Below are 57671 nucleotides of genomic sequence, written 5' to 3' on the forward strand. Positions count from 1 at the left end.
CGCGCGGGCCTGATCAGCTGACCTTCGGCTCGCCCGTCAGCTGACCGTCCAGAGGCGCGGGCCCGATCGCCGGTCCAGGCGCCGCAGGAACGACAGGATGCCCGCGGTGCCGGTCCCCCAGGTGAAGGCCTGGGTGTCGAGGTCGTTGCCGGGGAAGACCGGGCGGCCGGTCTCGCCGCCGCTGCGGACGAGCATCAGCTCGGCGATCTCCTCGGCGCCCCGCCAGTACGCGTCGTCGCCGGTGACCAGGGCGACGTCGATGAGCGCCTCGCCCATGCCGGCCAGGCCGCAGCACTGCGACGAGACCCAGGCGCGCGGCGCGATCGCCAGGCACGCTCGGGCGCCGCGTTCGGCCAGGTCGAGATGGTGCGCGTCGTCGTAGGCGCGGGCCGCGTGCAGCAGCGCGGACACGATGCCGGACATGCCCTGGCACCAGGAGGCGCCCATCGGGCGGGCCTGCGGGCCGTTCAGCTCGTCGATCAGCGCGGCGGTCCTCTTGGCCAGGACGGTGAACGCCTCGCGCGCGGCGGTCCCTGCCGCCTGGTCGCCGGTGGCCTCGTGGAAGCAGAGCAGGAAGTCGGCGATGCCCGCCTCGCCGTGCGCGAACGCGGTGTCGACGGCGACGCCGGAGCCGGGCTGCTCGATCGTGACCGCCTCGTCGGGCTCGGCGACGTCACCGGCCAGCAGGCGGCGGGCGCACTCGGCGGCCGTCGCCTCGTCGCCGAGGATCAGGTGGCCGGCGCCGATGCCCGCGATTCCGTGCGCCTGGTCGCCGCGTTCGTCGCCCTTGGTACGGGCCGGCTCGGCTATCTCGAGTCTGGCGGCGGTGAGGAACACGTTCGTGCCGGTGAGGCCGAAGTAGAGCGAGGGCGGGAGCTTGGCGGGGGGCAGGTTGCCGGCCGTCCAGCGCGCCAGGTCCTCGCCGATCGTCCGGCTCTCGGGGTGCTGGAGCAGCTCCATGCCGACGCCCGCCGAGCCCGCGTAGACGTTGGTCACGGGCGGGCTGGAACGCCGGTCCGGCGGCTCGTTCATGAGCTTCTCGGCGAATCGCGCGCACTCGTCGCGGGTGTGGTCGAGGACCGCGGACAGCAGGTCGCCGGTCAGCTTCGGGGTCGCGACGGGGGCGTGGGGAGCGGCGGTCGCGTGGCGGCCTGCGCGGATCTCGGCCGCGGCCGCCGTCCGTACGTCGGGGTCCAGGCTCATCAGGCGCGGAACGAGCGCGACGACGCCGTCGCCCGGCGACATCCGCGCCAGGCACTGCAGCGACCGCTCCACGGCGCGGTCGGCGTCGGAGTCGATGATGACGGGATTCAGGCCGGTGGCGGCGAAGTAGAGCGTCGCGCCGAGCGAGAAGTGGTCGTCGGCCGGCAGCGAGTCGCGGCCGGTGCGCTGGTCGGGGACGCTGTAGCCGCGGCTCCAGCCGGGCATCTGCAGGTCCTCGTAACGGCTGGTCCCGAAGTCGATGATCGTGCAGCGGCCGTCCCCGCCCTCGCTGAGGACCACGTTCTTGGGCGACAGGTCGCGGACGACGACGCCGCGTTCGTGCACCGCGTCCAGCACCGCGAGCAGCCGCGCCGCCAGGTCCGCGAGCTCGCGCCCGCCGAGCGCGCCGTTCTCGGCCACGTGCCGGTTGAGGTCGGTCGTGCCCGCGTCGGTCATCGCCAGGAACTCGTCCTCGCCGTGCCGGAAGTGGTCGAGCGCGCGCGGCACGCCCTCCACCCCGGCGAGCGCGGTCAGGATGCGCAGCTCGTTGCGCAGGTACATGCGCAGGTCGTAGCCCTCGGGATGCTCGCCGACGTAGGCGCGGGCCTCCTTGACCACGACCGCGCGGCCGTTCTTGTCCTCGGCCCGGTAGACGTTGCCGCGCGGCCCCCGCATGACACCGGTGGTCACGCGGTAACGCCCGCCGATGCGCCGCCCGGCCGTCTGGCTCTGTACGGGCGCGGCGGTCGCCGGGGCGTCCACGGCCGCCGGGCGGAAGGGGTCGGTGGCCCAGGGCGGGCAGGTGAACTCGACGCCGGCGGTGCCGGGCTCAGTCTCGCCGTCGGGACCGACCACGACCAGCTCGAAGTCGCCGTTGTCGTCGACCTTGTACTGCGGGGCGAACGGGGCGTAGCGGTAGTAGACCGGGGCGTCGGGCCGGACGCGCCGGTCGCTGACCACGCGCGGCGCCGCCAGCCCGGTCAGGGCCTCGGCGAGCGCGTGGCCGAGTTCGGTGACGGCGTCCTGTGGCGGGTAGACGGTGATGGCCTTGCCGACCGCGCCCGCGTCCAGGTCGCCGGAGTTGAGCTCGCGCAACATCTCGCAGGAACGTGCCACTTTGAAGTCGCAGGTGGCCGAGAACAGCAGCGGCAGCACCCGGTCGAGCGTCTCGCCGAGAGTGCCGGGGCGGGCGGACACGTGCAGTTTCCAGCCCTGCCGCGGGGTGTCGAAGGCCGGGTCGTGAACGCTGATCCACGTATCGTCGGACCGGAGTTCCCTACCGCTTTTGTCGACAATTGTGGAAAGTCGCTCAACAACGGATGGTTCCATTGTGCTGCCCCTCGGTCGCGACGACTGTATGGCGGATTCACGCCACCGGACAATGGCGGGGAAAGGCCATCGACTCGAGCCAATGGCCTTTCCGCGCACCCAGCGCCGAGTTACACGATGGAGGGGCAGCACGGGTAGCTGGTGCACACCGTGCGCTTGCAGGTGTTCACGCAGGCCTGCGGCCCGTGGAGCAGTTCCATCAGCTCCATCTCGAACTCGACGTCCAGGTCCTCGGGGTCCAGAACGCCGGCGTCGCGGGGCTCGAGAGCGAGTGCGGACATGGGGGGCTCCTTCCTTGGCCGCCTGGTGGGCGGCCGTTCGGGGATCTGAGCCGGAGCGCCGGCGCCGGTGGGCGGCGGCCTCTCCAAGATCAAACGGTCGCATTATGAGCACGCGATCAACGGGCTGTCCAGACAGTCATCTGTCACCGGCGAATTTCCGGAACGAGCGTTTACTTCCACTCGGGAGTGATCTACATTGGCCCGGTGTTTCGGCGATCCCCCGCCCAATCCGACCCCGTCCTGGACGACGAACGGTCCGGGCTCGAAATAACCTATTGGGAAAGCCACGACGAGGAACTCCTGAAAGCCGGGCTGGGGACCATGCTCCGCCGCCTGCCCGCGCTGGTCTCGGCCGCCGTCCGCCTCGCCTGGCAGGCGAGCCGCCGCGACACCGCGGTGGCGCTCGGCGGCAACCTGCTGGCCGGGGTGTTCACCGCGTTCGGGCTACTGGCGACCTCCAGCGTGCTCGCGTCGCTGTTCGCCGCCGGGCCGACGCCCGGCCGGGTGCGCGACGCGCTGCCCTCGCTCGCGCTGGTCGGCGCCGCCGCCGGGCTGCGCGGCGTGCTGCTGTCGGCGGCGGGCTGGGCGCAGGCCCGGCTCAAGCCGCAGGTCGAACGGCAGGCCGAGACGCGCCTGTTCGAGCTGACCACCAAGGTCGAGCTCACCGCGTTCGACGACCACGAGTTCCACAACGCGATGCGCCGCGCCCGCGACAACGGCGTGCCCGACACCGCCACCGTCGTCGAGATGACGATCACCGTGCTGACCGGCGCGGTCGGCCTCGCCGCACCCGCCGTCGCGCTCGGGCTGCTGCACCCGGTCCTGATGCCGCTGCTCCTGGTCACGGCCGTGCCCGCCGGATGGGCCGCGCTGCGCACCGCGCGGCTGCGGTACGCGGCGTTCTACCGGCTGTCGGCGGCGCGGCGGCGCAAGTTCATGCTGTCGGACCTGATGGCCGAACGGCAGCCCGCCGCCGAGGTGCGGGCGTTCACGCTGCGCGGCTTCCTGCTCGGCGAGTACGACCGCGTCGCGGACCTCGAGCAGCGCGTCCAGCTGGATGTCGCCCGCCGCCAGGCCGGGGCCAAGGCCGCCGGCGACCTGCTCACCGGCGTCGCGACCGTCGCGGTGTACGGCGCGCTCGGCGGGCTGCTCGCGGGCGGCGTGATCCCGCTGTCGGTCGCCGGCGCGGCGGTGCTGTCCATCAAGGCGGGCCAGACCTCGCTCGCCGCGATGATCCAGAGCCTCAACAAGCTGTACGAGGCGGGCCTGTACTTCGGCGACTACCTGAACTTCCGCGCGCTGGCCGCCGAGAGGACCGGCCCGGAACGTACCGCCGAGCCGCCCGCGGACGGGTTCGGCCAGCTCACGGCCGACCGCGTCACCTTCACCTACCCGGGCGCGGCCGGCCCCGCGCTCACCGACGTGAGCGTCCGGGTGGGCCGCGGCGAGGTGATCGCGCTCGTCGGCGAGAACGGTTCCGGCAAGACCACCCTGGCCAAGCTGCTCGCGGGCCTCTATCGTCCTGACGCGGGAACGATCCACTGGGACGAGACCGATCTCGCCGACCTCGACGGCGACGCCCTCCGGCACCGCGTCTCGGTGATCGCCCAGGACCACACCCGCTGGCCCCTCACCGTCCGGGAGAACATCGTCATGGGCCGCCCCCTCGACGAGGACCGCCTCGGCACCGCCGCCACCGCGGCGGGCGCCGACCGTGTCGTCGCCGGGCTGGCCGAGGGGTACGACGCGCTCCTGGACCGGCGCTTCCGCGGCGGCCACGACCTGTCGGGCGGGCAGTGGCAGCGCATCGCCGCCGCGCGCGGCTTCTACCGCGACGCCGCCCTGGTCATCTTCGACGAGCCGACGTCCGCGCTGGACGCCCGCGCCGAGCACGCGCTCTTCGAACGCATCCGGCGGCACGCCGACGGGCGCACGGTCGTGCTCATCACCCATCGCCTGGCCAGCGTCCGCATGGCCGACCGCATCTACGTCCTCGACCACGGCCGCGTCGCCGAGCAGGGCACGCACGACAGCCTGCTGGCCGAGGGCGGCCAGTACGCCGATCTCTACCGGCTGCAGGCCTCCGCGTTCCAGAACGGCGCCTCACCGGCGGCGGCCTCGTGACCGTCCTGGCGTCGGCGTACCCGGCGGTGATCGTGGTGCTGGTCGTCGCCGTGGTGAGCAAGGTCCGCGACGTCCCGGGCTTCGCGATGGCGATCGACGCGTACCAGATCATCCCTCAACGGCTGACGCGGGCCGCCGCCGTCGGGGTGCTGGCCTCCGAGACCGGCACGGCGGTGCTGCTGGCCGTGCCGGTGACGCGGCGCTGGGGCGCGGTGCTCGCGGCGGCGCTGTTCGCGGCGTTCCTGGTGGCGATGGCGTCGGTGCTGCGCCGGGGCATGGAGATCGACTGCGGCTGTTTCGGCTCGGCCCGCCGCCCCAGCCCGGTCGGCGCCGCCTCGATCACCCGTACGGCGCTGCTCCTGCTGCTGGCGGTGATGGCCGCGGTCGCCGGGGACGCAGCGTTCTCCCCCGTTCAGCCGATGCTCGCGGTGGCCTTCCTCGCCCTGGTCGCGGCGGTGCCGCGCCCGCGTCCCGGCGTTCCCGAGCCGCACGATCCCGCGCCGCCCGGCCCGCGCACCGGCGACCGCTTCGCCGTGAAGGCGGGGTTCGGCGCGCCGACGGTGTTCGCGCTCATCTCGCCGACGTGCGGCACCTGCACGGCCATGCTGTCCTCGTTCGCCAAGACGGCGGGCAGGGCCCGCGTGATCCTGGTGAGCGCGGTGGACGAGGACGTCGTACGGCCGCACCTGGCGGCGCACGGCATCGACCTGCCGCTGGTGGTCGACCCGGACGTCTACGACGCCAACGACATCCGCTGGCCGCCGTACGCCGTCGTCACCGACGCCGACGGCCTCGTGCTCGCGGCGGGCGGCGCGGACACCCCGCACCGCCTCCGCACCCTGCTCACGCGCGGCGGAATCCGCTGACAGCCTGGGTCAGGGCGGGCCGCGCCTACTCTTTGCGGCCGGTCGCCGCGACCGTGACACCAAGGACGATCATCATGAGGCCGCCCGTTCCGCCGACCGCGGCGAGGCGGCGCGGCGAGCGCGCGAACCAGGACCGGGCGGCGCCCGCCGCCAGACCCCAGAGGCCGTCGAAGAACAGCGCGATCAGAGAGAACGCCGCACCGAAGATCATCATCTGCAGCGGGACATGACCGGCGCCACGGTCCACGAACTGCGGCAGCACGGCCACGAAGAACACCAGTGCCTTGGGGTTGCTCACCCCGACCACGTACCCCTGCCAGAACGCACGCCCGCCCTCCGGTACGCCGTCGGCGTTACCGAGCGCGCCTTCCAGCGATCGCCGGTGACGGATGGCCTGGACGCCCAGGTAGACGATGTAGGCAGCGCCGACCAGCTTCACCGCGCTGAAGATCAGCACCGAGCGTTCGACGATCGTCCCGAGACCGAACGCCACCGCGGCGGCCGCCGTCAGCGCCCCGGCCTCGGTGCCGACCACGCTGGTCAGGGCCGAGCGGCGGCCGTGCGCCAGAGCGCGGCCCACCACGAACAGAACCGCCGGGCCGGGAATGAGGATGATCGCCGTGGCCATGGCGGAGAATGCGAGCAGCTGCTCCAGTGACACCATGGACCGACACTACAAACCGGGTCCGGCCACCTCATAATGCTTTTTCCGGCCCCGTGGAGGATCGATCGTGAAGCAGTACATGCTGACCATCTACCAGCCCGACGGCGACCCGCCGCCGCCCGAGGTGCTGGACCCGATCATGCGCGACCTGGCCGTGCTCAACGAGGAGATGCGGGCGTCGGGCGCGTGGGTCTTCTCCGCCGGGCTGCTTCCGGCGCAGGCCGCGACCGTGGTGCAGAAGAAGGACGGCGAGCTTCTCACGACCGACGGCCCGTTCACCGAGGGCAAGGAGCACGTCGGCGGGTTCACGATCATCCAGGCGGACGGCGAGGACGCCGCCCTGGAGTGGGGCCGCAGGCTGGCCGCCGTGCTGTCACCGCTCTGGATCGAGGTCCGCGAGGTCCAGGGCGGCCCATGAGCGAACCCGGCGCTCAGCCCGGAGCCGCGGAGGTCGAGGCGGTCTTCCGTTCGGAGTACGGGCGGGCGGTGGCGGTGCTGGTCCGCCATTTCGGCGACATCGACCTCGCCGAGGAGGCCGTCCAGGAGGCGTTCACCGTGGCGCTGCGGCGCTGGCCCGAGGACGGCCTGCCGCCCAGCCCGGCCGGGTGGATCATCACCACGGCCCGCAACCGCGCGATCGACCGGGTCCGGCGCGAGTCCGCCCGCGACGGCAAGCACGCCGAGGCCGCGCAGCTGCACGCGCAGGAGGAGCCGGAGCCGGTCGAGGAGGGCGCGATCCAGGACGATCGGCTGCGGCTGATCTTCACGTGCTGCCATCCGGCGCTCGCCCGGCCCGCCCAGGTCGCCCTCACGCTGCGGCTGCTCGGCGGGCTCACCACCCCCGAGATCGCGCGCGCCTTCCTGGTGCCCGAGCCGACGATGGCGCAGCGGATCGTGCGGGCCAAGAACAAGATTTCGGGCGCCGGGATCCCGTACCGCGTGCCGCACGAGGCCGACCTGCCCGAACGCCTGCGCGGCGTCCTCGCCGTGCTCTACCTGATCTTCAACGAGGGTTACGCGGCCAGCTCTGGCGGCGACCTGCTGCGCGCCGACCTGTGCGCCGAGGCGATCAGGCTGGGCCGCACGCTCACCGCGCTGATGCCGGATGAGCCGGAGGCGACCGGGCTGCTGGCGCTCATGCTGCTCCAGGACTCGCGCCGTGCCGCCCGTACGTCACCCGAGGGCGATCTCGTCCGGCTGGCCGACCAGGACCGCTCACTGTGGGATCGCGACCTGATCGCCGAGGGCCAGGAGCTCGTACGGCGGTGCCTGCGGCGCGACAGCCCCGGCCCCTACCAGATCCAGGCGGCGATCAACGCCGTGCACAGCGACGCCGCGACCGCCGCCGGCACCGACTGGGCGCAGATCATCGTGCTGTACGACCAGCTGATGGCGTTCACCCCGACCCCGGTCGTGGCGCTCAACCGGGCGGTGGCGGTCGCCGAGGTCGAGGGCCCGCAGGCCGCGCTCGCGCTGGTCGACGGCCTCGACCTCGGCGGCTACTACCTGTTCCACGCCATCCGTGCCGACCTGCTGCGACGCCTCGGCCGCGCCCCGGAGGCGGCGAAGGCCTACGAACAGGCCCTTGCCCTCACCGAGAACGCCGCCGAACGCGCCTTCCTGCAACGCGCCCTGTCGTCCCTCTGAACCCTGTTCCTCCCGCGTCGGCTCAGGCGGCCGCGGTGGTGTCCCGGGCAGCGGAGGCGCGGCCGATTGTGGCCTGGCGGCGGCGGGCGGGGGTCGTTACGGTACGGGCGTGGATCGACGCGTCTTCGGCATCTGGACCGCGGTCGTGTCGCTCCTCGCGCTGGTGGACGCGCTGGGGTGGTGGAAGGACTACGCGGACGGGGCGCACAGCGTCTGGCTGGGCCTCGCGCAGACCATGGCGTCCTCGCTGACGTGGATCCCGGTGAACATCGGCGTGTATCTGCTCACCATGCGGTTCCCGGTGAGGCGTCCCCACATGGTGCGCGCCGTCCTGGTCCACCTGGCGGGCTACCTGGTCGCGCTCTGCTGGCTCAGCGGACGGATGTTCCTGTTCGATCCGCTGCTGCACTGGCTGCCTCCCGCGCAGGGGTTCGTCGATGAGTACCTCCGCAACCTCGGGGCCTATCTGGCGATGTACGTCGAGTGGGTCGGAGTGGCCCACGCGGTCTACTACTTCGTCGAGCACCGGCGGCGGCGCGAGCAGCTGGCGCGGGCCCGGAAGCAGCTGACCCGGGCCGAGTTGCAGGCGCTGCGGGCGCAGGTGCGACCGCACTTCTTGTTCAACGCGATGAACACCATCGCCTCGTTCGTCCATGACGACCCGCCGCGCGCGGAGGAGATGGTCGTGCGGCTGAGCGCCCTGCTCCGGCGGTCGCTGGAGCATGACGGCTCGCTGGAGGTGCCGCTGCGCGAAGACCTGGAGGTCCTGTCCGCCTACGTGGACATCGAGGAGGCCCGGTTCGAGGACCGGCTCGCGGTGGACTGGCGGCTCCACCCCGGAGCGCTGGACGCGCTGGTCCCGCCGCTGCTGCTCCAGCCGCTGGTGGAGAACGCGGTCCGGCACGGGATCTCCCCCCGCGACGCGCCGGGCACGGTGACCATCACGGCCCGGCCGGAGGGATCCTGGCTGCGGCTGGTCGTCGCGGACGACGGTGTCGGGCTGCCGCCCGGCCGGCCGCGCACGGGGGTCGGGTTGGCCAATGCCCGCGCCCGGCTCGTCCAGATGTACGGCGCGGAGCACCGGTTCAGCGTCGAGCCGCGGCCCGGCGGTGGCGTCGCCGCGATCGTCCGGCTGCCGCTGCGAACGGCGGGGACGGCGGGGACGGCGCGCGCGTCGGGGACGGCGGGGACGGCGGGGACATGATCAAGACTTTGGTCGTCGACGACGAGCCCCCGGCCCGGCGGCGGCTCCAGCGCATGCTGGCGGGCCACGAGGACGTCCACCTGCTCGCCGGGTGCGGCTCGCCCGCCACGGCGCTCACCGCCCTCCACCAGCACCGGCCCGACCTGGTATTCCTCGACATCCAGCTCCCCGAGGGCGACGGGTTCGGCATCCTGGACGCGATCTGGGGCGAGCACGACCCGGCCGTCGTGTTCGTGACGGCCTTCAGCCGGCACGCCGTCCGCGCCTTCGAGGTCGACGCGGTCGACTACCTGCTCAAGCCGTACGGCCGGGACCGGCTCGACCTGGCGCTCGACCGCGTCCGCGACCGGCTGGCCCGGCGGACCGCCGCCCCGGCGCTGAACCGGCTGCCCGTCGAGATGGGCGGGCGGATCCGGCTGCTGGACCTGGACTCGATCGACTACGTCCGGGCCGAGGACGGTTACCTGCGCATCAGCGCCGGTACCCGCTCGCACCTGGTCCGCGGCACCCTGGCCAAGCTCCAGGAGCGGCTCGGTTCCGCGGAGTTCCTGCGGATTCACCGCTCGGCCATCGTTCGGATCGACCGGATCCAAGAGCTGGAGATCCTCGCCCACGGGGAGATGCGGCTGACCCTGTCCTCCGGCAACAGCCTCATCTCCGGCCGCGCCTACCGGGACCAGGTGCGGGCCGCGCTCGGCCTGCCGAACTGACCGCCGCTCCCGTTCGTCCCTCCCCCGCTCCCGTTCGCCGTGCGGGCCCCGCCGCCGCCCAGGGACCGCTCCTAGGGTGAGCGCGTCCCGTCACCCGGCAGGGCCGTGGCCGGCATCCGTCCTCGGGGGCATGAGTGCCGGTCCTTCCCCACCCCGTGGGAGTCAGCGATGAGAAATGTCCGCCGTACCTTCGCCGCCCTCGGCTGCGGCCTCGCCGTCGCGGCGCCGGCGCCCGCAACGCACGCCACCGCCCGAGAGCTCCAGGCCACCACCCGAGGGCTCCACGAAACCACCCGAGGGCTCCACGACACGCACCCGTGCCGCGACGACGACGGCGCGGTGCAGCCGGGCTTCACCTGCTGGACGCTGACCGTCCCGCTCGACCATTCCGGCCGCACGCCCGGCACGCTCGACCTCCAGGTCGGCGCCGCCGACGGCCCGGCCGAGCCCAAGGGCACGCTGCTGTTCCTCACCGGCGGCCCCGGCCAGGAGGGCGTCGCCCTGCTCCGGCGCATCGCCGAGCGGATGCCCGAGGTGTTCGCGCAGTACCGCCTCGTCATGCTGGACCAGCGCGGCACCGGCCCGCTCGGCGCCGTCGACTGCCCGAAGATGCAGGCTCAGGTCAGCGGCTCCGACAGTGCCCCGGCCACCCCCGACGCGGTGGACGAGTGCAGCCGCCTGCTCGGCGACCGGGCGCGCTTCTACGGCACCGACCAGAGCGTCGGCGACTTCGAGGACGTCCGGCGCGCGCTCGGCGTGGACACCATGGCCGTGGACGGCGTGTCGTACGGCTCCTTCGCCGCCGCCCGTTACGCCATCGCCCATCCCCGGAACGTGTCCCGGCTGGTCTTGGACTCGGTCGTCCCGCACCACTGGACGGTCGCCGGAGACCTGAACCTGGTCGGGCTCACCGCCCAGCCCAGGGTGCTCCGGGCCGCCTGCGAGACCGCGCCCGCCTGCGGTTTCGACCCGGCGCAGGACCTCGCCACGCTCGTCCGGCGGCGCACCCCGGCCGGCGGGCTGGCCCTGTTCGGTGACGTGGTGGGCTACGAGTTCCTCGACCCGACCTACCGCGACCCGGACCCGATCCCCGGCAGCGGCCTGCCAGGCGACATCATCGGCGCGATGCACCAGGCCGTCGCCGGCGACACCCGCCGGCTGGACGCCATCGAGGCCGTGTTCGCGCCGGCCGACGGCACGCCCGCGAGCCAGCTGAGCGCGGGCCTGCACGCGGCCACCCTCTGCGAGGACCTGCGCTTCCCGTGGGGCACCTCGGCCACCCCGACCCGGCTCCGCCGTCCGTTCCTCGACCACACCGCGCGCACCCTGCCCGCGTCGGCCGCCTGGCCGTACACCCCGGCGGTCGCGCTCGCCCAGAGCAGCGTCCAGACCTGCCTGCGCTGGCCGGCCGAGCCCCCGAACTCCAACCCCGGCGGCCGGCTGCCCGACCTGCCCACGCTGATCCTCACCGGCGACCACGACCTCAGCACCCCGCTGGAGTGGGCCGAACAGGAACGCGCCGTCAGCCCAGCCGGCACCCGCTTCGTGGTCGTCAGGGGCGCCGCCCACTCCATCCAGAACCGCGAACCCGGCCACACCGGCCGCGACGCCCTGGCCCAGTTCCTGCTGGGCTGACCGTACGGTGGCCGACGCCCCTAGACACGGACGGTGACCGGCGCCTCCGCCGGGCTCTTGACCCCGGCGGTCGTACGGCGGTCGACCGCGCCCGAGACCAGCGCGACGCCGAGGCCGGCGGCCCCGAGCAGGGCGCCCACCCACAGCGGCGCGGTGTAGCCGAGCCCCGCGTCGATCGCCAGCCCGCCGAGCAGCGGCCCGACCGCGTTGCCGAGGTTGAACGCGGCGACGTTGGCGGCCGAGCCCATCGCCTCGGCCCCGACCGCCTTGTCCAGCACGCGGGTCTGCAGCGGCGGGATCGCCGCGGCGGCGATCAGGCCCAGCAGGGCCAGCGAGATCACGGCGGTGACCTTGTTGTGCGAGGTGGCCAGCAGCGCGACCGCGACCACGATGATCCCGCCGAGCGTGGCGTAGATGGCGGGCATGATCGCTCGGTCGGCCCACCGGCCGCCGAGCGGGCCGCCGACCAGCATGCCGACGCCGAGCACGATCATCACGACCGGGACGGCGCCCGCCGAGAACCCGGTGACCTCGGTCAGCAGCGGCGAGATGTAGGTGATGACGGCGAGGACGGGCGCCCAGCCGAGCGTGGTCATCGCGAGCACGAGCCACAACTGCCCGCTGCGGAACACCTTCAGCTCGCTGCGCAGCCCGCCGGTCTGGGGACGCGCGCCGCGGGGCACGAACGCGGCGATCCCGGCCAGGGCGACCACGCCGATCGCGCCGACCACCCAGAAGGTCGCGCGCCAGCCGAGGTTCTGGCCGATGAACGTGCCGAGCGGCACCCCGACCACGTTGGCCAGGTTGAGCCCGGTGAAGAACATCGCGATGGCGGTCGCCCGCTTCTCCGGCTTGACCAGGTCGGCGGCGACGACGGCCGCGACGCCGATGTAGGCGCCGTGCGCGAACGAGGCCACGATCCGCCCGGCCATCAGCGCGCCGTACGAGGGGGCCAGCGCCGACAGCAGATGGGCGGCGACGAAGAGGACCATGACGGCCAGGAGCATCTTCTTGCGCGGCCATCGGGCGCCGAGCGCGGTCATCACCGGCGCGCCCACCACCACGCCGAACGCGTAGCCGGAGACCAGCAGGCCCGCCGTGGGGATCGAGGTATGGAAGTCCGCCGCCAGATCGGGCAGCAGACCGGCGATGACGAACTCGGTGGTGCCGATGCCGAAGGCACCGAGCGCCAGCGCCAGCAGCGCGAGAGGCATGTGAGCCCTCCTCGGGTAAGATAACGGGCGTGAACAGGTAACCGGCACATGCATTAGTTGCAGACGCTTGTTACTTGCACACGCCGACTATATGAATATGCATGTAAATCGGGCAACCCGAGGAGGCGTGAGCCATGTCACAACACGATTCCGAGGCCCGCGCCCAGGGCTGGCGGACGCTGGCGGCGCTGCAGAACCGCATCGAGGTCAAGATCGAGAAGGCGCTCCAGGAGCGGCACGGCCTGAGCGTCAACGAGTTCTGCGTGCTGCATCACCTGAGCGGCGAGGACGGCCCTCACACCCGCATGCAGCAGCTGGCGAACGTGCTCGTGCTCAGCCAGAGCGCCACCACCCGCCTGATCTCCCGCCTGGAGAAGCGCGGCCTGGTGACGCGAGTGCTCTCAGAAGAGGACCGCCGCGGGATCTACGCCGAGGCGACCGAGGCGGGCCGGGCCCTGCACGACGAAGCGGCCCCCACCCACAACGCCGCTCTGGACGCCGCGCTGGCGGAGGCCGCCGACCTGCCCGAGCTGACCCCGCTCGTTCAGGCCCTGGAGACCCTCTCCATCAAGGTGTGACCGTCAGGCCCCTTTCGCCAGGTCGAGCAGTGCACGGTCGCTCCCCGGCGCACCCACCGCAGAAAGCCCGGTCGGCAGGCCGCCCACGGTCAGCAGCGGCATCACGACCGAGGGAAGCCCGGCGATCGAGGCCAGGCAGGTGAGCCGCAGCGTCGCCGCCCGGTAGACGTCCATCTCCGCCATCGACGACCCCGCCATGGGCGCAGGCGCCGACGCGCACGGCAGCAGCAGCGCCGTCCCCTCCGGAATCGCGGCCCGGAGCGTCGCCCGCGCCCCCGCGACGACCTCGCCGAGCTCGGCCCGCCGTTCCGCATCGATGCCGCGCCCCGCCTCGAACCGCGCCGTCACACCCGGCCCGAGCGACCCCGGATGCGCGTCGATCCAGGCGCCGTGCGACTCCCACGCCTCGGAGGCCTGATGGGAGCGGAACGCCGCGAACCACTCGTCCAGCCGCCCCTCGCACAGCGACTCGACGCGTTCGACGTCCCACCGCCCGCATGCCTTCTCGAACTCCGCCACCGTGTCGGGCTCGGCCAGCGCGACGACATCATCGGCGACCAGGAACCTGGTCACCGGCGCGGGCTCGCCCCCGGGCAGCAGGACGTCCCCAGCCAAGTCATGCGTGCCCGCGTCCCGCGCGAACCACCCGACCGTGTCGTACGAGGGCGCCAGCGGCAGCACCCCCACCTTGGGGATCAGCCCGTGCGTCGTACGGATCCCGTACAGCCCGCAGTGCGAGGCCGGAGCCCGGCAGGACCCGGCCGTGTCCGTCCCCAGCCCGATGTCCACGAGCCCCAACGCCGTCGCCGACGCCGACCCGCTGCTCGACCCGCCTGGAATCCGCCCAGGCGCAGCCGGATTGGGCGGCGTCCCGTAGTGCCTGTTCGTCCCCGTGAGGCTGAACGCCAGCTCATCGGTCTGCGCGATCCCGGCGACATCGGCACCCGCGTCCAGCAGTGCCTGCACCACCGGCGACGTCACCGTCTCGACGGGCGCCCCGGCCAGCCAGTCAGGGTTACCCGCACCGATCCGCTCCCCCGCGACCGCGTACAGATCCTTGACCGCGACACTCAGCCCATCGAGCGGCCCACCACCAGCCCCCGCCACCAGAGGCCCCCCGGTAACCCGCCACACGCTCTCGTTCATGAGCCCCTCACTCGTTGCTCGACCTTGAACACTCGGAACCCTCGCCGCTCATAATTGGGCAGCGCGTTCGGATGGTCGAGCGAGGAGGTGTGCAGCCACACCCGCCGCACGTCCGGCATGACCTCCCAGGCCTGCCGCACGCCGAGGGTCAGCGCGTACGATCCCAGCCCCGTGCCGACGCGCTCGGGGACGAGGCCGAAGCTCCTGATCTCGACATCGCCGTCCGGATAGGGCTCGTAGGTGATGATCCCGATCGGCTCGCCCTCGAAGACCAGCAGCCAGTACATCCGTCGCGGGCTCCCGGCGCGCCAGGTCTCCCACTCGGTGGCGGTCCGCCGGGCGCTCTTCCAGCCGTACGGCGTACCGACCCGGGCCAGCATCTCCGGCACCCGCGCGTCCCACTCGGTGCGCTCCAGCACCAGCCCCTCGACCGGTGCGGCCGGTTCGAGCTGGTCCCGGTCGGTCATCTCGACGAACGTCACGATCTCGTTCACCCGCCGAAGGGTACGCGGGATGATCGGCTCGGGCTCAGCAGGGCTGAGGCGCCGGGAGTCTGCCCGCGAAGAACGCCCCGGGAGGCACGCCCATCATGCTGCGGAACTCGGCGGTCATGTGGGACTGGTCGTAGTAGCCGTTCGTTGCGGCGAGCTGCGCCAGGTCCATGTGCCGCCGGGCGCCGAGCGCGCTGCGCAGCCGGGTGATGCGGGCGACCGCCTTGGGCGGGACGCCGACGTTCTCGGTGACCACGTACCGAAGCTGCCGCTCGCTGACCGCGAGGCTTCGCGCCAGCTCGGGCAGCCGCCCTGGGCCGGACAGCGCTGAGACGGCCGAGACCGCCGTACGGGCCAGGCGGGCATGATCGGTCGGCCGGAGGCGAGCCGCCAGAGACTCTTCCAGGCATTCGCGGATGGACTCGCAGTCCCGGCCGAGCCTGACCAGCCGCCGTTCGAGGTCGGTCGCCGCGTCGCCCCACAGGGCCGACAGCGGGATCGTTCCGTCGACCAGCTCGCGGACCGGCATGTCCAGCACGGCTCCGGCCACCCCGGGACGCAGTCGCGCCTTGACGCAGACCTCAAGCTCCTTGCCGGCGAAGTAGGCGGCGCGGGTACGGGGCCCGACCACGACCAGCTCGCCGTCGCGGAACACCAGCGCGGTGGCGGTGTCGGGCATGTGAACGATCCGGTCCGGCGCGCCGCTCAGGTCCTGGCTGTCCTCGATCAGCTCCACCGCTCACCCCCTGCCGATTTCTCCAAGAGAAGCCCTGCTCCAGCTTGGCACGCTCACATCCATGATCCTCATTACCGGTGCCACCGGCACCATCGGCCGTGAACTCGTCGAGACCTTGCAGGCGTCCGGCGAGCAGGTCCGTGCGATGACGCGTACCCCTGAGAAGGCCCCGCCCGCCGCGGAGGTCGCGGTCGCGGACTTCGACGACCCCGCCTCGCTGAAGGCCGCCGCGCAGGGCGCCACGGCGGTCTTCATGCTCAGCGCTCCGGGCCCCTGGATCCCGCAGCACGACGAGGCGATGCTCGCTGCGGCGCGTTCGGCGGGCGTGCCCAAGGTGGTCAAGCTGTCGGCGATCGGAACCCACGACGCCGTGACCAGCTGGCATTTCGCGGGCGAGCAGGCGATCCGGTCGAGCGGCCTGGCCTGGACGATCCTCCGCCCCTCCAGCTTCGCCTCCAACGTGCTGCGCTGGGCGCCGGCCGTCCAGGCGGGCGTCCCGATCCCCAACCCGATGGGGAACGGCGCGCAGGGCGTCATCGATCCGCAGGACGTCGCCGAGGTGGCGGCGCGAGCGCTGACCACCTCCGACCACGACGGGCGCACCTACACGCTGACAGGCCCGGAGCTCATCAGCGTCCCCGAGATGGCCGAGCAGCTGGGCCGGGTCCTCGGCCGTCCCGTCACGGTCGTCGAGCAGTCCCTGGCCGACTACCGCGACCAGTTGAGCGGCGCCGGCCTCGATCCGGCCTTCGTCGAGACCGCCCTCGCCGGGGCCCGCCTCGTCGCGGAGGGCGGCAACGCCATGGTGACCGAGGACGTCGCACGCGTCCTGGGCAGGCCTCCCCGCACGTTCGCCACCTGGGCGGAGGCCCACAAGGCCGCGTTCACGGCACAGGGTTGACAGCAGGATCCCTCCATCCTTAATCCCTTCTTAGATGAAGAGAAATCTTCGGAGCAGCTCGGCGCCGCGCACCAGGAGCTGTTCGACAGCTTCCTCAAGGGGACGCGGCTGACCGTCGAGGTCATCGACATCCGCCGGTACGGCACCGACGTCGCGGTCGTGGTCACCCGCGGCGAGGTGTCCAAGAAGACGCCGAAGAAGCTCGGCAAGCCGGCCACCTACACCGTGGTGCGGGAGGGCGGCGACCGGTGGCGGATCGCGGCCGTGCAGAAGACCAAGCACAAGCCGCTGATGGAGGCCATCTCGTTCAAGTTCAAGCCCGCGACGCGTCCCGCTACCCGCCCGGCAGCTCGATGACGCGGTCGGCGATGCGCCGGGCCACCCGCCGGTCGTGCGTGACGAGGACGACGCCGAGGTCCTCGTCACACCGGAGCTCGTCCAGCAGGGCCAGGATGCGTTCCTGCGCCAGTACGTCGAGCCCGGTGGTGGGCTCGTCGGCGAGCAGGATCCGCGGCTTGGTCGCGAGGGCACGCGCCAGGGCGACCCGCTGGCGTTCGCCGCCGGAGAGCGTCGCGGGGCGGCGCGGGCCGCTCGCCGGATCGAGGCCCACGCGTTCCAGCAGGGCCGCCAGCCCGTCGCGCGCGCCCAGGGCCTCGGCCACGATCTGCTCGACCGTGTAGCGCGGGTCGAACGAGGCCAGCGCGTCCTGGAAGACCAGGCCGATCCCCCGCCGCAGCGCCCGCCGCTCGCGGTCGCGCAGCCCCCAGACGTCGCGGCCGTCGGCGAGGACACGTCCGGAGTCGGGCCGGTCCAGCAACGACAGCACGCCGACGAGCGTGGATTTACCCGCACCGCTGCGGCCGACGAGCGCGACCGCCTCGCCCGCGCGCACGTCCAGGTCGACGCCGTCGAGCGCGACCGTCGTACGGCCCCGGCCGCGCAGCACCCGCCGCACGCCCTGCGCCGACAGCAGCACCTCGCCGTCCGAACGCCCAGGCGAGCCGATCCGCGTCTCCAACCGGGCGGCGGCCAGCAGATCCCGCGTGAACGAGGCCGTCGGCGCCTCAAGAAGCTCCGCCGTCGGCGCCCGCTCGACGATCCGGCCCTCCGACATGACGGCGATCTCGTCGGCCCAGCGCGCCGCCACGTCCAGGTCGTGCGTGATGAGCAGGACGCCGCGCCCGTTCTCGGTGGCCTGCGCGCGGATGGCGCCCAGCACCTCCTCCTGCGTCTCGGGATCGAGCGCGGTGGTGACCTCGTCGGCGATCAGCAGGTCGGGTTCGAGGACGGTCGCGACGGCGAGCGCGGCCCGCTGCACCTGCCCGCCCGACAGCTCGTACGGCCGGACGTCCCACACCCCGGACAGGCCGCATCGTTTGAGCGCCGCCTCCCCCAGGCGGCGGGGGTCGCCCGCGCCGTGCGCCCGCACGGTCTCGGTGAGATGGCGGCCGATGGTGATCGTGGGGTTGAGGCTGCCGGGGGCGTCCTGGAAGGCGTAGCCGACCCTGGCGCCGCGAAGCCCCCGAAGCTCGCGGGCGCTCAGGGCCGACAGGTCCGTCTCGCCGAGCAGCACCGTGCCGCCGACCCGCACGACGGACGGATCGTTCAGCCGCACGATCGACCGCGCGGTGAGGCTCTTGCCGCAGCCGCTCGGCCCGACCAGCGCCACGACCCGGCCCGCCGCGACGTCGAGGGACAGCCCGCCCACCACGCGCCGCCCAGCACCCGAGCGGCCCGGGACGTCGACGGTGAGGTCGCGGAGCTCCAGAACGTTCACCAGGCCCGCCCTTCCTGGTCGGCGACGGCGGACGCCAGCACGTTCACGGCGAGGATCGTGACGACGACGCAGGCGGCGGGGAACGCGACGGTGTACCACTCGCCGGTCAGCAGGTGCGCCTGCGCCTCGGTGAGCAGGTTGCCCCAGCTCGGCCGGTTCGGCGGGATGCCGAGGCCGAGGAAGCTCAGCGTCGACTCGGTGAGGATCGCGTGCCCGACCTCGAACGCGGCGATGGAGGCGACGGGCGGGAGCGCGCCGGGCAGCAGGTGGCGGCGCAGCACCTGGGCGCGGGACAGGCCGAGGGCGTAGGCGGCACGCACGTACAGCCGTTCGCGCTGGCTGATCAGCTCGGCGCGGGCGGTCAGCGCGACCGGCATCCAGCTGGTCACGGCGACCGCGATGACGACCGTGCCGAGCGATGGGCCGAGGACGGCGGCGAGCGCGAGCACGACGATCAGCATGGGCAGCGACAGCAGGACGTCGGCGGTGCGCGAGATCAGCTCGTCCGGCCAGCGGGGGCCGGCGGCGGCGATCCCGCCGAGCAGGGTCCCGATGACCACGGTGATCGCGGCGGCGACGAGGCCGACCAGCAGCGAGGTGCGCGCCCCGTACAGCAGCCGCGAGAGCAGGTCGCGCCCGAGCAGGTCGGTGCCGAGCGGGTGGCCGGGCGAGCCGGGCGCCAGGCCGGTCGCGGAGGTGTCGGTGGCGATCGGGTCGTACGAGGTGAACAGCGGCGCGAACGCGGCGGCGAGCATCAGCAGCGCCAGCACGGCCGCGGCGGCCCAGACGCCCGGCCGCCGCACCCGGATCCGCAGCGCGGCGAAGCCCGGGCGGGCCCGTTCAGCGGCGACCATCGGCGGCTCCGTTCAGGCGGACGCGGGGGTCGAGCCAGCCGACCGCGAGATCGCCGATCAGGTTGGCGGCGATCACGATCACGCCGGTGACCAGCACGACGGCGGTCAGCACGGCGTAGTCCTGGTCGCGGGCGGCGAGGATGGCCTGCCGTCCCACCCCCGGCCAGGAGAAGATCATCTCGGTGGCGTACGCGCCCGCGATCAGGCCGCCGACGCCGACGCCGAGCCGGGCGGCGAACGGCACGAACCCGGGCCGCAGCAGGTGCCGGGTGGTGACCGTCCAGCGGGACAGGCCGCGCACCTGCGCGCTCTCGACGTGCGGCGCGGTCCGCAGCCGCCCGACGCCGGTCTGGACGAGCCGCGCGTAGGTGCCGAAGTGGTGGCCGAACGCCAGCGCGAGCGCGGGCAGGACCAGATGCGGCACGAGGACGGCCAGGGTCACCGGCTCGCCCGGCCGCGCCAGCCCGCCCGACGGCAGCACCTGCCACCACGCGGCGAAGACGTACAGGAGCAGCAGCGCGGTCACGAAGCCCGGCATGCCGCCCAGCGCGAAGAGCGCGCCCTCGATGCCGCGTCGCAGCCACGCGCGGCGGGTGAGCGCGGCGGCCAGCCCGACGCCGATGGCGCCGACGACGCTGAAGAGCACGGCGACGGCGGTCAGCAGCAGCGTCCACGGCGCGGTGTCGGACAGGATCTCGCTCACCGGCCGCCCACTGCCGTACGAGGTGCCGAAGTCGCCGTGCAGCGCGCCGGCGACCCAGTGCCCGTACCGCACCGGCAGCGGGTCGTCGAGACCCATCTGATGCTCCAACTCCGCCACGGCGGCTGGTGAGGCGGGGCGGCCGCCGGAACGCGCCTCGAGGATGTCGGCGGCGGGACTGCCCGGCGCCAGGTCGAGCAGCGCGAAGCACAGCGCCGAGAGGGCGACGACGACCGCGATGGCCGTCGCCGCCCGGCGGATCAGGAAGCGGCCCAAGACGTCACGCCCAGGACCACTTCTCGGCGTTCCAGAAGAATCCGTAGCCGTGGTGCCCGAGGGTGCGCCGCGCCGGGCCCCTCAGCGTGGCCGGTACGGCGTTGGTGGTCTGCAGGTAGGAGATCCACACGAACGGCGGGTCGTCCACGAGCGCCTTCTGGAAGTCGGCGTAGGCGGCGCGGCGCTCGGCCGGATCGGCGGTGTCGCGGCCCCGGTCCAGCGCCTTGTCGACGTCGGTGTTGGCGTACGTACCGTAGTTGGAGCCGCCCTTGTCCAGAGCCTCGCTGGAGTGGAACGGCCCGTATACCGAGGAGTCGGCGTCATACGGAGTGCCCCAGCCGACCACGAAGGCGTCCAGCTCGCCCCAGTGCTTGCGCACCCAGTCCTTCGGGCGCGGGTTCGGGACGACGTCGAAGCCCGCCTTCTTCAGCTGCGTCGCGGCCACGTTGAGGATCGCCACGCGAGCGGAGTCCTCGGCGAACGTGCTGAGCTCGAACCGCACGGTCTTGCCGCCCTTGCTCCACAGCCCGTCGGGGCTCGGCCGGGTGTAGCCGGCGGCCTTCATCAGCTCGTCCACCTTGGCGGGGTCGAGCTTGAACGGCGCGGAGGTCTTGAACGGGTTCTCGTCCAGCGGGCCGGTGGCGGGACTGCCCATCCCCTGCAGCACGCTCTTGACGAACGCGTCGCGGTCCACGGCATAGTTCATCGCCTGCCGGACGCGCTTGTCGGCGAAGACCGGCTTCTTGAAGTTGAGCATCAGCGCGCGATAGTCGGCCGTCGGGTAGGTCTCCAGCCGCACCTTCTCCTCACCCTTCAGTCTCGCGACCTGCTGGGGCTGGATGTGGGCGCCGTCGACCTCGCCGTTCTTCAGCTGGATGAGCCGTGCGGTGTCGTCGGGGACGTACTTGATGACGACCTTGGGGAGCTTCGGCTCGCCCTCGTAGTAGCCGCCGAACGACTCCAGCTGGGCGTACTGCCCGGGCTTGAAGGTGGCGAGCCTGAACGGGCCGCTGCCCACCGGGTGCTGCCCGAAGTCCGCGTCGGTGATCTTCTTGCCGCGCAGCACGTGCTCGGGCAGCAGGCCCATCGAGACCGCGTCCAGCAGCGGCGTGAACGGCCGGCTCAGCGTGATCCGGGCGGTGGTCGCGTCGGGCGTCTCGACCGACGACACGGCCGTGAAGTTGCGCGAGAGCGGAGCGTCGGCCGTCCCGGCCCTGCGCACCGTGTCGATGGTGAACTTCACGTCCTTGGACGTGAGCGGCTGCCCGTCGTGCCAGGTCAGGCCCGAACGCAGCGTGAACGTGTAGTCCCTGCCGTCGTCGGAGACCGTCCATGACTCGGCCAGCCCCGGCACGACCTTGTTCTGGGCGTCGTGCCGGGTCAGGCCGCGGAAGACCAGTTCGGTCACCGGGTCGGTGTGCTCGTCCTGCAGCGCGGGGTTCAGCGTGTCGGGCTCGTCGCCGATCGCGTAGGTGAAGGTGCCGCCGGACCGTGCCGCCGTCCCCCCGCCGGACCCGCAACCGGCGATCCCGGTGGCCAGGAGGCCGCCCGCGAGGGCGGCCGCCCCGATGCCCATGACTCGCTGATGCATAACTCTCCTTGTTGCAAGTTCTTTGCAACAAGGCACTATACAAGGGATCTTGTGGACAGAACCCCCAGCTCATCCCTGGCCGGCCCCCGACCGGCCCCCGTGACCCCCTCTAGCCCGCCGGGCGCCCCGAGTGCAGTGCGGTCCGATGGATCTTGCCCGCCCGGGTGCGCGGCAGCTCGGCCATGAACGTCACCGACCGCGGCACCTTGTACTCCGGCAGCCGCTCCCGGACCCGTTCGAGCAGCTCGTCGGCCAGCTCCGGCGTCGGCGCCGCCCCCTCGGCGAGCACCACGAACGCCCGCAGCGCGGCCTCTCCCCCGGCCCGCGCCGCGCCCCCGCCGGCCCCCGGGGCGACGACGGCCTCGACCACCAGCGGATGCTGGCCGAGGATCCGCTCGACCTCCAGCGGCGAGATCCGTTCCCCCGACACCGTCAGCTGGTCGCGGATCCGGCCGTGGTGGTGCACGAAGCCGTCGCCGTCCACGTGCACCAGATCGCCGGTGCGCAGCCAGCCCGAGGCGTCCAGCACCTCGGCGGTCTGCTCGGGCCGCCCGAGGTACTCCAGCATCACCGACGGCCCCCGCACGTAGAGCGCCCCCGGATTGGCCGGGCCGGCGGCCTGCCCGTTCTCGACGCGCACCTCGATCTCGAACGGCTCCAGCACCACGCCCAGCGCGCCCCTGCGGCGCCGGGTGACGGTGTTGGAGATGAACGTGTGACCGACCTCGGTGCTGCCCAGGCCGTCCAGGACCGGGCAGCCGAAGACGTCCTCGATCCGGTCGGCCAGCGAGGGCAGCAGCGGCTCCCCGGCCGACGCCGCCGCACGCAGTGAGGAGAACGCTTCCCGGACCGGCTCGCCGATGCTCTCGGCCGAGACCAGCCGCGCGTAGACGGTCGGGACGGTGAGCAGCAGCGTCGGCCGGTGCCGCAGCGCCTGCTCCAGAACGCCGGGAACGTTGGGGGCCTCAGGCCACAGGACCGCCGACGCCCCGCAGAACATCGGGAAGAAGATCGACGCGCCCAGCCCGTACGGGTAGCACGCCTTGGACAGCGAGAAGATCACGTCCCCGGGGCCGACACCCAAAGCACCGATCGCCAGTGCCCGGAAATAGGCCTCGGGGTCGGTATGCCGGTGAACCGCGCCCTTGGGGGGTCCCGTCGTTCCGGAGGTGTACTGAACGTAGGCGGGGGTGTTGGACGAGAGCGGTACGGGGTCGGGGACACCGACCGGCTCGTCGGTGAGGTCCTCGGCGGTGAGGACGTGGACGGACGGGAATCGTTCGGCCAGTGCGGCACCGCACACCACGGCCTGCGGACTGGAGTCGGCGAGCACGTGGGCGTGCTCGGCGGGGGTTTGCTCGGGCCCGGTCAGGACCGCCACCGCACCCAGCCGGAACGCTGCGAGCAAGGCGGACACGAATCCGGGCGAGTCGGGCAGGGCGATCAGTACTCGGTGGCCGGGGCGTACCCCGGCCGCGTGCAGGACACCGGCCGCGCGGGCGGCCGCATCGTGCACCTCGCCGTGACTGTAACTGGCGTCGCCGGCGTAGAACAGCGGGCGATCCCGCCAGCCGTAGGTATCCGCGCGTCTGGCCAGGGCGGCCGCGAGATTGCCTTCCATAGGGGAGCTCCTCCTGCCTGAGGACGACAAGCGGAGGCTACGACGAGTAGGCATACCGACACGGGGAGTTCGCGGTATTTCGGTCTCGGTGAAGCCGCAATTAGGTCATACGTACGTACCGAGAAGAAGATCCGCCGTGTCGGCCGGCCGGGCCGCCGGTCAGGCGGAGCGTTCCGCGGGTCCGGCGGATGACCCGCCGGTCAGGCGGGGCGTTCCGCGGGTCGAGCGGTGATCCGCCGTCAGGCGGCGGCGAGGACTTCCCAGGCGCCGTTTCGGCGCACGAGCAGATCGCGCGTCAGCAGGTTGCCCGCCGAAACGTCGAACGAGGGGTCGGACCCCTCGGCCGGCTGCTCCTCCGACCACACCTGACCGACCGCCCATCGCAGCCTGTCGACCCCGTCGGGGTGCCCCGTACCGGACGCGACGAACACGTCGCGGGCGGGCGCGGCCACGACCAGGTCGCCCTCGACGTCCTGGGCGAGCTTGTCGAGGAAGCCGTCGTCCAGCAGCAGCCCGGACTCCAGGCCCTCGCCGAGCGACACCGTCACGGCCCGCACGTCCGGGTACCAGCTGTAGGTGAGGTCGGGGCGGCGGTTGCGCAGGTTGATCGCGGCCTGGCGGCGCAGATCCTGCGGCGGAATGTCCATTTCGTCGCAGTGTCGCCGCGCGATGTGCTCGTAGCGGCGCGCCGGCCCGAGCGCGCCGGACCCGAGGGCGCCCTGCTCCTCGGCGAGCTCGAGGGCGTAGGTGACGTAGAGGTCGCCCGCGAACGGGTCGCGGATCGGCTCCTCGGCCGGGGGAAGCGGGAACTCCAGCTGCACTTCGGCCGGCACCCTGGCCTTCATCAACGGGACGATGAGACTGGCGCGCGGCTCGGTCACGGCGCTGTCCTCCTGAGGCCGGTGCGTTCTGGCGGGGTGTGGCACGAATGGATCACACTATCGGGCCCCGCACCCCCGCGACCCCATCCTGTGCCCATGCGATGTGTGAGCATGTGAATACCTTGGGTAGTGATCTCTCGGGGGATGGCACATGAGCTTCTGGGAGTACCTGAGCAGCAGGCGCGAGCTACTGGTCTTCGAGACCTGGCAGCACGCCAGCATGGTCTTCCAGTGCGTGGTGGCCGCCCTGGTCATCGGCGTGCTGATCGGCCTGATCACCTATCGGACGCCCGGGCTGGCCTCGTTCGCCACCAGCACCGCCGGGGTGATCTTCACGATCCCGTCGCTGGCGCTGCTGGGTCTGCTGATCACGCCGCTCGGGCTCGGCGTCGCGCCCAGTGTGGTGGCGCTCACGCTCTACTCGCTGCTCCCGATCGTACGCAACACCATCGTGGGCCTCACGGGTGTCGACCGGACGCTCGTGGACGCGGCGCGCGGGATCGGCATGAGCCGGGGCCGCATCCTCATGCGGGTCGAGCTGCCGCTCGCCTGGCCGGTGATCCTCACCGGCGTGCGGGTGGCGACCCAGCTGGCCATGGGGATCGGCGCCATCGCGGCGTACGTGTCGGGGCCGGGGCTCGGCGAGCAGATCTTCTCCGGGCTGGCCCGGCTGGGCGGCGCGAACTCCATCAACATGACGCTCGCCGGCACCCTCGGCGTGGTCGTCCTGGCCCTGGTCTTCGACGGCTGCCTGAACCTCATCGGCAAACTGACCACCTCGCGGGGGATCCGTGTCTGAGAGCGAAACCACGACCGCGAGCGAGACGGGCGGCGAACCGAGCGGCGAACCGGGCGGACAGGACACCGCGGGGCGCGACATCGAGCTGATCAACGTCACCAAGCGGTTCCCGGGGCAGGAGACGCCCGCGGTGGACGACGTGACGATGACCATCCCGGCCGGCGAGATCGTCGTGCTGCTCGGCCCGTCCGGCAGCGGCAAGACCACCACGATGCGGCTCATCAACCGGCTGATCGAGCCCACCTCGGGCAAGATCATCGTGGCCGGGCAGGACGCGATGAGCCTGAACCCGAACGAGCTGCGCCGCCACATCGGCTACGTGATCCAGAACGCCGGGCTGTTCCCGCACATGACCGTCGGCACCAACGTCGGCCTCGTGCCGCAGATGCTCGGCTGGGACAAGGAGAAGATCTCCGCCCGGGTGGACGAGCTGATGGACCTGGTCGACCTCGATCCGGCCACGTACCGGGACCGCTACCCGCGCGAGCTGTCGGGCGGCCAGCAGCAGCGCGTCGGCGTCGCCCGCGCCCTGGCCGCCGACCCGCCCGCGATGCTGATGGACGAGCCGTTCGGCGCGCTCGACCCGATCACCCGCGAGCACCTGCAGGACTCGCTGCTGAAGCTCCAGGAGGAGCTCGGCAAGACGATCGTCTTCGTCACCCACGACATCGACGAGGCGCTGAAGCTCGGCGACCGGATCGCCATCCTGGACAAGGGCTCGCGGATCGCGCAGTACGCCTCGCCGCAGGAGATCCTGCTCAACCCGGCCGACGAGTACGTGGAGCAGTTCCTGGGCGGCGGGCAGGCCATGAAGCTGCTGAAGTTCAGCCGCGTCGCCGACGTCTCTCTGGAGCAGGTGCCCGAGGCGCGCGAGGAGGACGACGCGGACGCCGTACGGGCGCGCATCGAGGAGGCCGAGGGCACGTTCGCCATCGTCCTGGACGCGCGCCGCCGCCCGCTCCGCTGGATCACCCTGGAGGACCTGGAGGGGCTCTCCGGGCCGAACGGGTCGAACGGGTCGAACGGGCCGATCGGCAGGCACGGCATGGAGATGGCCGAGCCGATCCGGGCCCGTTCCAACCTGCAGCAGGCGCTGGAGGCGCTGATCCAGACCGACCACGACTCGGTCCCGATCGTCGGCCCGCGCGGCATCTACAAGGGCGTGGTGTCGCTCGGCACCCTGCAGACCGCGATCCGGGACATGAAGGAGCAGGCCAAGAACCGCCGCCGCACTCCCGTCGGAGGGGCCGCATGAGCGCGGTGGAGGGGCGCGGCGTCGCCTGGACTGACGAGCGAGGAACGAGCGAGGAGGGAAGGCGGCGCCTCAAGGCGCCCCGGAGCCGCGCGGGAGACAGAGCATGAGCACGCAGGCGCCACCGGGCCGGGCGGGCACGGACGAGGTCGCCGAACAGGCGGTGGACGACTCGACGGTCGCCGCCCGGGGATCGATCCACGCACCGACCCCGAAGGCCTGGCGCGCGGTCGTCGAGCCGCTGGTCATCATCGGGCTCGGCGTGCTGTGGATGCTGTACGTCACCCACGCCGACCTCGACAGCATCTCCAAGCGCGTCCTGACGGTCAGTTACGTCTGGCAGAAGACGTGGGAGCACATCCAGCTGACCGTCGTGTCGACGTTGATCGTGCTGCTCATCGCGATCCCGCTCGGCATCGTGCTGAGCCGCCGCTGGGCGCGGCCCGCCACGCCCGTGGTGCTGGCGATCGCCAACATCGGCCAGTCCGCGCCCGCCATCGGCGTGGTCGTCCTGCTCGCGGTCATCTTCGGCATCGGCTACTGGACGGCGATCGTCGCGCTGGTCGCGTACGGCGTGCTGCCCGCGCTGCGCAACACCATGGTCGGCCTGCAGCAGGTCGACCCGACGCTGATCGACGCGGGCCGCGGCATCGGGATGTCGGCGCCGAAGGTGCTGTGGCGGGTCGAGCTGCCGCTGGCGGCCCCGGTGATCCTGGCCGGGACGCGCACGACGCTGGTGCTGATGGTCGGTACGGCCAGCATCGCCTCGTTCATCAGCGGCGGCGGGCTGGGCGACCTGGTCACGACCGGCGTCAGCACGCAGCGCACGCTCGTCCTGCTGACCGGCTGCATCCTGATCGCCCTGCTGGCCCTGCTGGTCGACTGGGTGGGCGCGATGGCCACCCGGTTCCTGTCGCCGAGGGGGTTGTGATGCGGGCGTTCCTCGCGCTGGTCTCCGCGCTCCTGCTGATGGCCGCCGCCGCGTGCGGGCTGAAGCCGGCGTCGGCGTTCGTACCGAACATCGAGCCGGGCAGCATCCAGCCGCTGCCGGGCCTCAAGGACGCCACGATCAAGGTGACCTCGAAGGAGTTCACCGAGCAGCTCATCCTCGGGAAGATCGCCGTACTGGCGCTCACCGCGGCGGGCGCCAAGGTCGAGGACCACACCAACGTGCAGGGCAGCGTCACCGCCCGCAAGTCGCTGACCGGCGGCGACAACGACCTCATGTGGGAGTACACCGGCACCGGCTGGATCACCTACCTCGGCGAGGACGACCCGATCCAGGACCCGCAGAAGCAGTGGGAGGCGGTGCGGGACGCCGACCTGAAGAAGAACGGGATCGTCTGGCTGGGCCCGTACGCGCCGCTCAACAACACCTACGCGATGGCGGTCACCAAGGCCTCGCAGAGCAAGTTCGGGCTGAAGAACCTGTCCGACATGGCCAAGGTCCCGGTCGCGCAGCGTACGTACTGCGTCGAGCCGGAGTTCTTCTCCCGCAACGACGGGATGCGCGGCATGCTCCAGACGTACGGGATCCCGTACGGGTCGAGCTCGGGCGTGCCCGCGGGCAACGTCAAGCAGATGTCGTCCGGCGTGGTCTACAGCGCCACGTCACAGGGCAACTGCACGTTCGGCGAGGTGTACACCACCGACGGCCGCATCCAGGGCCTCGGCCTACAGGTGCTGAACGACGACAAGAAGTTCTTCCCGAACTACAACGCCGACGTCACCGTGCGCGAGGCCGTGATGCGCGCGCACCCGGAGATCCGCCAGGTCTTCGCGCAGATCAGCCCGAAGCTCACCACGGACGTGATGCGCGATCTCAACAGCCAGGTCGACGTCGACGGCAACGACCCGGTGTTCGTGGCCAGGGACTGGATGAAGCAGCAGGGCTTCATCAAGTAGCCCTCCTGCCGATCACCCGATGGGGATGACGCAGGGGCCGCCGCCGCAGACGTCGATGACCTCGCCGCCCGTCTTGAGGAAGTGGGCGGTCTGCATGCGGGCCAGCTCGCTGCGGACCGTGCTGTCGTGCGGGCTCTTCGGCGGGGCCGGCGGCAGGTTGTTCGGCGGCACGACCGGGGCACCGCTGTCCCACATGACCAGCATCGAGCCGGTGTAGGGGAACGCGGACCGCCCCTTGATCCCCCAGAACGGCGTGACGTCATTGCTCCGCCCGGCGCTCAGCGCGGGCTGCCGCACCGGGATGCCGAGGCTGCGTGCCTCGTTCTCGGTGGTCACGTTGGAGACCGCGTCGTCGCCGAACGCCTCGTGCAGCAGAACGCGGTGGACGGGCGTGCGCGGCAGCGGGTTCTTGATCAGGTGGGCGACGTAGCCGTTGGCCTCGCCGCGGTCCCACAGCATCTGCATCAGCCCGAAGCCGATCTGCTGGTCCGCCTTGTTGGGGTACGGGAGGTCGATGACCTGCTGCACGGACGAGAACGCCGAGCTGCGGTTGAGGAGGGTGGAGAAGCCCATGCCCGGCACGCTCAGCACGGCCGTGGTGAAGTCCTGCGCGAGGGCGGTCAGCGCGCCGCCCTGGATGCCGCCGTGGCTGACACCCGAATAGGTCAGCTTGGCCTTCGGGTTGAGGACGGAGGAGTCGCCGACCTTGAAGGCGTTCTGCGCGGCGGCGCCCTGCGGGTGGATGAGCCAGCGGCCGAGGAACAGGGTGTTCAGGTAGGACTGCTGCATGCGGTCCGGGATGAGCCGGAAGTTGGACAGGTCGGCCAGCAGCGCCAGGTAGGGCTTGTCGGGGCCGGAGATCCCCATCCAGTTGGTGGCGCACATCATCAGGCCGTTGTCGTTGGACAGCGACTTGGTGGCGTCGGAGTCGATGACGGTGTAGTCGCCGAACAGGCCGTGCCCGTACAGGACCGGCGCGACCTTCTCCTTGAGCGCGACGCGCGGGATGTTGCACTCGAACGGCGCGTGGTAGGTCCGCCAGGTGGGCGCGACGGGCTTGTCGTACGGGCCGGGGTCGGCCTTGGCGTAGGTCAGCTCGGTCCCCGCCGGGTTGAGGAAGCTCGGCACCTCGATCAGGCCGGTGACCGTACGGGCGATCTTCGGGTCGTCGGCCTCGGTCTTGTCCTTCACCGAGGTGATGAGGACCTTGGGCGCCTTCTTGCCGAGCCGGTCGAACGCGGTGTCGCGCATGGCCAGGGCACGGCCGGTGAGGCTGCGGGTGGAGGAGGTCGTGAAGTCCCACGCCAGGTTGAGGCCGCGCGTGCCGACCCCCGCCTTGCCCAGGTCGTTCAGCGTCGCGTGCAGGGCCGTCCAGCGCGGCTTGAGGCGCTTGTCGGCCGGCGCGGTCTTCTTGCTGAGCGCGGTGAACGCGGCGCCGGGCGCGATGACGGCGCCGGTGGCGGTCTTGGCGTTGCGGAGGGCGACCAGGTAGCGGGTGCCCTCGTCCAGGCGCTGGGCGGGCCGGATGATGAGCGTGCGGTGCTGCGGGTCCTGCGCGTCCAGCTCTGCGTAGTACGGCTGGCGCTGGCGGGTCTTGGCGTTCACCAGCACGACCGGCGCGTCGGCGCGCAGCGAGCCGCCGATGTCGGTGCTGGGGGCGATGCCCGTCTTGGCCGGGTCGATGCCGGGCAGCTGAACGAGGATCGGCGTGCCGGGCGAGAAGCCGTCGTTGCGGTTGAACTCGGCGGGGTCGATGCCCTTGCCGAGGATGTTGCGCGGCATGGCTCCGGGCTTGAACGCGACGCGGCGGCCGGTGTCGGTGTGGGTGTCCCGGACGGTGTAGACGTCGTTCGGGAACGGCACCAGGCACGCCGCCGGGTCGATCGGGTCACAGCCCTGCGCCGCCTGCTCGGCGGCAGCCTTCAGCGGATCGGGCGCGGGACCGGCCGCGGCCGGAACGGCCTGAAGGACCGTCCCACCTGCGAGTCCAACGAAGGCCACAAGCACACCGAAAGACCGCTTCACCGGCGTCTCCCCCGCTACAGAACATGAATCACATTCGAAACAAGCAGGGTGATCTTAGCCACCGTTCACTTACTTGTCAGTAGTCGTTCCGAGGCTTGTTTCCGGGGCTCCACCAGGAGGGACGACCGGCAGCCCGGCCGGGGCGCCGTTCTCGATGAGGCGCCAGAGCGCGCCGGTGTCGAGGTGCTCCTCGACCAGATCGCCGAGAGCGTCGAGAGTCTGCTCGCGGAGCGCGGCGAACGAGACGTCGGGCGCGGGCGTGAAGTCGCGTCCGGCCCGGCGCGCGATGTCGGCCAGGAAGCCGCGGCGGAAGCCGTCGTTCTCCATCGCGCCGTGCCAGACCGTTCCGTAGACCGCGCCCAGCCGGCAGCCGTCCAGGAACGGCTCGCCGCCCTCCACGTCGACGATCCCGTGGTGGATCTCGTAGGCGGTGACGGGCTCGCCGTAGCCACGCCCGTTCGGTCGGCCGAGCGTCTTGTCGTCGGCGAAGAACACGCTGGCCGGGAGGAGCCCGAGGCCCTCGGCTCCCCCGGTGGCCGACTCCACGTCGTCGTCGATGCGGCGGGCCAGCATCTGGAAGCCGCCGCAGATGCCGAGCACCGGGCGTTCCTCCGCGGCGCGGCGGGTGATCTCGTCGGCCATCCCGGTCTCGCGGAGCCAGGCCAGGTCGGCCACGGTCGCGCGGGTCCCGGGCAGGACGACCAGGTCGGCGTCGGCGAGGTCGCCGGGGCTGGCGGCGTACCGGACGACGACGCCGGGCTCGCAGGCCAGCGCGTCCAGGTCGGTGAAGTTGGAGATGCGCGGGAAGCGGACCACCGCGATGCGCAGGGTCTGGTCGCCGTACGGGGCGCGGGCGTCCGGGCGCGGGGCGTCGAGCGCGAGCGTGTCCTCGGAGTCGAGGTAGAGGCCGAGCCTCCAGGGCAGCACGCCGAGGGTCGGGCGGCCGGTGAGGGCCTGGAGCTGGTCGAGGCCGGGCGCGAGCAGCTCGGCCGCGCCCCGGAACTTGTTGATCACGAATCCGGCGACCAGCGCCTGGTCGGCGGGCTCCAGCAGCGCGACCGTGCCGAAGAGCGAGGCGAAGACGCCGCCGCGGTCGATGTCGCCGACCACGATCACCGGCAGGTCCGCGGCCCTCGCCAGGCCCATGTTGGCGAGGTCACCGGCGCGCAGGTTGATCTCGGCGGGGCTGCCCGCTCCCTCGCAGATCACCACGTCGTACTCGGCGCGCAGCTCGGCCAGGCTCTCGGCGACCACCGCGCGCAGCCGCTCCTTGTGCGCGCCGTACTCCAGCGCGTCCACCTCGGCGATCGGACGGCCGAGCAGGACCACCTGGCTGCGCCGGTCGCTGCCGGGCTTGAGCAGCACCGGATTCATGATCGCCTTGGGCTCGGTGCGGGCCGCCTGGGCCTGCATGTACTGGGCCCGGCCGATCTCGGCGCCGTCGGCGGTCACCATCGAGTTGAGCGACATGTTCTGCGCCTTGAACGGCGCGACCTTGACGCCCTGGCGCGACAGCCAGCGGCAGATCCCGGCGGTGAGGACGCTCTTGCCCGCGTCCGACGTGGTTCCGGCGACCAGCAAGGCCCCTGCCCCGCTCATCGCGCCCTCCTCATGGCCAGTAGCGCTACGGCCGCCACTGCCGCAGCCGCCGCGGTGACGGCGGTCGAGAGGCGGGCTGCACGGCGGATGTCGCCGACCTCGGGCGCACGTCCGTCGCCCATCTCGGGGCGCTGCTCGACCTGCCCGCCATAGGCGTTCGTGCCGCCGAGCCGTACGCCCAGGGCACCGGCGAACGCGGCCTCGCAGCGGCCGGCGTTGGGGCTCGGATGCGCCGCGCCGTCGCGCCGCAACACCCGCCAGGCCTCTCCCCTGTTCTCGCGGGCGCAGGCGACCGTGAGCAGGCCGGTCAGCCGGGCGGGCAGGTAGTTGGCCACGTCGTCCAGGCGTGCTGATGCCCAGCCGAACCTTTCGTAGCGCGCGTTGCGGTAGCCCACCATCGCGTCGAGGGTGTTGACGGCGCGGTAGGCCAGCAGCCCGGGAACGCCCGCGACCGCTCCCCAGAAGAGCGGGGCGATGGCGGCGTCGGAGGTGTTCTCGGCAAGGGATTCCACGGTCGCGCGGGCGAGTGCCTTGGCGTCCAGGCCTGACGGGTCGCGGGCGCACAGATGGGACAGGCGGGCACGGGCTCCGTCCAGGTCGTCCGCCTCCAGCAGCGCCGCCATGTGCCGCCCCTCGCGGGCAAGGGAAGTCCCGCCGAGCACCGCCCACGTGGCCGCCGCGGTGGTGAGCGTACGAGGGAGGCGGGACCGTTCGGCGGCAAGGCCGAGCCCTGCCGCGCCGGTCACCAGCGTCGCGGTGAAGAGAACCCCCCGCGGGCGGGAGTCGGCGTAGAGCCTGTGCTCAAGGGCCGCCGCCGTACGGCCGAACGCGGCGACCGGATGCCCGCGCCGCGGATCAGCGAACACGGCGTCGAGCAAGACCCCCAGGGCCAGGCCGGCGGCACGCTCAGTTGAGGCGCGCATCGAGCTCGTCCCAGTTGCGCTCCAGCCAGTCCTGGGCACGGCGGATCCGGGGACCCGCGCCCGCGTGCCAGATGCGCGCCCAGCCGCCGCCCACGTGCTCGGCGCGGAACCGCATCGCGTCGTAGGACCGCTCGAACCTCACGCGCGCCGCGGGCAACAGGAGTCGCCGATTGTCACGATCCAATCCGTACGCGTCACAGAACAGCCGGAGCCGGCGGCCGACGTCCACGCCGTAGAGCAGGCCGTCGCGGTCGCACGGGTCGGCGATCGGGCCCCAGTGCCGCAGCGTCGTGACCACGTCGTACAGGCAGGTGGTGGGCCGGGCGAGGTCGAAGTCGATCAGCGCGACCGGCTCGCCCTCGTCGAACACCACGTTCTCGGGCGTCACGTCGCAGTGCCCGATGATCTCCGGCTCGTCGTCCAGGTTGGAGGCCGCCGCGTCCCAGGGCGCGTCCGGCGGCGGCTCGTACGAGCGCACCGCGTCGTGGAAGCGGCGCAGCAGCATCGCCACGCCCGCCAGGGCCTCGCCCGTGACCGCGTAGCCGGGCAGCGGGCGGCGCGGGGTCAGCCCGTGCATCCACGTCAGGATCTCGCGGCCCCGCTCGTCGACGCCGAGCAGCCGCGGCGCCCCGTCGAACCCGACCGACTCCAGATGCCTCAGCAGGCCGTGCACCGCGGGGCTGTGCGGGCCGAGGGGCCTGCGCACGGTTTCACCGACCCGCACCACGCCCTCCGTCACGTCCCCGCCGGAGAGCGGCACCTCCATGTTCACCGCCACAACCGACAACGATAAGACGTCCGCGGCACCACTCGCTTCTTTTACCGAAGCCGGACCCGGACATTTCCCCGTTCTGTGGTCGGCGTCACAGGGGTCTGCGACGATGCCCAAAGGAGATGAAATCGCCCCAAGACCTGGGAGGACGCGGTGGCTTCACGACTGAATCCGTACATCAGCTTCAACGGCGACGCGCGGCAGGCGATGGAGTTCTACAAGGAGGTGTTCGGCGGGCAGTTGAACGTCAACACCTTCGCCGACCTCGGCCCGCAGGACGGCGTCGAGGGCGACAAGATCATGCACGCCATGCTGGAGACCGACGCCGGCTACACGATCATGGCCTCGGACACCCCGCCGCACATGGAGTACAACCCCGGCAAGAACATCACCATGAGCCTGAGCGGCGACGACTCCGACCGTCTGCGCGGCTACTGGGACAGCCTCAGCGCGGGCGGCACCGTCCAGGTCCCCCTGGACAAGCAGGCCTGGGGCGACGAGTTCGGCATGGTCACCGACAGGTTCGGGATCGACTGGATGGTCAACATCTCGCCCCCGCAGTAGGCGCGGAAGGCGAGACTGGGCATATGAAGGCGCGGCGGAGGCCAGAAGGCCTTCCGCCGCGCTCTCGTTCTTACCGCTCGAGCCGTTCTCGTCGTTCTTACCGCTCGAGCCGTTCTTACCGTTCTCGCTTGACGGCCTGGGGATCAGACCGGCTCGGAGACCGTGATCGGCTCGGCCGCCTTGTCGGTGGCGTCGGTGCTCTTCGGAGCGCTGCCGCGCAGCGGCACCTCCTTGATGAACCAGGCCACGACGAACCCGATCGCCGCCAGGACCGCGCCCGCGAGGACCACGCCGTGCAGGCCGCCGGTGACGCTGGCCTCGAACGCCTCGCGGACGTTGGCCGGGAGCCGGTGCAGCATGTCCGGGGTCAGGTGCTGGCCGCCGGAGGCGAGCTTGTGGCCGGTCGCCGGGCCGAGCTTGTCGACCAGGACGTTCTCCGCCCGGCTGTTGTAGATCGAGCCGAGCAGCGCCACGCCGAGCGAGCCGCCGATCGTACGGAACAGGGTGACCGAACCGCTGGCCGCGCCCATGTCGCGCATCTCGACGCTGTTCTGGGTGACCAGCATCGTGATCTGCATGATGAAGCCCATGCCGAGCCCGACGCCCAGCGTGAGGGCCGAGCTCACCGCCGTGCTGGTCGAGACCTTGAGCATCAGCAGCATGAGCATGCCCACGGTGAGCACGGCACCGCCGATGATCGGGTAGATCCGGTACCGGCCGTTGCGGGTGATCAGCTGACCGGTGGTCATCATCACGGCGAGCATGCCGAACATCATCGGCAGCAGGAGCAGGCCGCTGGTGGTCGGCGAGGCGCCCTGCACGTTCTGCATGTAGAGCGGCAGGAAGCTCATCACGCCGAACATCGAGGCGCCGACCAGGAAGCTCAGGATCTGCGACGAGGTGAAGTTGCGGATCTTGAACAGCCGCATCGGCAGGATCGGCTCGGCGGCGCGCAGCTCGGCGAACACGAACGCGACCAGCGCGGCGACGCCGAGGACGGCCAGCCCGATGATCGTGCCGGAGGCCCAGTCGTACTCCGAGCCGCCCCAGCTGGCGACCAGTGTGATCGCCACGACGCCCACGGTCAGCAGCGCGGCGCCCACGTAGTCGATCTTGGCCTTGCGGCGCTGCGAGTGCAGCTTCATGCCGAGCCCCGTGACCAGCAGCGCGACCGCGCCGATCGGCACGTTCACGTAGAACGCCCAGCGCCAGCTCAGGTGGTCGGTCAGGAACCCGCCGAGCAGCGGCCCGCCGACGAACGCGACCGGCATCATCGCGCCGATCATGCCCTGGAACTTGCCCCGCTCACGCGGCGGCACCAGGTCCCCGATGATCGCCATGGCGCCGACCATCAGGCCACCGGCGCCCAGTCCCTGCAGGGCGCGGAACCCGATGAGCATGTTCATGTCCTGTGCCAGGCCAGAGAGCATGGACCCGGCGAGGAACAGCACGATCGCGCTCATGAACATGCCCTTGCGCCCGTACAGGTCGCCGAGCTTGCCCCAGATGGGCGTGCTGGCGGCCGTGGCGAGCGTGTAGGCGGTGACCACCCAGGACAGGTGGTTCAGCCCGCCCAGATCACCGACGATCGTGGGCAGGGCGGTCCCGACGATCAGGTTGTCGAGCATCGCCAGGAACATCCCGAGCATGAGCCCGGAGATGGCGATGTAAATCCTTCGCGTGCTGATGGGCGGCGCGGCCTTCCCATCCACTACCTCAGTCATGATTGGCCTCCCCCGGGGGTAGTTGGGCCTTCAGGTTGCTTACTTGCCGCCCGGCTAGTTTTCTTACTTGCCGTACGGTAAGCTACGAACTAGCCGGGCGTCAAGTAAGCAAGCCCGCAGAACCCCCGAAGATCCCCGGAGGGCATGTCATGAGCGCACCGCACACCGGCCGTGACCAGGAACAGAGCAGGGAGACGTGAGATGAGCGACACGCGCGAGCAGATCCGCAGAGTGGCGCTGGAGCTGTTCGCCGAGCAGGGCTACGAGAAGACGTCGCTCCGCGAGATCGCCGAGCGCCTGGACGTCACCAAGGCGGCCCTCTACTACCACTTCAAGTCGAAAGAGGCGATCGTCACCAGCCTCTTCGAAGAGCTCGAGGCCGGGGTCGACAAGATCCTGACCTGGGCCGAGGAGCGTCCGATGACCCCGGACGCCCGCCAGGAGATCATCCGGCGCTACGCCGAGCTGCTGCGCGGCCCCGGCGGCGACGTGATGCGCTTCATGGCCGAGAACGGCCCCGCGATCCGCGACCTGAAGGCCGGCAACGACGCCCGCGAGCGCTTCATCCGCCTGGCAGGCATCCTCTCCGACAAGAACGCGCCCCTGCCCGACCAGCTCCGCGCGCGGCTGTCGATCTTCTCCCTGCACATGAGCGTCTTCCTCATGCGCGACCTCAGCATCACCGACGACGAGCGCCACGACGCCGCCCTGCAGGTCGCCCTGGACCTGGTCGACCGCTCCCTGAGCGAGTAACCCCTTCTTTCAGGAAGCGGTGGGCGCGTGGTGGCGCCCGATGGGGATGACCAGCGGCGTTCCGGAGACCGGGTCGGAGCCGACGTGGCAGCGCAGCCCGAACACGTCCCGGACCAGGTCCTCGGTCACGATCGTGGACGGCTCGCCCTCGGCCACCACCTTGCCGCCCTTCATGGCCACCATGTGGTCGGCGTAGCGGCAGGCGTGGTTCAGGTCGTGCAGCACCATGACGACCGTGCGCCCCTCGCGCCGGTTCAGGTCGGCGACCAGGTCCAGCACGTCGATCTGGTGCGCGAGGTCGAGGTAGGTCGTCGGCTCGTCGAGCAGCAGCAACGGCGTCTCCTGCGCGACGGCCATCGCGATCCAGGCCCGTTGGCGCTGGCCGCCCGACAGCTCGTCCACCGGCCGGTCCGCCAGATCCTCCATCGCGGTCGCGGCGAGCGCCTCGGAGACGGCTCGTTCGTCACGGGCCGACCACTGCCGCCACCAGGTCTGATGCGGCGACCGGCCGCGCCCGACCAGGTCGGCGACCGTGATGCCCTCCGGCGCGACCGGCGACTGCGGCAGGATCCCGAGTTGCCGCGCCAGCTCGCGCGTGGGCACCGAACGCAGCGCCCGACCGTCCAGCAGCACCGAACCGCCGCGTGGCGCGAGCAGCCGCGCCAGCGCCCGCAGCAGCGTCGACTTGCCGCACGCGTTCGCGCCGACGATCACGGTCACGCGGCCCGGCGGGATCTCCAGGTCCAGCCCGTTCACGACCGTACGGCCGTCATAGCCGAGCCGCAGGCCCTCGGCACGCAGGAGCGGGGCGTCCGGGTCGTCACGCGGGAGCGGGGCGTCGTCGGTCATGGGTTCAGCCTCCTGAGCCGGCACGGTTGGCGCGGACGAGCAGCCACAGCAGCACGGGCGCCCCGCAGGCGCCGGTGACGACGCCGACGGGCAGTTCGGTTCCGGGAACGATCACGCGGGCGACGACGTCGGCGCTCAGCACGGCCGCCGCCCCGGCCAGCCCCGACGCGATCGGCGGCGGCCAGGCCGTTCCGGCGAGCCGCTGCGCGATCTGCGGCGCCGCCAGCGCGACGAACACCAGCGGCCCGGCCGAGGCCGTACCGAACGCGACCAGCCCGACCCCGACGATCATCAGCGCGAACCGCGTGTACTGAACGGGGGTGCCGAGGGCGCGCGCGACATCGTCGCCGAGCTGGAGCGTGCGCGTCCAACGGCCGAGCAGCAGCGCCGCCGGAGCGAGCACCGCCGTCGCGATCGCGAGCGGCTCGACGTGACTCCACGCCCGGCCGTTCAGGTTGCCGACCAGCCACCCGATCGCCGCCTGCGCCTCGAACCGCCCGCCGCGCGCGATGAGGAAGTCGGTGAGGCTCGTGCACATCCACGCCAGCCCGACCCCGACCAGCACGATCCGGTAGCCGGTCGTGCCGCGCCGCCAGGCCAGCGCGTACACCAGCAGGGCCGTGACCAGCGCGCCCACCATGCCGAGGACCTGATCGCCCGGGCCGAACCCGAGGACGATCCCCGCGACGACCGCCGTCCCCGCGCCCTGGGTGATCCCGATCATGTCGGGGCTGGCGAGCGGGTTGCGGGTCATGGTCTGGAACAGCGCGCCCGACAGGCCGAACGCGAAGCCCGCCAGCAGCCCGGTGAGAGCGCGCGGCAGCCGGAACTCGCGAACGATCAGCAGCGTGCCGCCGTCGCCCGACCCGAAGAGCGCGCGGACGACGTCCGGAATCGGGATGCCGACGTCGCCCATCGCGACGCCCTGGCAGAACGCCAGGAACGCGATCGCGGCGAGCGCGGCGCAGACGAGCAGCAGGCGCGGGCGCAGCACGCCCGAGACCGCGATCCGAGGAACCCGGAACGGCACTCCGGGGGCGGCGGCCTTGGCGGCGGGTTCGGCGGCGGCTTTGGTGATCGTGGGCGCCACGTTCACACCTCCGCGAGGCGCCGGCGGCGGACCAGCGCGATGAAGAAGGGCCCGCCGATGACCGCGACCAGCACCCCGGCCTGGATCTCGACCGGCCGGGCGATCAGCCGCCCGGCCAGGTCGGCGGCCAGGAGAAGGCAGGAGGCCAGCAGCGCCGACAGCGGCAGCAGCCACCGCTGGTCGGGGCCGATCCCGGCGGCCCGCGCCAGGATGCGCGCCATGTGCGGTACGACCAGCCCGACGAACACCACCGGCCCGATCACCGCAACGGCCCCGCCGGTCAGCAGCGTGATCGCGGCCGCGGCGGCGAACCGTACCCAGGCGATGCGGCGGCCCAGCGCGGCCGCCACGTCGTCGCCGAGGGCGAGGCTGTTCAGCGCGGGCGCGCAGGCGAGCGCGAGGATCGCCCCGACGACGAGGAACGGCAGGACCTGCTTGACGACGCCCGCGTCCTGCCCGGCGAGCGATCCGGCCGACCAGAAGCGGTAGCGGTTGAGCGCCTCGGGATCGGTCAGCACGATGCCGTTGGTGAAGGAGTTCAGCATCGCGGTGACGGCCACGCCCGCGAGCGCGAGCTTGACCGGCGTGGACCCGGATCTGCCGAGCCCGCCCAGCGCGTACACCACGGCGCCGGCGGCGAGCGCGCCCGCGAACCCGAACCAGATGTAGCCGTACAGCGAACCGACGCCGAGGCTCCCGACCGCCAGCACGATCGCGAACGTCGCCCCCGCGCTCACGCCGAGGATGCCCGGGTCGGCGAGCGGGTTGCGGGTGATCGCCTGCATGACCGCCCCCGACAGGCCGAGCGCCGCGCCCGCCGCGATCCCCAGGATCGTGCGCGGCACCCGGACCGACCACACGACATGGTCGATCCGGGTCGTCGGCGGGTCGCCGAACAGCGTCCTGGCGACGTCGCCGACGGGCACGCGCAGCGCGCCGTACGCGATCGACACCAGGCACAGCCCGGCCAGCACCACCACGAGCGCCGCGACGAGCAGCGCTCCGCGCGACACCGATGCCGATGCCGACGGCGCTCGCGTCGGCGCGGCCGCCGTCACGGGCTCACCCGCCGTCACGGGCTGCGGCGACGGTCGTCGGCTCAAGACCGGGCCACCGGCGTATCGGTCTTGCCGTCCACGGCGGCGGCGAGCTGCGGGACGAGCTTGTCCAGCACGTACGGCATGCTCAGGACCGAGACGAACGAGATGGCGTTGCCGAAGTCGCCGGTCTCGCTGACGAAGACCTCCCGGCCCTCCTTGACGACCTTCTGGTCGGCGTAGGCGCGGTTGCCGTGCAGCTTGGCCACGTCCTTGGCGGGGTCGGTCACGATCCACACGGTGACGTCGTTGTCGAGCAGGTCGGTGCGCTCGGCGCTGATGTTGACGCCGAACTCCTTGCCGACGACCTTGCCCAGCTCGGGCTTGAGCGTGAAGCCGAGCGAGGTCAGGACGTTGGAACGCAGGTCGCGCGGCCCGTAGACGAAGATCCCGTCGTAGGGCGTGGCGACGAGGCCCGTTCTGCCCTTGAACTCGGGGTGCTCCTTGGCCACCGCGGCGATCTTCGCCTCGGTGCCGGTGACGAGCTTCTCGGCCTCGGCTGGCTTGCCGAGCGCCTTGCCGGCGGTACGGGTCGTCTGCTGCCACGGGATGCCGTAGTCGGGCAGGTCACCGGGCTGGGCGACGACCGGTGCGATCTTGGAGAGCGCCTCGTACTGGGGCTTGGTGAGGCCGGAGTAGAGCCCGAGGATCAGGTCGGGGCGCAGCGCCGCGATCTTCTCCGGGGACGGGCCCGTGCCGGTGTCCTTGAGAACGGTCGGCGTCTTGGATCCCGCCGCCCTGTCCTTGGCCCACGGCCCGATCGCGCCCGGGTAGCCGCCCAGCCATTCGGTGGTGCCGACCGGCACGGTGCCGAGGGCGAGGACGGCGTCCTGGTCCGTGAGCCCCACGGTCACGACCCGCTTGGGCGTGCTCTTGATCGTGGTCGAGCCGTACTTGTGCTGGATCGTGACCGGGAACGCGGTCCCGGCGGCCTCGGCGTCGGCTGCGGGACGTTCGGTCTTGTCCACGCTGCCGCTGCCGCTGCCGCTGCCGCCGCAAGCGGTCCCGGCGAGGAGGAACGGCATGACTGCGAGCAGGGCGAATCTGGAGAATCGGCGCATCTTGGGGTTCTTTCCGGTGAAGGGACGGGGTTAGGGGGCGTCAGGCGCTGTCGTGCTCCCGGGTGCCTGACCAGGCGCGCCACAGCCGGGCGTACTGGCCCTCTGCTTCGCGCAGTTCTTCGTGAGTGCCGCTCTCCACGACCCGGCCGTCCTCCATGACGACGACGCGGTCCGCTGCCGCGGCCTGGGTGAGGCGATGCGCCACGATCAGGGCCGTACGCCCGTCGACGGCACGTTCGGCGGCCCGTTCGAGCGCCCTTGCTCCGCTGCTGCCGGCCTCGGCGGTCGCCTCGTCCAGCACGGCGACCTGCGGGTCGGCCAAGACCAGCCGAGCGAGCGCGAGCTGCTGGGCCTGGCCGCCGCCGACCCGATGCCCTCCCTCGCCGACGACGGTGTCAAGCCCGTCCGGCAGGGCCTTGACCCATTCCAAAGCACCGACCGCGTCGAGGGCCTGACGCAGTTCGCTATCGGTGGCGTCGGGCCGGGCCAGGCGCAGATCGTCGGCGAGCGCTCCGGCGAACACGTGCACCTCCTGCGTGACCAGCGCCACCGCCCGCCCGGCGTCTCCCGGTTCCACGCCGCCGATCAGCACGCTCCCCGTTCCGGGCCGGTGAACGCCCGCGACCAGCCGGGCCACGGTCGTTTTCCCTGCGCCGCTAGCCCCGACCAGGGCGACCCGTTCACCCGCCTGAACGTCCAGGTCCACACCATGCAGAACAGGCCGTCCCTGCACGTACGAGTGGCCAAGTCCGCTAACGCTGACCGCCCCATCACGCGGCGAGACAACGTCCGCCCGTTCAGGCGCAGGGCCATCCGCGACACCGGCCAACCGGGCCAGCCCGGCACCGGCGCTCTGCGCGTCATCCAAAAGCGCCAGCGCGGTGTTCATGGGCGTGAACAGGTTGTGGAAATACAGCGCGGCAGCAGTCGCCGTCCCCACCGAGGCAGACCCGCTCCGCACCAGGAGGAATCCCGCGATCAGAACGGCAGCCAGCCCCGTGTACTCAGCGATGTGCAGCCGCATATAGAAGCGCAGAACGAGATTGACCCCACGCATGGTCAGGTCCACCACGGCCGACGACCGGCGCGCGACAAGCCCCGCGTGCTCGTCCTCCAGCCGGAACGCCCGAACGGTCGCGCCGCCGCCGATGCTGTCGAGGAGCTGTTGCTGCTGGGCCCCGTTCGCCACCCGCTGCTCGGCATAGAGCGGCACCGCCCGCCGCACGTACCAACGCGCCGTGTAGGCCTGGATCGGCGCCGCCAGCAAAGCGGCCAGAAAGAAACGCCAATCCAGCAAAGCGAGCCCGACCAGCGTCAGCACGATCGCCAGCACCGACCGCACCAGCTCCGGCAGCGCCTTCCGTACGGCCTCGGCGATCAGCGAGACGTCCCCGGTCACCCTCGCGACCAGGTCCCCCGATCCGGAACGTTCCACCTGAGCCAGCGGCAGCCGCAGCGCCCGCTCGACGAACCGTTCACGCAGCCGCGCGAGAACGGTCTCCCCGAGCCGCGCCACCAGCGACAGCCCCCAGGCCGTACTGACCCCCTGAACGATCGCGACGACCACCAGCATCACGATCACCGGCGTCATGGCGTCCGGCTCCCGATGATCAGCGACCAGATCCACAACCCGCCCGAGCAGCGGCGGAGTCAGCATCCCCACCGCCGTAGCGGCCGCCATCACAAGACCAGCCCCACCAGCCAGCCCCCGATATGGCCGCCCCAGCTCGCCGAGCAGCGCCCGCACCCTCGTGCCGTCCGCGACAGGCAGCAGCTCCGTCATGACAGCACCGTCGCCCGATAGCCCTCGTGCCGCCCCACGAGTTCCCCGTGCTCGCCCACGTCTTCCGTACGGCCGCCAGAGATCAGCACCACCCGATCGGTCACCGCCAGCAGCGCCGGGCTGGTCGTCACCACAACCGTCGTCCGCCCGTGCCGCAGCGCCCGCAGCCCCTCAGCGATCCTCGCCTCGGTCACCGCATCCACCGCCGTAGTCGGATCATGCAGCACGAGCACCGACGCATCCGCCGCGAGCGCCCGCGCCAGCGCCACCCGCTGCCGCTGCCCGCCGGACAGTTTCAGCCCCCGTTCCCCCACCGAACCCTCACCGACCGCCGCCACGACCTCGTCCGCCCCCGCAGCCGCAATCGCAACGTCCACATCACTCGCCCGGACCGCGACGTTGTCGACCAGTCCCCCGGCAAACAGATCCGCGTCATGCGCGGCCACGAGAATCGCGTCCCGCACGGCCCCCGGATGCAAGGTCGCCAGCGAGACCCCGTCCAGCTCGACAACCCCCTCAGCCGGATCCGCTTCTCGCCCCAACAACTTCAGCAAAGCCACCGCATCTCGCGGATCCGGCGCGACAACCCCCAGCAGCTCTCCCGCCCCAACCTCCAGATCCACGTCCCGCAGGCTCCCAAAAGAAACCCCCGCCACCCTCACCCGCCCTGCACTGCCATCCACCACGCCATCCCCGTCAACCACCCCGGCCGGCGAGGCCAGCACCTCAGCGACCCGCGCCGCAGAAGCACGCCCCTGCGCGAACTCGGCGTTCACCCAGGCCAGAACCGAAAGCGGACCAAGCAACAACAGCGCCAGCCCAACGGCCGAGACCAACTCCCCCAGGCTGATCTCGCCCTCAGCCGCCAACCGCCCACCCACCAAAGCGACCACCGCGATAAAGACCCCGGTCAAGGCCAGCACAGTCCCGTTCTGCCAAGCCTCGGCCCTAGCCGCCCTAAGCGTCGCCCCCAGCGAGTCCCCACTGATCCGCCGATACCTTGCAACCGCCGCCGACTCGGCCCCGATCCCCTTGAGCACCCGCAGCCCAGAAACCAGATCAGTGGCAACGGCCGAAGCATGCGCCGCCCGCTCCTGCTCAGCCCGGCTCCGCCGCTCCAGCGGCTTGCTCAGAAGATGCCCGAGCCACAACAGCAAAGGCGTCCCGACCAACACCACCAACCCGAGCGCGACGGAAATCCTCAACAGCACAACCGCGCCGGTCCCAATCCCCACCAGCGCCGCGATCCCCGCCATCAGGGCCACGTTCACAGCCCCGACCCGCCGCGCATCCTCGGTCGCGATCGCCGCAAGCGTCCCCGGCAGCCGAGCCTCCCGATCCCCCCGCGGATCCAGAACCCGTTCCACAACCGCAAGCCGCAACCCATGGGCCGCCCGAACCCCAGCCCGTTCCCCCGCGTAGGCTCCGATCCGAAACCCCCAAGAAAGCCCCAGGTAGACAACCCCCAGCACCCCCAGCCACACAACCAGGGCGCGCCCGTCATCCCCAGCGATGGCCCGGTCGATCGCAACACCGATAAGCACCGGAACCAGCGCCTCACCAACCTGATGCGCAGAAGCCAGAACGGCGCTCAACGCCACATCGCCCCGCTGCGAGCGAATGGCCTCGCCCAGCACCGACCGCCCAGTGGGGACCTCCACCCGACCCTCCGCATCCAATGATCAGGGACAAAGTTAGGCAAGGCTAACCTAAATGCAACTCCCTGACCAGCCGGGCCACCGCGAGGACCTAAGGTGTGGAGCTACGACCCGCCTCGCCCGTACACTGTCGTCCGGCACCTGGCCAGGTGCCGGATACAGAGCTCAATCCGCGTGCGACCGTTCCGGTACCCGCCAGATCGATCGCCCCTGTGGACAGGCCCCGTATCAAGGCGCCCGTAGCTCAGCTGGATAGAGCATCGGACTTCTAATCCGACGGTCGCGGGTTCGAATCCTGCCGGGCGCGCCAGCACCACCACCAAAACAAGGCCTGACCAGCCCAAACACGCCCACCGAGTGATCGGGCCGTGTGCAGCCAGACGCCACCAGATGCAGCCCCATGGGACTGTTCCCGGAATATACGCGGAATGATCTTGGCCGCATCCGTGCAGGTCAGCCCACAAAAACGAAGAGGCTCCGGAATATTCCGGAGCCTCTCCACCGTAACCGTTGATCATGCCGCCAGCGCCAGCTCGATGCGCTCGTTGGCGACGTCCTGTTGACCATCGATGCACTTGGCGTACACCCGCAGCATCACGTCAACGCTGTGCCCCGCCCGTTCAGCCGCCTCAGGGGCATGGACGCCAGCGTTCAGCCACAGCGAGACGGCAGCATGACGCAGGTCGTACGGGCGGCCCGCCAATGGCGACTCGACCTGGACCGGAGTCAGCGCCAGGGCCCGAGCCTGCTTCCAGACCTGGGCGTACGCCGAGCCCGAGTAGTCCTTATGCGCGACTTCCTGAGAGTGATCAGCCCCCAGCCAGTTGCCGAAAGATCGCAGTCCCTCGCCCGGCCTGAGCCCAGCGAAGTACATGCAGGCGAACATCGCCCGGAGCCGAGGTCCGCGTGTCCGTCCGACATAGGACACCGCCGTCAGCAGTTCGCGCCCTTGACTCGGATTGACGACGACGCGCCGATCAACGGAGTCGTTCTGCTTCGATGGTCGCCACTTCACGCGATCCAGCGGATTGGCATCGAAGTCGCCATCCTCCACCGCCTGCCCGAGCGCGTGCTTGAACACCGCTCGCTTGCGCTTGAAGGTCGAGGCCGCCGCTGGTGTGCCGTCGAGCTGGAGCGCGAGAGTCTCCAAGCCCGCACGCGCCCATTTCGCTTCAGCGATCTCCGACATCGGCAGGGATGCCGCCTCAAGCCATCGCAGGGCCTCCCCCCATCTCGGGTTCGAGTTCGAGGCGCCGCCCCTCAGGAACGAACACGTACTGACGCAGCAGGCCCCGGAGAGCCGCGTAATCCGGCCGTCCCGGCAATTCCTTGACGAAGACGATCGTTACAGCCGTCATCGTGTCCGTGAGGCCCTCCCGAGACTTGGCAGCAGCGCGAGGCCACCGAGCATCCACGTACGCACGGGCGAACGCCAACCACATCCGAGCGTTGGCTGCCTTGATCATGGACGCAGGGAGGCCCAGGTTGGGGGTGCGGGCGTATTTGCTGGGGTTGTTGTCAAAGTTGGACCCGGCGCAGGTGTGGAAACCGGTCGTCCGGCGTCCGTGACGGGCTCCCCGCGGGGTACCGGCAGGGCGGGTGCGCAGTCACACCCCTGGGCCGCTCGGCAGGCAACCGACGCGCACGCGCGGGCGCGGCCACATCTTGTGGCAGACGACGCATGCGTCGCCCTCGCGCTGCGCGGCGCTCAGAGCGCCGGGGCCGAACCTGAGTTCACCGTACGGCCCATTGCTCACCCCCCGTGGCGGAGAGCACCTCTTTATAGGAGGGCCCGTCACTATCCGAGGGAGAAGAAAACGCATCGGCCTCCTGGCAAGTGCCAGGAGGCCGATGCTCGGAGGTCTCACCGCAATGATGAGGCATGCAGGCGAGATCTCGCGGGCTCCCGTGCCGGAGTCCCGCTTGCGATTGAGGAGCTGTGCATACAGCTGGCGGGGCCACCCGGGACGTGGCTCAGCCGACGGCACTGGGCCCGGCATGTCAACCTTCTCCCACCATCCGCGCTTCCATGTGGATCAAGAAAGTTGCACCGAGCTCCTCCGCAACACAACGAGGCTACGATCAGCAACTGGCGGCTAGCTGGCGGAACCCTGGCGGCTCGATACGTCACCCTGGCGAAGACTTGGCCGAACCGTCCATGGGCATTCCGGGCGGTGATGGCGAGGTGTTGATGCTGGCCGGCCGTGACGAACGCGTGGATCCTGGACGGGATCCTGAGTGGCTGGTTGAGCAGCGGTACCGGGCGGTGCTGGAGGTGTTGGACGGTCGCCGGTGAGTGAGGTGGCGGTCCGGTACGGGGGCTCCAAGCAGGCGGTCTACACCTGGAGGGCCAAGCACGCGGCGGGCGGGATCGACGCGTTGCGGGAGGCGGCCGCACACCAGCCCGACCCGGGTACCGGCCGAGGTGGAGGCTCTGGCGTGTGAGATGCGGCGGGCGCATCCGCGGTGGGGCGCGCGGCGGATCGCCTTCGAACTCGCCCAGGCCGGGGGCCCCGCCGCCTGCGCGGGCGACGGTGAATCGCATCCTGGTCCGCAACGGCCTGGTCCGCCGTCAAGAGCAGCAGCATCGCCGCAAGTACAAGGTGGCAGCGTGAGGCGCCGATGCACTTGTCTGCCGAGAGAACGGCATCACCGCCAAGCTGACCAAGCCGTACTCGCCGACCACCACGGGCAAGATCGAACGGTGGCATCTGACCCTGCGACGCGAACTGCTGGACCCGCCCGAGCCGATCAAGGTTGAGCCGGCACCAGCATGACCAGCACATACCGATCATTACGGGACAGCCTTTAGCCGGGGCGTGCTAACACATGGCTCAGGTCGCGGCTTGCGCGTCGTTCACGCACATCTCGGCGTGCATTGGCGGCCCGCGTCTTCTAGCAGACGTTCAGCTCTGGCCACTGCGTGGTAGGCGCCGACATTTCCCAATATGGGAACGGCCATTTCAAGCACCTTGGCAGCCTCGGCCGATCGACCGGCGGCGATCTGGGCCGCGCCCAGGTCGAGCGAGACGGTCGCGCGGCCGCGTATGTCACCTGTAAGGTCCATGAGGGTGCAGGCGGCCTCGGCGGTCCGGGCAGCCTCCTGGTAGACGCCAGAACACAAATGGATTTGGCTCCGGAGGCTCAGACACCAAGCGAAATTGTTGTCGTTGCGCTGGCGGCCGATCAGCGTGGTCGCCTTGTCGCAGGCTTTAGTGGCGCCTTCCAGGTCACCGATGGCCAAAAGACATCGGCCGTAGCGCATCAATATGTCATTTTCGACTTCTGGTGCGTTGAGTTCACTGGCGTGCCGGAGAGCATCTTCATAGCAGAGGCGGGCGCGTTCCGGCTGCCCGCCGGCAGAGAGAGCGTCGGCATGGCTGCGAGATGCCAATGCCATGAGGGCGGGCCGGTCGGTGGTCTGGGCGATGCGTACGGCCCGCTCGGCCGACTCCTCGTCGAAAACGCCCTGGAGTGAACGGGCGAAGGCAAGGCTGGCCAGGCTGTAAGCGAGCTCGACGGGCTGGTTCAGCTGCTCGAACGCGCCGGTACATCGGGCGAAAGCCGCAGTCGCCTCGTTGAGATCGTTGGTCAGAGCAAGGACGGCGCGCCCATACTCGACTCGCCACGCCACTGGTTCATCGCCTTCCTTCAGGGCGGCATCGTGGATCGTGGTGAGGGCGTGGCGCAAATGAGTGAAGCCCCCCACCGCGGCCAGGGCGGGGAAGGTAAGGCTCGCCAGCAGTGCAGCCGCACGATGGTCGCCCAGGCGGCAGGCCTGATCGATCGTTGCGAGCAGGAGTCGACGCTCGGTATGCACCCACGTGCCCAGATCCGCCATCGCGGGAGCGGCGGGAGCGTTCGACGCAAGCGTGAGCGTCCCCAACGACTCCTCCACAGGCGGAATCTCCAGAAACTGCGCAGCCTCCAAGTCCATTGGCCGGGCGATCGCGATCAGCGTCTCAAGCAGCCTTCCGAGCGCCTCACGGTGGAGTCTTGGGTCCGCCACCTCCGCCAACTCCCGTGCATACAGCGCGATGAGGTCGTGGGGACGGTAGCGGGGTTCGCCGGTGGCTCCCGTGGTGGCCGGATCGATGAGGCCGGCCGCCGTCAGCCGTTCGATCAGAACCTGGCAGTCGGCGCGGTCGACCAACGCGGCCAGTGTCCAGGACGTGAAGTCTCCGGCCGGAAGCATTCCCATGTGAAGAAAGGCACGCCTGGTCTCTTCGTCAAGGTTCTCGTAGCTGAGTTCAAGCCCCGTACGCACGGTGAGATCGGCCGAAGACAGCTCATCCAAGCGGTGTCGTTCGTCGTCCAACCGGTCTGCCAGCACCGCCAGCCCCAGTGCCGGTTGAGTCGTCAGCCGCGCGCCAAGGATCCGAACGGCCATCGGCAGACCGGCGCACAGCTCCGCGATCCGCTGGGCCGCCTGGGGCTCGGCGGAGACTCGATGGTCACCGATGATCAGGCGGAGCATGTCCACGGACTCCGCCGCATCCAACTGCTCAAGACGATGGTGGTGCGAACCGGGGAGGGCGCTCAGCGCCGAGCGGCTCGTGATGAGGACGGCGCACGACTCCGTGCCGGGCAGGAACGGCGTGATCTGCTCGATCCCCGAGGCGTCATCCAGGACCAGCAGAACCCGTTTGTCGGCCAGGCGAGCCCGCCATGCCGAGGCGCGTGTCTGCAGGTTGCCGGGCATGGCCCCCGTGGGGACTCCGCTGGCCATCAACAGGTCCCCGAGCAGACCCGCGGGGTCGACCGCACCGGTGGGAGAACTGGCTTGGAGCTCGATGTACCACTGGCCGTCCGGATAGAGCGGCCGCAGGCTGTGCGCGACACGTCCCGCAAGGGCGGTCTTGCCTATGCCAGGCGGACCCCAGATCACCACAGGGCCGCCATCTTGGTGGGTGCTCAGGCGTTCGACGAGCCGGTCGTGGTCATGCGCGCGGCCGGTGAAGTCGCCGGGCACCTGCGGTAGCTGACAGAGCCCATGCCAAGAGCCGAGCTGTGGAATCGACGGCTCCGAGGCGGGTGACGTCAGGTCGGGGGTGCCCGCCAAGATCGCCTGATGGAGTTCTTGAAGCTCGCTTCCAGGTTCGATGCCGAGTTCGGTCGTGAGCTCTTGCCGTACGTCCTGGTAGACGGCGAGCGCGTCGGCCTGCCTTCCGGAGCCGTACAACGCCCTCATCAGCTGCGCCCACAGCCCCTCTCGCAGGGGATGCGCACGGGTGAGACGACGCAGTTCACCCACGATCTCGCTGTATCGGCCGAGCATCAGGTCCAGGTCGATCCGTCTGCTCAGCGCCGCGAACTTGAGCTCCTGGAGCCGTTCTGCCTCGCCAATCCGCAGTGACTCTGACGGGATGTCGGCAAGCGCGGGCCCGCGCCACAGGCCGAGCGCGGCCGACAGATGCGTATGCTCCGCGGCGGGTTGCTCATCCTTGCGTGCCTGTTCGGCGTCGGCGAGCAGCGCCTGAAAGCGATCGAGGTCCAATTCGCCGGGCTCGACCTGGATCACATAGCCGGACTCCTGTGTACGGATGACGTCATGCTCTCCGAACGCCCGCCGCAACCGCAGCACGAGCGAGTGCAGAACCGTCCGAGCGGATCTGGGCGGTTCCTCCCAGATGCAGTCGACCAGTGTCTCAAGGGAGACGGGCTGGTTCGCGTGCAGCAAGAGGGCGGCGACCACGGCCCGGGCCTTTCCCGCCGCGATCGTGACCGGGCGGCCGTCGAGCCGGATCTCCAGCGCGCCGAGGAGCCCGAACGAACGTGAATCACCATCTCCGTACGCCATCCGCGCCCCACCTCCACCATGACAGGACCCATTCGGTGCCCTCGGCCGGCGTTTCGCCTTCATCCTCCGCATCGGGCGTCCGCGGCAGCCATATGCCGATCGGCACATCACCACACCCCGTGCCAACTCGCTCCGTGGCGTCCGGCACCCGCAGGTCGAGACGCCGCGTCAGGCGCGCTCGGCGTTCATGATCGGCCTTTCCCGACAAATCAATACAATACAGGTGTGCATTGGAACAACAACCTCCCTTTCAGATCCCGATCGACTCGGGCGCGGACTCGACCGGGCAAGTGGCTACCGATGTGCAGGACGTGGTGTTACCAGCGGGTGTCATTGCTCTCATGGGTACTCGTGCCGCCCGCGCGGGGCAGCACGAGTACCCAAGACCTGACCCGGCGGCCGGTCACGGCGCTCTTGGCCGCGCCGTCGGCACAACGGTCCTGACTGGCGGCGCGGCCTCGGTGTACGTCGGCTTCCAGGCGGCCGTGGACGGCGACTACTCGGTTCTGACACCACACGACAGGCAGATCTGGCGAACTCTGGCCCCACGCCCGGACGCTGCAGAGAGAAGAGGGTCTCTGGATCGCGCCCAATGAGCCCCTTTCAATGGTGGGAGGCTCGCGGGTCTAAAGCACGTGGATGGCCTTGGCGAGGCAGCCCCGGCGCGGCGCGGGCAACACCGTAGCTTGCGGAGGAACGGTACGACCCGGGAAGCGGGAGCGGGGCCTCGTGGAGTGGCATGTCCGAGCATGGACGTCCGGATGAGCACGACACAGCGGGGACCGGTTCACCAAATGGCTCCTATCCAGGAAGCGCGGCAACCCGCCGACGACCTGCGGTGAGCCTGCCTCGTCCTCCGCTCCGTCCGCTCGTCTGGAGGGCCAACGCTGCCAGCAACGCACCCATCTCCCGCGTCGTCATCGGCAATCTGGACAACCACGAGGACCTGCACATCGCCGCCGTCGTCGGCACCAGCGACCAGGTGCCGGACACCTCGTCGGTCTCGACCACGCAGGTCGGCTACCGTGCTCTGCTACCTGGACGCGCTCCCCCGGCGACGTCCGTCGGATCGGTGTCGAGGGCACTGGGGCCCACCACCTGATCCAAAACGACAGCAATCCGCAGAGCATCCACGGCACCCAGTTCGCCTCCTGGGCCTCACCGCGGGACGGGCCGTGATGCTGGGAGCGGAATCAACCCAGTCCAGCTGATCTGGATCGAGGGTCTCATCGAACGTCACCTCGCGCCCGAGCGTGGCCCTGATCGCGCGCCGGTCACACACGGGCCGAATGCCTGTGATGATGTTTCTACTCTGGCGGCCGGGGTGTTCGCAGGGCCTATGTACCAAACAGCAATTTCTTCTGGCGTCGTACAGACGATGTTCGTGCCGTCCGGGAGGAGGAGGTGAGATGCCTACGCAGGCGTGCCCTCGTTGATCCAGCGTGCGAAGAACTCGACCTTCTCCTCGGGCCAGGCGCCGTCACACGGCATGCTCCCCTGCCGAAGGCGTGCGAGGATGGCGTCGGCATGGTGGACCACGTCGTCGTATGACCACAGGTCGAAGACGAAGGCCATGGAGCGGCGGTCCATGGCACGGAACAGCGGTTTGACATGCGAGTCAAAGCTGATCGCCTGCCCGGGCGCAGGAAGCTCCACGGGCGGCCGTTCATCAAACCCGGGTTCCAGGGCGGACACTCGGGTTCCCGGGGCGGCATCGCAGACCCACCACCATTTGGGCACGGGCATGCGAGCGGGCGGTCGCGCGCCGGGTTGGGAGTTCTCGACGGCGATGCGGGAACCCCACTCGATGTAGGCGACGAACGCCGCGCTGAACTCAGGGTCGGTGGGAAGCCCGGCATCAGCCGCCGACCTGATGATCAGTTGAGCCCAGCGCGCACGTTGCTCCTCAGTCAGCGCCTTGCCCTGATGCTGGCTCACCATCCGTTCGTAGCCACCGTATTGCCCGGTGTAACTCTTGGGGCCACCGAAGGTCTCGGCCAGCCAGGCGGCGACACGTTCGGGATGGTCCGGTTCCATGCTCCCGAAAAGAGGCGCGAGAAGCGGATCCTCCGGTACATACCGCTCGTAGAAGATGCGAGTCATCCGGGTCAGTGAGGGAAGCCCGCCCACCCATTCGAACAGGGTGGGTGTTCTGTCGGGATCAGGTTCGGGGTCTCGGAAGTTCACGTACCAATGCATCCCGCTGCAGAACGGTTTGTTCTGGGAATGCCCGCACCGGCAAAGACTGTAGTGCTCGGGAGAGGCACCCTTATTCTGGGGTTCGAGATCCTCTTGGGGACCGGTGAGGGGAATGGCCCCGATCACGCGGTAGGGACCGTCCTTCGAGACCTCGATGGACGCCGGCCGGTCCTGGGCGGGTGCTGCTTCGCCACCGATCGCATACCCCAGGGCGCCTGAGGGACAGTTCCTGACCGCACGAACGATCTCGTCCATCCGGCCGCCGCTCGGAGCCACGAACGGCTCGTCGTGCGCCCGGAATACATTCGACAGCCGGTCCGTGCACAAGCCCGAGTGCGCGCAGGTTCCACGGTTGTCGAAGACAGTGATCTGCTGGCCGGGGTAGGTGTCGAGCCGATCAGGAACCCGCCCGGGATCCTTACCATCGACGAAACCGACCTTGGCATGGCTGCCATCGCAGAACGGCTTGTTCTTCGATTCCCCGCAGCGGCAGAGCGCCATCTGTGGCCGAACCGGGAGCGGCCGTCCAAGGTGATCGAGGAGCCGCTCGGCATTGGTCACCAGGTACGGGCCGTTCGGCGCGATCTGGATCCGGCATGGCATACCGGCCTGGAGGCGCGCCAGTTCCTCGATCCTGGCGGCGGCATCGCCCGGACCATCAGCAGGGGCGATGAGGCAGGAGAGCTCCTGCAGTGCCGCCGCGACCTCGTACAACTCGACCGGCGCGCCCGGATCCGTCAGTAGCGCGGTCACATCTTTGGTCAGCGACCACAACTCGTCCGCGAACACCCCCTCGGCCGACACCGACGGCTCGATCACGTCGGTCGGCACCTCGGACTCGAGAAGGTCGGACAACGGCCGGATTACAGAGTCGGCCAGGCACCTGTCCACATTCGACGATGGTTTGGCGCCAATGTCTCCTTCTCCCCGGGAGTCCTCCAACCGCCCTAGCAGCGAACTCGCTCGAATCAGGAGCGCGGTCAGTTGCTCCACACGACCAGCACAAGAGGTGCGCGAATTCATTGCCATCCTCAGCTCGGGTTCGTCAGAAGGATGGCAATGGAGGCTGGCGGGGAACTGGCGCGACGCTAGCGTTCGTATACGGGCCGGCAAAGACGGGCCGCTAGTCCCGTTTTCCGCACGTGTGGATCTTTAGGGGTCGTGCGGTGCGTCGGGTTGGTCTTGGGCCGGTAGGGCGGCAGCGTGCTGGGGTGTGGGACAGTATGCGCGGTTCGGGGTGCCGTCGGAGGAGAAGCTGCTGGGGGCGTTGCCGGCGGTGGCGGGTTTGTGTTCCCTGTTGAGATCTTCTAGGCCTCGCCGCTCAGCAGATCACGCCGTCGGCGGCGCCCGGTTTCCGTCGCGGACAGAGGTCGCCGCGGCGTATGCCACCGTGACAGGCAGCGACGTTGTGCAACTGCCGTTCTACTATGCCTTCGCATGGTGGCGGATGGCTTGCATCTTGCATGGTGTCGCGGCTCGCTGCCAGGGTGGCACCGCCGGCGGTGAGAATGGCGACCCAGATTCGATGAAGCGCAAAGCGCATGGTGCGGCCGAGAGCACACGACGAGCACTGTCGGACACAGGCTTGATCATCGCCGCCTGAGGCCTTGCACCTGCTCGAAGAGACCTGCACTTGCAGCCTGTGACCAGCCGCGAAGAGATACCTGCTCGGGCTCGATTCCACGCTGATCGACTGCGGTGACTCGGGCTCGACCGGGCCAGGGCGTTCGGGTGGGAAGCGAAGCCGGACCACTCCGTCGCAGATTCCCCCTCGAAGCGCCGTCTGGTGCGACGTCGGCTAGCCGCGCGGTGAAGCCCGCGCGCCGCGTCGGGGGGCGGTGCTTGACCACCCTTCATGTGAACGGCCGCTTCCGTCGAGCCAGAACGAGCGAACACCGCTGCTCCGACGGGCAACGCCCAGCAAAGGAGCCAGTGGGGCCAGCTTGTCGGTCATGAACGGGCGGCGGCTGTAAGGCTCAGCAGCCGGCTTCAGGGTCAAGAGTGGTAGGCCCACTGGCGCAGCTTGGCTGCCAGATGACCGAGGAGTCCGTCGGCCAGGTGGTCACCCGGCTGCGCAGGGGCTCATGGAGCGGACGGCCCCCTCGAATGCCGGAGCCTTCCGGACGCGCAACATGATCATCGGCAGACGGTTCCTAGCGCGGTATGGCGGCGCGGGCCTCGCCTAGCGCAGCCACTACGGCTTCGATGTCCTTGGCGCGCGTACGGTAACTCGTCACGCAGAGCCGGATCGCGGGACGGCCGTCGAGCCGCACCAGACTGACCCAAGCATTTCCGCTGCGGATAACGTAGCCGACCACTGCGGAATGCCACTGCTCGCAACGCTCCCGGCCTAGCTCTTCTGCCTCGGCGTCGGCCACACATACCACCGGAAGCAGCGTGTCGTTGATACGACGCCAGCCGTCCTCGGCAAGCCGACGAGCAAGCAGAACTCCCAGCTCAGTATCACGCTCCATCTGCTTCGCATAAGCCTCCCGGCCCGCCGCGGCCAGCGCTAGAAACACCTTCAGCCCCGCGAAGCGGCGGGACCACTGCACGCTCATGAGGTACGGGTCCTGGACCACGTCACTGTCCGCGGGCATGTACGAAGTGCTCACCCGGAAGCTGTCCGCCAAGCCCTCTGGGTGCCGGGTGAGGAACATACCCGCGCCCATCGGGGCGGACAGCCACTTGTGCGCGTCGATGGTCACGCTGTCGGCGCGCTCTACTCCGGCGAGCAGCGGGCGTAGCCGGTCGGACAGCACCACCGCGCCGCCCCAGGCCGCGTCGACGTGGAAATGCAACCCCCACGACCGAGCGAGGTCCGCCAGTTCCGGCAGTGGGTCTATGGCGCCGCCGCCCGTGGTCCCTGCGGTAGCGACCAGCAGAAACGGTACCCGGCCCGCGCTGACGTCCCGGTCGTGCAGCGCGCGCAGGCGCTCGAGATCGAGTTGGCCTGCGGCGTCGACCGGGACGAGCCGCACGGCATGCCGACCGAGTCCGGTCAGGTGCGCGATCTTCAACCAAGCGAGATGGCTCTCGGCTGACGCGTAGAGCACCGGCTGCCCTGCCAGGCCCGTGAGGCCCCTGTCCGAGTACTCGGCGAAGCGCCGGGTAAGAGCAACGACGACGGCCGTCAGATTGGCCTCAGCACCACCGACGGTGAAGCTCCCGTCCGTGTGGGTCGGCAGTCCCAGGCGGGCGGCGACAAAGCGCAGCACGTGCCGCTCCATCTCAACGGCGGCCGGAGCGTGGTTGTAGGCGGCCAGCTGCGGATTGACGCCGGCGGCGATGAGCTCGCCGGCAACTCCCCACCATGTGGGCGTGGGAACGAAGAGACCGAGGTAGCGCGGGTGCGTGGGGTGTACCCCCCAGCGCCGCAGAGCAGCCGCCACCTCGGGCAGTACCTCACCTGCCGGTCGTGGTGCGTCGAAGTCGAAGCCAGCTAGCCACTCGCGAATCTGATCGGTGCCTGGGACGTCGGGGGCCACCGGGCCGTCGATCACTGCCGCCGCGTGGTGTGTGACGAGCTCGACGGCCTCTGCGAGCAACCGGGCCCCCTCCTCGGTGCCGACGTCCAACGGGCCCGGCCCGTGCAAATTCCGGAGAGCCTCCGTAGCGATCTCAGCCATGCCGCCTACCCTCGGCGAGCTGCATCCCCGCCTCCAGAGCCAAAGAGGAAGCGTCTTGCTGGACCAATGAGGCCATCCGTGCCACTTGGCCGGACAGTCTGATTCCTGACGTGCGGATCAGGAAGATCACCGGATAGACGGCGTCCAGTGGCAGGTTCTGCCAGTGCTAGTGAACCAGGCCGCTCTTCCATGCCCACGCCGCGATGCCTACGCGGTTGCGGGCGCCGACCTTACGCTGGATGGCCGCGACGTGATTCTTGACGGTGCCGGGCGAGATGAACAACTGCTCGGCGATCTCGGCGTTGGTGTGACCACCGGCGACCAGTCGCGCGATGTCTGTTTCACGCTCGGAGAGATGCCTGTTCGGCAGCACGGATTCCCTCTCAGTGAGATCTCGCAGCAGGCGCACGGTGATCTGGGGGCTGATGAGCGTGTCCCCGGACATGGCCGCTCGCACTGCCTCCACCAGCAGGGACGGGCTTGACCGCTTCAGCAGGAACCCGGTGGCGCCGTTCTGCAGCGCGGTGTGCACGTACTCGTCCAGGTCGAAGGTCGTGACGACCACCACCCTGATCGGAGCGGTGGCCTCCGGCCCCGCCAGCGCCCGGGTGACCGCAAGGCCGTCCGCGCCGGGCATCCGGATGTCGGCCAGCACCACATCAGGTCGCAGCAGCCGCGCCTGTTCGATCGCGGACGTCCCGTCAGCGGCCTCGGCGACCACGGTCATGTCCGGCTGAGCGTCCAGGATGATCCGGAACGCACCCCGGATGGGTTCCTGATCGTCGGCGATCAAAATACGAATGGCCATGCGGGGCATGCTCTCATCGCCCGTTCAACGGCAGGACCGCCACGACCCGCCAACCTCGAGGCTGCACGGGGCCCGCGTCCAGTGAACCGCCCAGGATCGCGACCCGTTCCTGCAGGCCGGGTAGCCCGAGGCCGCCTCGCCTGCCCAGCGCGCCCTTCGCGCCGCCACGCCCGTCGTCGACGACACTGACCTCCAGGGAGCGGCCGTCCACGCGCGCGACGCTGATCGTGACCCGGCTCGCGTCCGCGGCGTGCCTGCGCACATTCGTCAGGGCCTCCACGACCACGCGGTACGCGGTCGCTCCCACCTCGCGCGGCGCATCCAGATCCGGAACGAGGTCGAGATCGACCTGCGCGTTTCCGGACGCGCCGAACCGCTCGACGAGATCGGGCAGCTCGTTGAGCGATGGCAGCGCCACCGCAGGTGCCGTGTGGAGCATCCGTAGCGTGCGGTCCATGGATTCCAGCGCTCGCTGCGCGGACTGCTCGATGATCTGGAGCGCCCCCGCCGAGGCCGTTGCCGCCTCGCGTTCGGCATGGATCTGGCCTGCCTGGGCTTGGGCAAGGATCTCGCTTACGTCATGTGCCACGAAGTCGTGCAGGTCTCGCGCCAACTCCAGCCTCTGTTCCCGCCGTGTCTCCGCGACCGCCCTGTCGCGCCGCTCGTCCAGCATTCGCAAGTAGAGGCCGACCACGACGGCCAGCGCGGTCAGGAACGACCACGCTCCGAACGCGGCGAGCAGCGTCCCGTCCGGATTTCCGTAACGCAGGAGCAGCGAGGGCGCCGCGAAGCCCGCCAGGCATGCGGCGATGGCCGACCGATGAGAGTTGCCCGGGTACCGTACGGTCAGCAACGTCAGCGTTCCCAGCACCGCCGCCTCGACCAGTGTCAACGTGCCCTCGGCGCTGGAACCCTCCTTGTAGAAGTGTCCGGACGCCCACACCGCCGCCGT

General features: G+C 70.7%; 51 protein-coding genes, 1 tRNA gene and 1 pseudogene (2 of these 53 cut by a window edge). 22 read left to right on the forward strand and 31 right to left on the reverse strand.

Annotated elements, in window-relative coordinates:
- Nucleotides 1-21 carry the final stretch of a response regulator gene (locus J4573_RS01995; RefSeq protein ID WP_208253440.1) on the forward strand. It extends 630 nt beyond the left edge of the window, so only the last 21 of its 651 coding nucleotides appear in the window; its start codon lies beyond the left edge, outside the window; it ends in the stop codon at nt 19-21.
- 15 nt (nt 22-36) lie between these two features.
- Here the strand turns inward: J4573_RS01995 and lanL are convergent, their stop codons facing one another.
- Nucleotides 37-2532 carry a class IV lanthionine synthetase LanL gene (gene lanL / locus J4573_RS02000; RefSeq protein ID WP_208253441.1) on the reverse strand — a complete coding sequence of 832 codons (2496 nt, stop codon included), beginning with the start codon at nt 2530-2532 and terminating at the stop codon, nt 37-39.
- 110 nt (nt 2533-2642) lie between these two features.
- Nucleotides 2643-2813, reverse strand: a complete 171-nt coding sequence (locus tag J4573_RS02005; protein ID WP_208253442.1) for a hypothetical protein — start codon at nt 2811-2813, stop codon at nt 2643-2645.
- A gap of 204 nt (nt 2814-3017) precedes the next feature.
- Between J4573_RS02005 and J4573_RS02010 the strand changes: the two genes are divergently transcribed.
- The gene (locus tag J4573_RS02010; protein WP_307796452.1) at nt 3018-4937 is read left to right on the forward strand and encodes an ABC transporter ATP-binding protein; all 1920 of its coding nucleotides are present in this window, start codon (nt 3018-3020) and stop codon (nt 4935-4937) included.
- Nucleotides 4934-5803: a peroxiredoxin family protein gene (locus J4573_RS02015; protein ID WP_208253443.1), complete on the forward strand. Its 870-nt coding sequence runs from the start codon at nt 4934-4936 to the stop codon at nt 5801-5803. Before J4573_RS02010 ends, J4573_RS02015 begins: the two co-directional genes overlap by 4 nt.
- A gap of 25 nt (nt 5804-5828) precedes the next feature.
- On the opposite strand, the gene J4573_RS02020 is transcribed toward J4573_RS02015, so the two are convergent.
- Nucleotides 5829-6467, reverse strand: a complete 639-nt coding sequence (locus J4573_RS02020; protein WP_208253444.1) for a LysE family translocator — start codon at nt 6465-6467, stop codon at nt 5829-5831.
- A 67-nt stretch (nt 6468-6534) separates the two neighbouring features.
- On the opposite strand from J4573_RS02020, the gene J4573_RS02025 reads away from it, so the two are divergent.
- From J4573_RS02025 to J4573_RS02045, 5 genes are all read left to right on the forward strand, one after another.
- Nucleotides 6535-6885, forward strand: a complete 351-nt coding sequence (locus J4573_RS02025) for a YciI family protein (protein WP_208253445.1) — start codon at nt 6535-6537, stop codon at nt 6883-6885.
- Complete coding sequence (locus tag J4573_RS02030) at nt 6882-8114, forward strand: RNA polymerase sigma factor (protein ID WP_208253446.1); 1233 nt, start codon at nt 6882-6884, stop codon at nt 8112-8114. The genes J4573_RS02025 and J4573_RS02030 overlap by 4 nt, the downstream gene beginning before the upstream one ends.
- Nucleotides 8115-8223: 109 nt before the next feature.
- Nucleotides 8224-9318: a sensor histidine kinase gene (locus tag J4573_RS53555; protein ID WP_208253447.1), complete on the forward strand. Its 1095-nt coding sequence runs from the start codon at nt 8224-8226 to the stop codon at nt 9316-9318.
- A complete protein-coding gene (locus J4573_RS02040) occupies nt 9315-10028 on the forward strand; it encodes a LytR/AlgR family response regulator transcription factor (protein WP_208253448.1) in 714 nt (237 codons plus the stop codon). The genes J4573_RS53555 and J4573_RS02040 overlap by 4 nt, the downstream gene beginning before the upstream one ends.
- Before the next feature lie 168 nt (nt 10029-10196).
- Nucleotides 10197-11663 carry an alpha/beta fold hydrolase gene (locus tag J4573_RS02045; RefSeq protein WP_208253449.1) on the forward strand — a complete coding sequence of 489 codons (1467 nt, stop codon included), beginning with the start codon at nt 10197-10199 and terminating at the stop codon, nt 11661-11663.
- A 20-nt stretch (nt 11664-11683) separates the two neighbouring features.
- Here J4573_RS02045 and J4573_RS02050 read toward each other — a convergent pair whose 3' ends face one another.
- Nucleotides 11684-12877 carry an MFS transporter gene (locus tag J4573_RS02050; RefSeq protein WP_208253450.1) on the reverse strand — a complete coding sequence of 398 codons (1194 nt, stop codon included), beginning with the start codon at nt 12875-12877 and terminating at the stop codon, nt 11684-11686.
- 134 nt (nt 12878-13011) lie between these two features.
- On the opposite strand from J4573_RS02050, the gene J4573_RS02055 reads away from it, so the two are divergent.
- A complete protein-coding gene (locus J4573_RS02055) occupies nt 13012-13455 on the forward strand; it encodes a MarR family winged helix-turn-helix transcriptional regulator (RefSeq protein WP_208253451.1) in 444 nt (147 codons plus the stop codon).
- Nucleotides 13456-13458: 3 nt separating this feature from the next.
- On the opposite strand, the gene J4573_RS02060 is transcribed toward J4573_RS02055, so the two are convergent.
- Genes J4573_RS02060 through J4573_RS02070 form a run of 3 tightly spaced genes read right to left on the reverse strand, consistent with a single transcriptional unit; the run spans nt 13459 to nt 15828 of the window.
- Nucleotides 13459-14601 (reverse strand): amidase, encoded by a 1143-nt coding sequence (locus tag J4573_RS02060; protein WP_208253452.1) that lies wholly within the window; start codon nt 14599-14601, stop codon nt 13459-13461.
- A complete protein-coding gene (locus J4573_RS53560; protein WP_208253453.1) occupies nt 14598-15095 on the reverse strand; it encodes a GNAT family N-acetyltransferase in 498 nt (165 codons plus the stop codon). The genes J4573_RS02060 and J4573_RS53560 overlap by 4 nt, the downstream gene beginning before the upstream one ends.
- A gap of 34 nt (nt 15096-15129) precedes the next feature.
- Nucleotides 15130-15828 carry an AraC family transcriptional regulator gene (locus tag J4573_RS02070; protein ID WP_208253454.1) on the reverse strand — a complete coding sequence of 233 codons (699 nt, stop codon included), beginning with the start codon at nt 15826-15828 and terminating at the stop codon, nt 15130-15132.
- Nucleotides 15829-15889: 61 nt separating this feature from the next.
- Here J4573_RS02070 and J4573_RS02075 point away from each other — a divergent pair, with 61 nt between their 5' ends.
- On the forward strand, nt 15890-16729 hold the full coding sequence (locus J4573_RS02075; protein ID WP_208253455.1) for an NAD(P)H-binding protein: 840 nt from the start codon (nt 15890-15892) through the stop codon (nt 16727-16729).
- Nucleotides 16730-16744: 15 nt separating this feature from the next.
- A complete protein-coding gene (locus J4573_RS02080; protein WP_208253816.1) occupies nt 16745-17086 on the forward strand; it encodes an SgcJ/EcaC family oxidoreductase in 342 nt (113 codons plus the stop codon).
- Here the strand turns inward: J4573_RS02080 and J4573_RS02085 are convergent.
- The 6 genes from J4573_RS02085 to J4573_RS02110 form a co-directional block, all read right to left on the reverse strand.
- A complete protein-coding gene (locus J4573_RS02085) occupies nt 17064-18506 on the reverse strand; it encodes an ABC transporter ATP-binding protein (RefSeq protein ID WP_208253456.1) in 1443 nt (480 codons plus the stop codon). The genes J4573_RS02080 and J4573_RS02085 overlap by 23 nt on opposite strands.
- A complete protein-coding gene (locus tag J4573_RS02090) occupies nt 18503-19360 on the reverse strand; it encodes an ABC transporter permease (protein WP_208253457.1) in 858 nt (285 codons plus the stop codon). Before J4573_RS02090 ends, J4573_RS02085 begins: the two co-directional genes overlap by 4 nt.
- Nucleotides 19347-20336 (reverse strand): ABC transporter permease, encoded by a 990-nt coding sequence (locus tag J4573_RS02095; protein ID WP_243772297.1) that lies wholly within the window; start codon nt 20334-20336, stop codon nt 19347-19349. Before J4573_RS02095 ends, J4573_RS02090 begins: the two co-directional genes overlap by 14 nt.
- 4 nt (nt 20337-20340) lie before the next feature.
- Complete coding sequence (locus J4573_RS02100) at nt 20341-21927, reverse strand: ABC transporter substrate-binding protein (protein WP_243772298.1); 1587 nt, start codon at nt 21925-21927, stop codon at nt 20341-20343.
- Nucleotides 21928-22036: 109 nt separating this feature from the next.
- A complete protein-coding gene (locus J4573_RS02105) occupies nt 22037-23548 on the reverse strand; it encodes an AMP-binding protein (protein ID WP_208253458.1) in 1512 nt (503 codons plus the stop codon).
- 239 nt (nt 23549-23787) lie between these two features.
- The gene (locus J4573_RS02110) at nt 23788-24429 is read right to left on the reverse strand and encodes a DUF1444 domain-containing protein (protein WP_208253459.1); all 642 of its coding nucleotides are present in this window, start codon (nt 24427-24429) and stop codon (nt 23788-23790) included.
- A 151-nt stretch (nt 24430-24580) separates the two neighbouring features.
- Here J4573_RS02110 and J4573_RS02115 point away from each other — a divergent pair, with 151 nt between their 5' ends.
- The 4 genes from J4573_RS02115 to J4573_RS02130 all read left to right on the forward strand — a co-directional run bounded on the left by J4573_RS02115 (nt 24581) and on the right by J4573_RS02130 (nt 28385).
- Entirely contained in the window at nt 24581-25228 is a 648-nt protein-coding gene (locus tag J4573_RS02115; protein WP_208253460.1) for an ABC transporter permease, read from the forward strand.
- A complete protein-coding gene (locus J4573_RS02120; RefSeq protein WP_307796453.1) occupies nt 25221-26483 on the forward strand; it encodes an ABC transporter ATP-binding protein in 1263 nt (420 codons plus the stop codon). Before J4573_RS02115 ends, J4573_RS02120 begins: the two co-directional genes overlap by 8 nt.
- A 103-nt stretch (nt 26484-26586) precedes the next feature.
- Nucleotides 26587-27411 carry an ABC transporter permease gene (locus tag J4573_RS02125; RefSeq protein WP_208253461.1) on the forward strand — a complete coding sequence of 275 codons (825 nt, stop codon included), beginning with the start codon at nt 26587-26589 and terminating at the stop codon, nt 27409-27411.
- Nucleotides 27411-28385, forward strand: a complete 975-nt coding sequence (locus J4573_RS02130) for a glycine betaine ABC transporter substrate-binding protein (protein ID WP_208253462.1) — start codon at nt 27411-27413, stop codon at nt 28383-28385. The genes J4573_RS02125 and J4573_RS02130 overlap by 1 nt, the downstream gene beginning before the upstream one ends.
- Nucleotides 28386-28397: 12 nt before the next feature.
- Here the strand turns inward: J4573_RS02130 and J4573_RS02135 are convergent, their stop codons facing one another.
- The 4 genes from J4573_RS02135 to J4573_RS02150 form a co-directional block, all read right to left on the reverse strand.
- Nucleotides 28398-30386 (reverse strand): hypothetical protein, encoded by a 1989-nt coding sequence (locus J4573_RS02135; protein ID WP_208253463.1) that lies wholly within the window; start codon nt 30384-30386, stop codon nt 28398-28400.
- Nucleotides 30387-30479: 93 nt separating this feature from the next.
- Nucleotides 30480-32009, reverse strand: a complete 1530-nt coding sequence (locus J4573_RS02140; RefSeq protein WP_208253464.1) for a cobyric acid synthase — start codon at nt 32007-32009, stop codon at nt 30480-30482.
- On the reverse strand, nt 32006-32932 hold the full coding sequence (locus tag J4573_RS02145) for a cobalamin biosynthesis protein (RefSeq protein ID WP_208253465.1): 927 nt from the start codon (nt 32930-32932) through the stop codon (nt 32006-32008). The genes J4573_RS02140 and J4573_RS02145 overlap by 4 nt, the downstream gene beginning before the upstream one ends.
- Nucleotides 32916-33710 (reverse strand): phosphotransferase, encoded by a 795-nt coding sequence (locus J4573_RS02150; protein WP_307796454.1) that lies wholly within the window; start codon nt 33708-33710, stop codon nt 32916-32918. The genes J4573_RS02145 and J4573_RS02150 overlap by 17 nt, the downstream gene beginning before the upstream one ends.
- Before the next feature lie 147 nt (nt 33711-33857).
- Here J4573_RS02150 and J4573_RS02155 point away from each other — a divergent pair, with 147 nt between their 5' ends.
- Nucleotides 33858-34268 (forward strand): VOC family protein, encoded by a 411-nt coding sequence (locus J4573_RS02155; RefSeq protein WP_208253466.1) that lies wholly within the window; start codon nt 33858-33860, stop codon nt 34266-34268.
- A gap of 143 nt (nt 34269-34411) precedes the next feature.
- On the opposite strand, the gene J4573_RS02160 is transcribed toward J4573_RS02155, so the two are convergent.
- Nucleotides 34412-35992: an MDR family MFS transporter gene (locus J4573_RS02160; protein ID WP_208253467.1), complete on the reverse strand. Its 1581-nt coding sequence runs from the start codon at nt 35990-35992 to the stop codon at nt 34412-34414.
- A gap of 201 nt (nt 35993-36193) precedes the next feature.
- On the opposite strand from J4573_RS02160, the gene J4573_RS02165 reads away from it, so the two are divergent.
- Complete coding sequence (locus tag J4573_RS02165) at nt 36194-36745, forward strand: TetR/AcrR family transcriptional regulator (protein ID WP_208253468.1); 552 nt, start codon at nt 36194-36196, stop codon at nt 36743-36745.
- Nucleotides 36746-36754: 9 nt separating this feature from the next.
- Here the strand turns inward: J4573_RS02165 and J4573_RS02170 are convergent, their stop codons facing one another.
- The 6 genes from J4573_RS02170 to J4573_RS02195 are packed head-to-tail and all read right to left on the reverse strand — an operon-like array spanning nt 36755 to nt 44226.
- On the reverse strand, nt 36755-37594 hold the full coding sequence (locus J4573_RS02170) for an ABC transporter ATP-binding protein (RefSeq protein ID WP_208253469.1): 840 nt from the start codon (nt 37592-37594) through the stop codon (nt 36755-36757).
- Between the two features lie 4 nt (nt 37595-37598).
- The gene (locus J4573_RS02175; protein ID WP_307796455.1) at nt 37599-38684 is read right to left on the reverse strand and encodes a FecCD family ABC transporter permease; all 1086 of its coding nucleotides are present in this window, start codon (nt 38682-38684) and stop codon (nt 37599-37601) included.
- A gap of 2 nt (nt 38685-38686) precedes the next feature.
- Nucleotides 38687-39787, reverse strand: coding sequence for a FecCD family ABC transporter permease (locus tag J4573_RS02180; RefSeq protein WP_243772299.1), 1101 nt, complete (start codon nt 39785-39787; stop codon nt 38687-38689).
- Nucleotides 39784-40842 carry an iron-siderophore ABC transporter substrate-binding protein gene (locus tag J4573_RS02185; protein WP_208253471.1) on the reverse strand — a complete coding sequence of 353 codons (1059 nt, stop codon included), beginning with the start codon at nt 40840-40842 and terminating at the stop codon, nt 39784-39786. Before J4573_RS02185 ends, J4573_RS02180 begins: the two co-directional genes overlap by 4 nt.
- Nucleotides 40843-40882: 40 nt before the next feature.
- Nucleotides 40883-42625 (reverse strand): ABC transporter ATP-binding protein, encoded by a 1743-nt coding sequence (locus tag J4573_RS02190; RefSeq protein ID WP_208253472.1) that lies wholly within the window; start codon nt 42623-42625, stop codon nt 40883-40885.
- A complete protein-coding gene (locus J4573_RS02195; RefSeq protein WP_307796476.1) occupies nt 42622-44226 on the reverse strand; it encodes an ABC transporter ATP-binding protein in 1605 nt (534 codons plus the stop codon). The genes J4573_RS02190 and J4573_RS02195 overlap by 4 nt, the downstream gene beginning before the upstream one ends.
- A 290-nt stretch (nt 44227-44516) precedes the next feature.
- Here J4573_RS02195 and J4573_RS02200 point away from each other — a divergent pair.
- A tRNA-Arg gene (locus J4573_RS02200) sits at nt 44517-44593 on the forward strand.
- Nucleotides 44594-44797: 204 nt separating this feature from the next.
- On the opposite strand, the gene J4573_RS02205 is transcribed toward J4573_RS02200, so the two are convergent.
- Complete coding sequence (locus J4573_RS02205; RefSeq protein WP_243772301.1) at nt 44798-45472, reverse strand: site-specific integrase; 675 nt, start codon at nt 45470-45472, stop codon at nt 44798-44800.
- 840 nt (nt 45473-46312) lie between these two features.
- Here J4573_RS02205 and J4573_RS02210 point away from each other — a divergent pair.
- From J4573_RS02210 to J4573_RS56900, 3 genes and pseudogenes are all read left to right on the forward strand, one after another.
- Entirely contained in the window at nt 46313-46579 is a 267-nt protein-coding gene (locus tag J4573_RS02210) for a hypothetical protein (protein ID WP_208253474.1), read from the forward strand.
- Nucleotides 46576-46728: a hypothetical protein gene (locus J4573_RS02215; protein ID WP_208253475.1), complete on the forward strand. Its 153-nt coding sequence runs from the start codon at nt 46576-46578 to the stop codon at nt 46726-46728. Before J4573_RS02210 ends, J4573_RS02215 begins: the two co-directional genes overlap by 4 nt.
- A gap of 185 nt (nt 46729-46913) precedes the next feature.
- Nucleotides 46914-47033, forward strand: a pseudogene (locus J4573_RS56900) (integrase core domain-containing protein); the annotation flags it as partial.
- Nucleotides 47034-47140: 107 nt separating this feature from the next.
- On the opposite strand, the gene J4573_RS02225 reads toward J4573_RS56900, so the two are convergent.
- Nucleotides 47141-50083: an AfsR/SARP family transcriptional regulator gene (locus J4573_RS02225; RefSeq protein WP_208253476.1), complete on the reverse strand. Its 2943-nt coding sequence runs from the start codon at nt 50081-50083 to the stop codon at nt 47141-47143.
- An 838-nt stretch (nt 50084-50921) separates the two neighbouring features.
- Between J4573_RS02225 and J4573_RS02230 the strand changes: the two genes are divergently transcribed.
- Nucleotides 50922-51185 (forward strand): hypothetical protein, encoded by a 264-nt coding sequence (locus tag J4573_RS02230; protein WP_208253477.1) that lies wholly within the window; start codon nt 50922-50924, stop codon nt 51183-51185.
- Nucleotides 51186-51496: 311 nt separating this feature from the next.
- Here J4573_RS02230 and J4573_RS02235 read toward each other — a convergent pair whose 3' ends face one another.
- The 5 genes from J4573_RS02235 to J4573_RS02255 form a co-directional block, all read right to left on the reverse strand.
- Entirely contained in the window at nt 51497-53137 is a 1641-nt protein-coding gene (locus J4573_RS02235) for a CDGSH iron-sulfur domain-containing protein (RefSeq protein WP_208253478.1), read from the reverse strand.
- Nucleotides 53138-53603: 466 nt separating this feature from the next.
- The gene (locus tag J4573_RS56570) at nt 53604-54035 is read right to left on the reverse strand and encodes a CocE/NonD family hydrolase C-terminal non-catalytic domain-containing protein (RefSeq protein WP_208253479.1); all 432 of its coding nucleotides are present in this window, start codon (nt 54033-54035) and stop codon (nt 53604-53606) included.
- A gap of 400 nt (nt 54036-54435) precedes the next feature.
- Entirely contained in the window at nt 54436-55911 is a 1476-nt protein-coding gene (locus J4573_RS02245; protein WP_208253480.1) for a pyridoxal phosphate-dependent decarboxylase family protein, read from the reverse strand.
- Between the two features lie 166 nt (nt 55912-56077).
- A complete protein-coding gene (locus J4573_RS02250; RefSeq protein WP_208253823.1) occupies nt 56078-56719 on the reverse strand; it encodes a response regulator in 642 nt (213 codons plus the stop codon).
- A gap of 13 nt (nt 56720-56732) precedes the next feature.
- Nucleotides 56733-57671: the 3' portion of a sensor histidine kinase gene (locus tag J4573_RS02255; RefSeq protein ID WP_208253481.1), read on the reverse strand. 63 nt of this gene lie beyond the right edge of the window; only the last 939 of its 1002 coding nucleotides appear in the window; its start codon lies off the right edge, out of view; the stop codon is at nt 56733-56735.

Origin of the sequence: Actinomadura barringtoniae, assembly GCF_017573505.1 — a bacterium.
Classification (GTDB): domain Bacteria; phylum Actinomycetota; class Actinomycetes; order Streptosporangiales; family Streptosporangiaceae; genus Spirillospora; species Spirillospora barringtoniae.

What these genes read in the sequence shown, in the direction of transcription:
- lanL (WP_208253441.1), bottom strand. Translation starts at nt 2,532, where the DNA reads ATGGAACCATCCGTTGTTGAGCGACTTTCCACAATTGTCGACAAAAGC.
- J4573_RS02005 (WP_208253442.1), bottom strand. Translation starts at nt 2,813, where the DNA reads ATGTCCGCACTCGCTCTCGAGCCCCGCGACGCCGGCGTTCTGGACCCC.
- J4573_RS02020 (WP_208253444.1), bottom strand. Translation starts at nt 6,467, where the DNA reads ATGGTGTCACTGGAGCAGCTGCTCGCATTCTCCGCCATGGCCACGGCG.
- J4573_RS02030 (WP_208253446.1), top strand. Translation starts at nt 6,882, where the DNA reads ATGAGCGAACCCGGCGCTCAGCCCGGAGCCGCGGAGGTCGAGGCGGTC.
- J4573_RS02040 (WP_208253448.1), top strand. Translation starts at nt 9,315, where the DNA reads ATGATCAAGACTTTGGTCGTCGACGACGAGCCCCCGGCCCGGCGGCGG.
- J4573_RS02045 (WP_208253449.1), top strand. Translation starts at nt 10,197, where the DNA reads ATGAGAAATGTCCGCCGTACCTTCGCCGCCCTCGGCTGCGGCCTCGCC.
- J4573_RS02050 (WP_208253450.1), bottom strand. Translation starts at nt 12,877, where the DNA reads ATGCCTCTCGCGCTGCTGGCGCTGGCGCTCGGTGCCTTCGGCATCGGC.
- J4573_RS02055 (WP_208253451.1), top strand. Translation starts at nt 13,012, where the DNA reads ATGTCACAACACGATTCCGAGGCCCGCGCCCAGGGCTGGCGGACGCTG.
- J4573_RS02060 (WP_208253452.1), bottom strand. Translation starts at nt 14,601, where the DNA reads ATGAACGAGAGCGTGTGGCGGGTTACCGGGGGGCCTCTGGTGGCGGGG.
- J4573_RS02075 (WP_208253455.1), top strand. Translation starts at nt 15,890, where the DNA reads ATGATCCTCATTACCGGTGCCACCGGCACCATCGGCCGTGAACTCGTC.
- J4573_RS02090 (WP_208253457.1), bottom strand. Translation starts at nt 19,360, where the DNA reads ATGGTCGCCGCTGAACGGGCCCGCCCGGGCTTCGCCGCGCTGCGGATC.
- J4573_RS02100 (WP_243772298.1), bottom strand. Translation starts at nt 21,927, where the DNA reads ATGCATCAGCGAGTCATGGGCATCGGGGCGGCCGCCCTCGCGGGCGGC.
- J4573_RS02105 (WP_208253458.1), bottom strand. Translation starts at nt 23,548, where the DNA reads ATGGAAGGCAATCTCGCGGCCGCCCTGGCCAGACGCGCGGATACCTAC.
- J4573_RS02115 (WP_208253460.1), top strand. Translation starts at nt 24,581, where the DNA reads ATGAGCTTCTGGGAGTACCTGAGCAGCAGGCGCGAGCTACTGGTCTTC.
- J4573_RS02125 (WP_208253461.1), top strand. Translation starts at nt 26,587, where the DNA reads ATGAGCACGCAGGCGCCACCGGGCCGGGCGGGCACGGACGAGGTCGCC.
- J4573_RS02130 (WP_208253462.1), top strand. Translation starts at nt 27,411, where the DNA reads ATGCGGGCGTTCCTCGCGCTGGTCTCCGCGCTCCTGCTGATGGCCGCC.
- J4573_RS02140 (WP_208253464.1), bottom strand. Translation starts at nt 32,009, where the DNA reads ATGAGCGGGGCAGGGGCCTTGCTGGTCGCCGGAACCACGTCGGACGCG.
- J4573_RS02145 (WP_208253465.1), bottom strand. Translation starts at nt 32,932, where the DNA reads ATGCGCGCCTCAACTGAGCGTGCCGCCGGCCTGGCCCTGGGGGTCTTG.
- J4573_RS02160 (WP_208253467.1), bottom strand. Translation starts at nt 35,992, where the DNA reads ATGACTGAGGTAGTGGATGGGAAGGCCGCGCCGCCCATCAGCACGCGA.
- J4573_RS02165 (WP_208253468.1), top strand. Translation starts at nt 36,194, where the DNA reads ATGAGCGACACGCGCGAGCAGATCCGCAGAGTGGCGCTGGAGCTGTTC.
- J4573_RS02170 (WP_208253469.1), bottom strand. Translation starts at nt 37,594, where the DNA reads ATGACCGACGACGCCCCGCTCCCGCGTGACGACCCGGACGCCCCGCTC.
- J4573_RS02185 (WP_208253471.1), bottom strand. Translation starts at nt 40,842, where the DNA reads ATGCGCCGATTCTCCAGATTCGCCCTGCTCGCAGTCATGCCGTTCCTC.
- J4573_RS02190 (WP_208253472.1), bottom strand. Translation starts at nt 42,625, where the DNA reads ATGACGGAGCTGCTGCCTGTCGCGGACGGCACGAGGGTGCGGGCGCTG.
- J4573_RS02205 (WP_243772301.1), bottom strand. Translation starts at nt 45,472, where the DNA reads ATGTCGGAGATCGCTGAAGCGAAATGGGCGCGTGCGGGCTTGGAGACT.
- J4573_RS02210 (WP_208253474.1), top strand. Translation starts at nt 46,313, where the DNA reads ATGTGGATCAAGAAAGTTGCACCGAGCTCCTCCGCAACACAACGAGGC.
- J4573_RS02225 (WP_208253476.1), bottom strand. Translation starts at nt 50,083, where the DNA reads ATGGCGTACGGAGATGGTGATTCACGTTCGTTCGGGCTCCTCGGCGCG.
- J4573_RS02245 (WP_208253480.1), bottom strand. Translation starts at nt 55,911, where the DNA reads ATGGCTGAGATCGCTACGGAGGCTCTCCGGAATTTGCACGGGCCGGGC.
- J4573_RS02250 (WP_208253823.1), bottom strand. Translation starts at nt 56,719, where the DNA reads ATGGCCATTCGTATTTTGATCGCCGACGATCAGGAACCCATCCGGGGT.